Origin of the sequence: Asanoa ferruginea, from assembly GCF_003387075.1 — a bacterium.
GTDB classification, from domain to species: Bacteria; Actinomycetota; Actinomycetes; order Mycobacteriales; family Micromonosporaceae; genus Asanoa; species Asanoa ferruginea.
In genome coordinates this window covers 5560484-5617117 of the sequence record NZ_QUMQ01000001.1, presented here as the reverse complement: position 1 = coordinate 5617117, position 56634 = coordinate 5560484, and the positions used below count along the sequence as shown (strand labels likewise).

52 protein-coding genes and 1 tRNA gene (1 of these 53 running past the window's edge) are annotated in these 56634 nt (G+C 71.0%); 24 read left to right on the top strand and 29 right to left on the bottom strand.

Annotated elements, in window-relative coordinates:
• Positions 1–104 carry the final stretch of an SDR family NAD(P)-dependent oxidoreductase gene (locus tag DFJ67_RS26295; protein ID WP_116070468.1) on the top strand. 814 nt of this gene lie to the left of the window's left edge, so the window shows 104 of its 918 coding nt (coding positions 815–918); its start codon lies off the left edge, out of view; its stop codon occupies positions 102–104.
• On the opposite strand, the gene DFJ67_RS26290 is transcribed toward DFJ67_RS26295, so the two are convergent.
• The 3 genes from DFJ67_RS26290 to DFJ67_RS26280 all read right to left on the bottom strand — a co-directional run bounded on the left by DFJ67_RS26290 (position 41) and on the right by DFJ67_RS26280 (position 2733).
• The gene (locus tag DFJ67_RS26290) at positions 41–517 is read right to left on the bottom strand and encodes a hypothetical protein (protein ID WP_116070467.1); all 477 of its coding nucleotides are present in this window, start codon (positions 515–517) and stop codon (positions 41–43) included. The two genes, DFJ67_RS26295 and DFJ67_RS26290, sit on opposite strands and share 64 nt — an antisense overlap.
• A gap of 117 nt (positions 518–634) precedes the next feature.
• Positions 635–1795: a Pecanex-like protein 1 gene (locus tag DFJ67_RS26285; RefSeq protein WP_116070466.1), complete on the bottom strand. Its 1161-nt coding sequence runs from the start codon at positions 1793–1795 to the stop codon at positions 635–637.
• A gap of 41 nt (positions 1796–1836) precedes the next feature.
• Positions 1837–2733 carry a DUF4142 domain-containing protein gene (locus DFJ67_RS26280; RefSeq protein ID WP_239096969.1) on the bottom strand — a complete coding sequence of 299 codons (897 nt, stop codon included), beginning with the start codon at positions 2731–2733 and terminating at the stop codon, positions 1837–1839.
• A gap of 275 nt (positions 2734–3008) precedes the next feature.
• On the opposite strand from DFJ67_RS26280, the gene DFJ67_RS26275 reads away from it, so the two are divergent.
• Together DFJ67_RS26275 and DFJ67_RS26270 are read left to right on the top strand one after the other, a co-directional pair.
• Positions 3009–3902, top strand: a complete 894-nt coding sequence (locus tag DFJ67_RS26275; RefSeq protein WP_170215986.1) for a ferredoxin — start codon at positions 3009–3011, stop codon at positions 3900–3902.
• A complete protein-coding gene (locus DFJ67_RS26270; RefSeq protein ID WP_116070464.1) occupies positions 3899–5197 on the top strand; it encodes an NAD(P)/FAD-dependent oxidoreductase in 1299 nt (432 codons plus the stop codon). Before DFJ67_RS26275 ends, DFJ67_RS26270 begins: the two co-directional genes overlap by 4 nt.
• 76 nt (positions 5198–5273) lie before the next feature.
• Here the strand turns inward: DFJ67_RS26270 and DFJ67_RS26265 are convergent, their stop codons facing one another.
• Genes DFJ67_RS26265 through DFJ67_RS26255 form a run of 3 tightly spaced genes read right to left on the bottom strand, consistent with a single transcriptional unit; the run spans position 5274 to position 7473 of the window.
• On the bottom strand, positions 5274–5750 hold the full coding sequence (locus DFJ67_RS26265; RefSeq protein ID WP_203783082.1) for a hypothetical protein: 477 nt from the start codon (positions 5748–5750) through the stop codon (positions 5274–5276).
• A 5-nt stretch (positions 5751–5755) separates the two neighbouring features.
• Positions 5756–6400, bottom strand: a complete 645-nt coding sequence (locus tag DFJ67_RS26260) for a response regulator (RefSeq protein WP_116070463.1) — start codon at positions 6398–6400, stop codon at positions 5756–5758.
• Entirely contained in the window at positions 6397–7473 is a 1077-nt protein-coding gene (locus tag DFJ67_RS26255) for a sensor histidine kinase (RefSeq protein ID WP_116070462.1), read from the bottom strand. Before DFJ67_RS26255 ends, DFJ67_RS26260 begins: the two co-directional genes overlap by 4 nt.
• A gap of 81 nt (positions 7474–7554) precedes the next feature.
• On the opposite strand from DFJ67_RS26255, the gene DFJ67_RS26250 reads away from it, so the two are divergent.
• Positions 7555–8475 carry an ATP-binding cassette domain-containing protein gene (locus DFJ67_RS26250; RefSeq protein ID WP_116070461.1) on the top strand — a complete coding sequence of 307 codons (921 nt, stop codon included), beginning with the start codon at positions 7555–7557 and terminating at the stop codon, positions 8473–8475.
• Complete coding sequence (locus DFJ67_RS26245) at positions 8472–9248, top strand: ABC transporter permease (protein ID WP_116070460.1); 777 nt, start codon at positions 8472–8474, stop codon at positions 9246–9248. Before DFJ67_RS26250 ends, DFJ67_RS26245 begins: the two co-directional genes overlap by 4 nt.
• 7 nt (positions 9249–9255) lie before the next feature.
• On the opposite strand, the gene DFJ67_RS26240 is transcribed toward DFJ67_RS26245, so the two are convergent.
• The 5 genes from DFJ67_RS26240 to DFJ67_RS26220 form a co-directional block, all read right to left on the bottom strand.
• Positions 9256–9840 carry a hypothetical protein gene (locus DFJ67_RS26240; RefSeq protein WP_147315606.1) on the bottom strand — a complete coding sequence of 195 codons (585 nt, stop codon included), beginning with the start codon at positions 9838–9840 and terminating at the stop codon, positions 9256–9258.
• Positions 9841–9923: 83 nt separating this feature from the next.
• Entirely contained in the window at positions 9924–11291 is a 1368-nt protein-coding gene (locus DFJ67_RS26235; protein ID WP_203783081.1) for an alpha/beta hydrolase domain-containing protein, read from the bottom strand.
• A gap of 110 nt (positions 11292–11401) precedes the next feature.
• Positions 11402–11968 (bottom strand): QsdR family transcriptional regulator, encoded by a 567-nt coding sequence (locus DFJ67_RS26230; protein ID WP_116070458.1) that lies wholly within the window; start codon positions 11966–11968, stop codon positions 11402–11404.
• Between the two features lie 17 nt (positions 11969–11985).
• On the bottom strand, positions 11986–19578 hold the full coding sequence (locus DFJ67_RS26225; RefSeq protein ID WP_116070457.1) for a SpvB/TcaC N-terminal domain-containing protein: 7593 nt from the start codon (positions 19576–19578) through the stop codon (positions 11986–11988).
• Positions 19578–21395 carry a Tc toxin subunit A-related protein gene (locus DFJ67_RS26220; RefSeq protein WP_116070456.1) on the bottom strand — a complete coding sequence of 606 codons (1818 nt, stop codon included), beginning with the start codon at positions 21393–21395 and terminating at the stop codon, positions 19578–19580. The genes DFJ67_RS26225 and DFJ67_RS26220 overlap by 1 nt, the downstream gene beginning before the upstream one ends.
• Before the next feature lie 476 nt (positions 21396–21871).
• On the opposite strand from DFJ67_RS26220, the gene DFJ67_RS42875 reads away from it, so the two are divergent.
• Both DFJ67_RS42875 and DFJ67_RS26210 read left to right on the top strand, forming a co-directional pair.
• Positions 21872–22045: a hypothetical protein gene (locus DFJ67_RS42875; RefSeq protein ID WP_170215985.1), complete on the top strand. Its 174-nt coding sequence runs from the start codon at positions 21872–21874 to the stop codon at positions 22043–22045.
• 597 nt (positions 22046–22642) lie between these two features.
• A complete protein-coding gene (locus DFJ67_RS26210; protein ID WP_116070454.1) occupies positions 22643–22867 on the top strand; it encodes a hypothetical protein in 225 nt (74 codons plus the stop codon).
• Between the two features lie 37 nt (positions 22868–22904).
• Here DFJ67_RS26210 and DFJ67_RS26205 read toward each other — a convergent pair whose 3' ends face one another.
• From DFJ67_RS26205 to DFJ67_RS26195, 3 genes are all read right to left on the bottom strand, one after another.
• Positions 22905–29699: a neuraminidase-like domain-containing protein gene (locus DFJ67_RS26205; RefSeq protein WP_116070453.1), complete on the bottom strand. Its 6795-nt coding sequence runs from the start codon at positions 29697–29699 to the stop codon at positions 22905–22907.
• Positions 29700–29785: 86 nt separating this feature from the next.
• Entirely contained in the window at positions 29786–30577 is a 792-nt protein-coding gene (locus DFJ67_RS26200) for an MBL fold metallo-hydrolase (RefSeq protein ID WP_116070452.1), read from the bottom strand.
• Complete coding sequence (locus DFJ67_RS26195) at positions 30574–31374, bottom strand: alpha/beta hydrolase (protein ID WP_116070451.1); 801 nt, start codon at positions 31372–31374, stop codon at positions 30574–30576. The genes DFJ67_RS26200 and DFJ67_RS26195 overlap by 4 nt, the downstream gene beginning before the upstream one ends.
• Before the next feature lie 160 nt (positions 31375–31534).
• Between DFJ67_RS26195 and DFJ67_RS26190 the strand changes: the two genes are divergently transcribed.
• Positions 31535–32332: an IclR family transcriptional regulator gene (locus DFJ67_RS26190; RefSeq protein WP_239096968.1), complete on the top strand. Its 798-nt coding sequence runs from the start codon at positions 31535–31537 to the stop codon at positions 32330–32332.
• On the opposite strand, the gene DFJ67_RS26185 is transcribed toward DFJ67_RS26190, so the two are convergent.
• Entirely contained in the window at positions 32333–33202 is an 870-nt protein-coding gene (locus DFJ67_RS26185) for an MBL fold metallo-hydrolase (protein WP_116070449.1), read from the bottom strand. It abuts the gene before it with no gap.
• 105 nt (positions 33203–33307) lie between these two features.
• On the opposite strand from DFJ67_RS26185, the gene DFJ67_RS26180 reads away from it, so the two are divergent.
• On the top strand, positions 33308–34012 hold the full coding sequence (locus DFJ67_RS26180) for a polyamine aminopropyltransferase (RefSeq protein ID WP_116070448.1): 705 nt from the start codon (positions 33308–33310) through the stop codon (positions 34010–34012).
• On the opposite strand, the gene DFJ67_RS26175 is transcribed toward DFJ67_RS26180, so the two are convergent.
• The 4 genes from DFJ67_RS26175 to DFJ67_RS26160 all read right to left on the bottom strand — a co-directional run bounded on the left by DFJ67_RS26175 (position 33991) and on the right by DFJ67_RS26160 (position 37886).
• Positions 33991–34308, bottom strand: coding sequence for a hypothetical protein (locus tag DFJ67_RS26175; protein ID WP_116070447.1), 318 nt, complete (start codon positions 34306–34308; stop codon positions 33991–33993). The genes DFJ67_RS26180 and DFJ67_RS26175 overlap by 22 nt on opposite strands.
• 22 nt (positions 34309–34330) lie before the next feature.
• Positions 34331–35329 carry an ABC transporter ATP-binding protein gene (locus tag DFJ67_RS26170; RefSeq protein ID WP_116070446.1) on the bottom strand — a complete coding sequence of 333 codons (999 nt, stop codon included), beginning with the start codon at positions 35327–35329 and terminating at the stop codon, positions 34331–34333.
• Complete coding sequence (locus DFJ67_RS26165; protein WP_203783079.1) at positions 35326–36777, bottom strand: ABC transporter permease; 1452 nt, start codon at positions 36775–36777, stop codon at positions 35326–35328. The genes DFJ67_RS26170 and DFJ67_RS26165 overlap by 4 nt, the downstream gene beginning before the upstream one ends.
• An 89-nt stretch (positions 36778–36866) precedes the next feature.
• Complete coding sequence (locus DFJ67_RS26160) at positions 36867–37886, bottom strand: iron ABC transporter substrate-binding protein (protein WP_116070444.1); 1020 nt, start codon at positions 37884–37886, stop codon at positions 36867–36869.
• Between the two features lie 87 nt (positions 37887–37973).
• On the opposite strand from DFJ67_RS26160, the gene DFJ67_RS26155 reads away from it, so the two are divergent.
• Together DFJ67_RS26155 and DFJ67_RS26150 are read left to right on the top strand one after the other, a co-directional pair.
• Positions 37974–38582, top strand: coding sequence for a response regulator transcription factor (locus DFJ67_RS26155; protein WP_116070443.1), 609 nt, complete (start codon positions 37974–37976; stop codon positions 38580–38582).
• Positions 38582–39844 (top strand): sensor histidine kinase, encoded by a 1263-nt coding sequence (locus tag DFJ67_RS26150; protein WP_116070442.1) that lies wholly within the window; start codon positions 38582–38584, stop codon positions 39842–39844. Before DFJ67_RS26155 ends, DFJ67_RS26150 begins: the two co-directional genes overlap by 1 nt.
• On the opposite strand, the gene DFJ67_RS26145 is transcribed toward DFJ67_RS26150, so the two are convergent.
• Both DFJ67_RS26145 and DFJ67_RS26140 read right to left on the bottom strand, forming a co-directional pair.
• Positions 39789–39995, bottom strand: a complete 207-nt coding sequence (locus tag DFJ67_RS26145) for a hypothetical protein (protein WP_116070441.1) — start codon at positions 39993–39995, stop codon at positions 39789–39791. The two genes, DFJ67_RS26150 and DFJ67_RS26145, sit on opposite strands and share 56 nt — an antisense overlap.
• Before the next feature lie 54 nt (positions 39996–40049).
• Positions 40050–40787 (bottom strand): GntR family transcriptional regulator, encoded by a 738-nt coding sequence (locus tag DFJ67_RS26140; RefSeq protein WP_116070440.1) that lies wholly within the window; start codon positions 40785–40787, stop codon positions 40050–40052.
• A gap of 130 nt (positions 40788–40917) precedes the next feature.
• On the opposite strand from DFJ67_RS26140, the gene DFJ67_RS26135 reads away from it, so the two are divergent.
• The 7 genes from DFJ67_RS26135 to DFJ67_RS26105 all read left to right on the top strand — a co-directional run bounded on the left by DFJ67_RS26135 (position 40918) and on the right by DFJ67_RS26105 (position 46999).
• Complete coding sequence (locus tag DFJ67_RS26135) at positions 40918–41901, top strand: Gfo/Idh/MocA family oxidoreductase (protein ID WP_116070439.1); 984 nt, start codon at positions 40918–40920, stop codon at positions 41899–41901.
• A gap of 96 nt (positions 41902–41997) precedes the next feature.
• The gene (locus tag DFJ67_RS26130) at positions 41998–42519 is read left to right on the top strand and encodes a Cgl0159 family (beta/alpha)8-fold protein (protein WP_203783078.1); all 522 of its coding nucleotides are present in this window, start codon (positions 41998–42000) and stop codon (positions 42517–42519) included.
• A gap of 11 nt (positions 42520–42530) precedes the next feature.
• A complete protein-coding gene (locus tag DFJ67_RS26125) occupies positions 42531–43511 on the top strand; it encodes a sugar ABC transporter substrate-binding protein (protein WP_116070438.1) in 981 nt (326 codons plus the stop codon).
• Positions 43508–44548 carry an ABC transporter permease gene (locus DFJ67_RS26120; protein ID WP_116070437.1) on the top strand — a complete coding sequence of 347 codons (1041 nt, stop codon included), beginning with the start codon at positions 43508–43510 and terminating at the stop codon, positions 44546–44548. Before DFJ67_RS26125 ends, DFJ67_RS26120 begins: the two co-directional genes overlap by 4 nt.
• Positions 44545–45486 carry an ATP-binding cassette domain-containing protein gene (locus DFJ67_RS26115; RefSeq protein WP_116070436.1) on the top strand — a complete coding sequence of 314 codons (942 nt, stop codon included), beginning with the start codon at positions 44545–44547 and terminating at the stop codon, positions 45484–45486. Before DFJ67_RS26120 ends, DFJ67_RS26115 begins: the two co-directional genes overlap by 4 nt.
• Entirely contained in the window at positions 45483–46430 is a 948-nt protein-coding gene (locus DFJ67_RS26110) for a Gfo/Idh/MocA family protein (protein ID WP_116070435.1), read from the top strand. Before DFJ67_RS26115 ends, DFJ67_RS26110 begins: the two co-directional genes overlap by 4 nt.
• A gap of 2 nt (positions 46431–46432) precedes the next feature.
• Positions 46433–46999 (top strand): O-methyltransferase, encoded by a 567-nt coding sequence (locus DFJ67_RS26105; RefSeq protein ID WP_116070434.1) that lies wholly within the window; start codon positions 46433–46435, stop codon positions 46997–46999.
• Between the two features lie 108 nt (positions 47000–47107).
• Here the strand turns inward: DFJ67_RS26105 and DFJ67_RS26100 are convergent, their stop codons facing one another.
• Positions 47108–47512, bottom strand: coding sequence for a RidA family protein (locus DFJ67_RS26100; RefSeq protein ID WP_116070433.1), 405 nt, complete (start codon positions 47510–47512; stop codon positions 47108–47110).
• Between the two features lie 120 nt (positions 47513–47632).
• On the opposite strand from DFJ67_RS26100, the gene DFJ67_RS26095 reads away from it, so the two are divergent.
• The 4 genes from DFJ67_RS26095 to DFJ67_RS26080 all read left to right on the top strand — a co-directional run bounded on the left by DFJ67_RS26095 (position 47633) and on the right by DFJ67_RS26080 (position 49774).
• Positions 47633–47716: transfer RNA gene (locus DFJ67_RS26095), tRNA-Leu, on the top strand.
• 362 nt (positions 47717–48078) lie between these two features.
• Positions 48079–48303 carry a hypothetical protein gene (locus tag DFJ67_RS26090; RefSeq protein WP_116070432.1) on the top strand — a complete coding sequence of 75 codons (225 nt, stop codon included), beginning with the start codon at positions 48079–48081 and terminating at the stop codon, positions 48301–48303.
• A 210-nt stretch (positions 48304–48513) separates the two neighbouring features.
• Complete coding sequence (locus DFJ67_RS26085; RefSeq protein WP_239096967.1) at positions 48514–48795, top strand: hypothetical protein; 282 nt, start codon at positions 48514–48516, stop codon at positions 48793–48795.
• Entirely contained in the window at positions 48770–49774 is a 1005-nt protein-coding gene (locus tag DFJ67_RS26080) for a serine hydrolase domain-containing protein (RefSeq protein ID WP_308442474.1), read from the top strand. Before DFJ67_RS26085 ends, DFJ67_RS26080 begins: the two co-directional genes overlap by 26 nt.
• Before the next feature lie 891 nt (positions 49775–50665).
• Here the strand turns inward: DFJ67_RS26080 and DFJ67_RS26075 are convergent.
• Positions 50666–51334 carry a hypothetical protein gene (locus DFJ67_RS26075; RefSeq protein WP_116070430.1) on the bottom strand — a complete coding sequence of 223 codons (669 nt, stop codon included), beginning with the start codon at positions 51332–51334 and terminating at the stop codon, positions 50666–50668.
• Positions 51335–51816: 482 nt separating this feature from the next.
• Here DFJ67_RS26075 and DFJ67_RS42360 point away from each other — a divergent pair, with 482 nt between their 5' ends.
• Positions 51817–52182 (top strand): hypothetical protein, encoded by a 366-nt coding sequence (locus DFJ67_RS42360; RefSeq protein ID WP_147315605.1) that lies wholly within the window; start codon positions 51817–51819, stop codon positions 52180–52182.
• Positions 52183–52352: 170 nt separating this feature from the next.
• On the opposite strand, the gene DFJ67_RS26070 is transcribed toward DFJ67_RS42360, so the two are convergent.
• On the bottom strand, positions 52353–52853 hold the full coding sequence (locus DFJ67_RS26070) for a GyrI-like domain-containing protein (protein ID WP_170215983.1): 501 nt from the start codon (positions 52851–52853) through the stop codon (positions 52353–52355).
• Positions 52854–52916: 63 nt separating this feature from the next.
• Positions 52917–53123: a nuclear transport factor 2 family protein gene (locus DFJ67_RS43955; RefSeq protein WP_239096966.1), complete on the bottom strand. Its 207-nt coding sequence runs from the start codon at positions 53121–53123 to the stop codon at positions 52917–52919.
• 326 nt (positions 53124–53449) lie between these two features.
• On the opposite strand from DFJ67_RS43955, the gene DFJ67_RS26060 reads away from it, so the two are divergent.
• Positions 53450–54016 (top strand): chloramphenicol phosphotransferase CPT family protein, encoded by a 567-nt coding sequence (locus DFJ67_RS26060; RefSeq protein ID WP_203783077.1) that lies wholly within the window; start codon positions 53450–53452, stop codon positions 54014–54016.
• 199 nt (positions 54017–54215) lie between these two features.
• On the opposite strand, the gene DFJ67_RS26055 is transcribed toward DFJ67_RS26060, so the two are convergent.
• The 4 genes from DFJ67_RS26055 to DFJ67_RS42870 form a co-directional block, all read right to left on the bottom strand.
• Positions 54216–54512 (bottom strand): hypothetical protein, encoded by a 297-nt coding sequence (locus DFJ67_RS26055; protein WP_147315604.1) that lies wholly within the window; start codon positions 54510–54512, stop codon positions 54216–54218.
• A gap of 268 nt (positions 54513–54780) precedes the next feature.
• Complete coding sequence (locus tag DFJ67_RS26050) at positions 54781–55167, bottom strand: hypothetical protein (protein ID WP_147315603.1); 387 nt, start codon at positions 55165–55167, stop codon at positions 54781–54783.
• A gap of 384 nt (positions 55168–55551) precedes the next feature.
• The gene (locus tag DFJ67_RS26045; RefSeq protein ID WP_116070426.1) at positions 55552–55833 is read right to left on the bottom strand and encodes a hypothetical protein; all 282 of its coding nucleotides are present in this window, start codon (positions 55831–55833) and stop codon (positions 55552–55554) included.
• Between the two features lie 549 nt (positions 55834–56382).
• Complete coding sequence (locus tag DFJ67_RS42870; protein ID WP_170215982.1) at positions 56383–56541, bottom strand: hypothetical protein; 159 nt, start codon at positions 56539–56541, stop codon at positions 56383–56385.
• Between the last annotated feature and the right edge of the window lie 93 nt (positions 56542–56634).

Below are 56634 nucleotides of genomic sequence, written 5' to 3'. Positions count from 1 at the left end.
CGGGGCCGCACCGGCCCGGCGTGCGGCGCGGAGTGGCCGGCTACGCCCTCGACCAGGAAGCGGCGGCCCGGCTCTGGCGGGTGTCGGCCGACCTGACGGCGTAGAGCGGGGCCGGGCTGCTGTCCCACATCGGCATGGTCCAGATCAGGCCGGCGGCCCGGGCGGCCTTGCGCACCTCGTCGAGAAAAAGCGTGACCCGGCCGGCGATCCGGTCGAGGTCGGCCGGACCGAGCAGCGGCACCGCGCCGCCGCGGGTGGTGGCCAGCACACACGGGCGGCTGGTCAGCGCGAGGGTGTGGATCGGCTCGGGCGCCCGGTCGAGATCGGTCAGCACGACCGGGACGATCAGCTCGCCGGCCATCGCCGACCACTCGGGGTTGGCCCGCAGGCCGCGATGCGTCAGCGCGCGCAACCCGCATCCGTCACCCAGCATCCGGGCCGCGAGATGACGGGCGGTCGCGTCGAACCGGTAGACGCCGGTGAGCTGGCGGATCCGTACCGGTGTCGCCTCTTCCATGATCTTCCCCTTCGGGACCGTTCACGGTGGACGGTGCGTGATGCGGCGGAGGCCGGGCACCGGGGAGGAGTTCCGGTGCCCGGCCGTGCCGCAGTGGTGCTGCCTACGGTGTTGCTACTAGCGGGTGACGATGACCCGGACCGAGTCCATCGCCGGGATCTGGTTGGCGCGCGCCATCATCGGGATGCGGTGCGAGCCGTCACCGGCCCAGGCCGCGCACTGCGCGACGCCGGGTGCCGACAGGCCAGGAGTGATCGTCACGGTCACGGTGTCGGGCGTCTTGCCACCCTTGCCGTCTTCGACCGCCTTGAAGAAGGCCGGAACCGGTGCCGACTCCTGGGCGTTGCGGCCGCTGAGCAGCCGGCAGGCGACGTGGAAGTGGCCGCGGACGATGCCTTCCTCGGTCAGGAAGGAGCTCTCCAGGTAGTAGCCGCCGGCCGCCGCGCCGAGGAACCGGTCACGGACGATGTTGCGGGTGCTCACCTGGATGTCGAAGGCCGTGTTCATCCGGACCCGGGCGGGTGCCCGGCTGATCAGCAGCTCGGGGTTGTTGCCCTCGGAGCCGACCTCGCCCATCTGGGTCTCGACGCACTTGGGGCCGCCCTGGAAACCGTCGTGGATCGGCAGGTCGCTGCCCTCGCAGGTGCGGCCGAGCGGCACGAGCGGCGCGGCGGGCGGAGCGGTGGTCGGCGTCGTGCCGGGGCTGCTGGTGCTGCCACCGTTGCCGGTGCCGGTGCCGCTGCTGGTGCCGGTGCTCGGGGTGCTGCCACTGCCGCCGTTGCTGCCGCCGTTGTTGCCGCCGCTGCCCGCCGTCGGGGTGCTGGTGGCCGGCCGGCAGCGTCCGCTGCGCCGCTGGTCCGCCGCGGCCTTGGCCTGGGCGTCTGCCTTCGCCTTCTCGTTCGCGGCGACCTTGGCGACCCCGGCGGCCTTCTCGTCGGCCGCCTTCTCCTCATCGGTGGTGGCCGTGGCCGTGTCGGCGTCGGGCACCTCGGTGTCGGTGGCGTCGGCGGCGGTCCCGTCACCGGCAGCGCCGGCGACCTCGCCCTGCGGCGCGTCGGCCGGGGGCTTGGCGGCCGGGTCAGACTCGCCGGCGTGGTCGTGGGCACCGGAGGCCGAGGCCGCCGGGGGACACACCGGGAGGCTGTTGTTGTTGCGACCCCGCCAACTGCCCGCGAGAGACACCTGGGTGACCGCCACGAGGCCGGCGAACACCGCCAGCGTCGCGAACACGGCGATGAACCGCCGGTTCTTGCGGGGGGCCTGCCTGCTTCTGGTCATTGCGTGACACCTTCCATGTGGACACACACCGGTGCGGTTTGTTATCGGGGACGGACTACGCGAATCGTGGTGAAGCCGCCGGCGATGACGGCCAGGCCGAGCACGACCCAGACCACCATCGGGTTGACGCCGCTCTTGATGTAGCCGGCGGGAGCGGCGACACCACCGGCCGGTTCGGGTGGCAGCGCGAGGTGCTGCCAGTCGACCAGGTCGGTGCTTTCGAGCAGGGTGAGGTGCGTGCTGACGAACTGGTTGGACTGCGACGCCAGTTCGCGCACGACGTCGTTGCGGGTGCCGGCACGTACGTCGGCGATGACCGAGAAGACCTTGCCGTGCGCGGCGCGCAGCCGGTCGACGAAGATCCGGTCGAACTGGGCGCCGGAGGCGTCCTTCATCTCACCCAGCCAGTACTGCTGGTCGGCGTTGGGCTCGTCGGGCACCTGGATGCCGAGCTTGGCGGCCGCGTTGCGGTCGAGTTGGTCGAGCACCGCGTGCTGTTCGGAGATCATCTTGCCGATCTCGCGGACCCGCGGGCTGGCACCTTTCTTTACCGCCATGTCGCCGGCTGGCTGCTCCCAGAGGCCGGCGAGCCGGACCTTGACGACGAGGTCGATGTCGGCGGGGCCGAGTGGGCCGTATTTCCCGTCTTTGGAAACGGCGACGTCCGGCGGCACCGGGATCGGCAGCGGCGGTGCCGGCGCCGCATACAGCGACGAGGTCTTCATGACGTCGCTCATCACCGTCATGGCCGCCATGTGCTCGTCGAAGGTCATGCCGGCCATGTTGTGGCCGTCGTGACCGCTGTCGCCGCCGCCCGCCAGGGGCGCCGCGGCACGGTAGTGGCCGTTGGCGAACGCGGCGGACGCCGGCACCAGCGTCACCAACGACGCCACGGCCAGCACTCGCAGCCCAACTCCGACCAGCTGCCGGACCTTCACTCGTCACTCCCTCGGGTCGGCGGCCGTAGCCGCGCCTCGACACGAGGAAGACAATAAACACATGTCAATTAGAGAAGGCTTAAGTGAAGGAAGCCTTAGGCCGCGCCTAAAGCGAATTTATAGTTCGTCCACCGACTGTCCGGTGACCGTTCCACAGCGTGTTGGCCACGGAAAACTACCCCCGAAACGCGCCGCCGCACCAGATTGACAATTCGACGTCCCGCACCATACTTGCGTTGTCCCCACTTCCCGCCACGAACAACGGAGGATCGGCCGTGCGCAATGCGCAGCAGAGCGTCCACCTCGTCGCGGCCACGGTCGGGTTCCTGTCGCTCTTCCTGCTCTGGCTCGCGGTCCTCTGGGGACTGATGCTCCGCAACGGTTGGGCGCAGAGCCGGATCAAGCACGCAACGGTCTACGGCATCCATCAGACGATCGCGCTGCTCGGCGTCATGCTCGGCGTGGTGCACGGTTTCACCCAGCTCGCCGGCCCGATGGGCACGGTCAAGCTGGTCGACGTGGTGGTGCCGTTCACGAACCCTTACGACCCGATCGGCATCGGCGTCGGCGTGATCGCGATGGAACTCTTCGTCGCCTGCACCCTCTCGGTGTTGATCCAGAAGAAGCTCGGCTACACCCGCTGGCGGGCGCTGCACGCGTTCAACTACGTGGCCTACATGTTCCTGGTCGGCCACGTGCTGCTGTCCGGGTCCGACATGGCCGCGGGCGTCCGCTGGGGTGCGGTGCTCGGCTCTTTCGTGATCACCGTGCTGCTCTGGCTGACCACGACCCAGTGGTATCTGAACTGGCGCCAGGAGCGCACCAACCGGCGCAACGACCGGGTCGGTGTCGGCGACGAGTTGCTGGTCAACGTCGACGGCAACCGGTGCGCGCGGTTCGGGTTCTGTGAGCACGAGGCGCCCAAGGTGTTCGCCCTGCGCGGCGACGGCCGCCTGGCCTACAAGGCCACGGTGCCGCCAGACCTGGCCAACGACGTGATCAGAGCCGTGGAGGTGTGTCCGGCGCGGGCGATCCAGCTGCACCGCACCGCGACCACGGTGGTAACGCAGAAGAAAGAAGAGCCGGCCGAGCAGCCTTTGACCGGCCCCACACGGATTCCGGCGGGCTCGGGCGCCGGTCCACGTCGACGTAGCAGGGGAGACCGATGACGCGGCGGTTCAGGCGCGCTGACTACGGCCGGATTCTGATCGTCGGAACGGGACGCGCAGGCGTCGCGGCGGCCGAAGAGTTGCGGCGCCAGGGCTTTCCGGGCGATATCGCGATGCTGGGTGCGGAGAAGGAAGGCCCCTACGACCGTCCGTCGTGCTCCAAGGGCATCCTGACCGGCCACAAGCGCCCGCAGGACACGCGCATGCCGTTCCACGACGAGGACCTGACGTGGTATCTGGGCCGGCGCGCGGTGGACCTCGACCCCGAGGCACACCGGGTGGAGACCGACACCGGCGAGTCCTTCGCGTACGACGGCCTGGTCATCGCCACCGGCTCGTCGCCGAGCATGCCCAAGTGGGCCGCCGACCCGGGCGTCCACATGCTGCACAACCTCGAGCACGCCTGGACCCTGCGGCGCTCGTTGCGCGACGCCGAACGGGTGATCATCGTCGGTGGCGGCATCACCGGCAGCGAGGTCGCCAGCGCGGTGCGTTCGATGGCCCGCGACTGTGTGGTCATCGACTCCAAGCCGCAGGTGATGGTCCGGGCGCTGGGCGAAGAGGTCGGCAACTACGTCACCGACGTGATGCGCGACGAGGGCGTCGACTTCCGGCTCGGGCACCGGGTGCGCTCCGCCAACCGGTTCCGCCAGGGCTGGGTCGTGCAACTCGACGACGGTGAGAACCTCACCGGCGACGTGGTGGTCGCGACCACCGGCGGCCGGCCCGACACGGCCTGGCTGGAGAGCACCGGCCTCGACCTGTCCAACGGCGTGGCCTGCGACGAGAGCCTGCGGGTGATCGGCCTCGACGACGTGGTGGCCTGTGGCGCCGTGGCGAGCTGGCCCAACCTGCGCTACGGTCCGCAGCCGCGCAAGGCCGAGCACTGGATCAGCTCGCTCGAGCAGGGCCGGGGCGCGGCGCGCACGCTGCTCGCCGAAGACGGCGACGCCGGCCCGGTGACGGTCATCCCGCGCTTCTGGACCGAGCAGTGGGGCCTACGCATCCAGGTCTGCGGCGAGCTCGTGCCCGACGGCGAGGTCGCGATCAGCGAGATGAAGCGGCACCGGCGTGACACCGCCCGGGCCGGCGTGGTGGTCGGTTACCACCGCGACGACCGGCTGGTCGGCCTCGTGTCGGTCAACGCGGCGCACGCGTTCACGTCGCTGGCCCGCGCGATGATCGCCACCCCGCTGCCGCCCATGCAGGCCGTTCCGCTGCCGCTGCACACCGAGAAGCCGCAGCGCGAAGAGGTCGCCGAGCCCGCTCGCCGCCGCCTCGCCTCAGTGGCCTGACGCATTAGTTAAGGTAAAAATAAGCAAAGATAAAGGTCGGCCGGAGCGATTCGCTCCGGCCGATCTCTTATTTGCGTCAGTGGTGTCCGTGGTGGTAATAGTCGGCGCGCCGCCAGAGCATCGCCGCGAGCATTGTCACGAACATCAGCACGTGCCCGCCCAGCATCAAACCGTGGCCGGAAAGCGCACCGAAAGAATACGGAACGAGAAGGACCAGGAACGGTGGGTACATGGCGGCGACCATCTCGGCGATCCGCGGCCAGGAGTGCCGGCGGATGGCCATCCAGACCGTCATGCCGATCGACATGTTGGTCGCCATGACGAGGGTGTCGGCGACCGGGTGGTCGGCCAGGCCGGGCAGCGCCATCGACCAGAGCGGTGCGAGGGCGAACATGCCGACCAGCATCGAGACGACCATCTCGACGTAGTGCGCGGCGAAGCGGAGGTGGCCCTTGAGATTGGCCCTGCGGGCCTGCGCGGTGGTGGTCATGGCGTTGATCGTGCCGACGTGACCGGGCCCGGCGCAGGTGCCGAAGGTCATGGTGCGGGTCATGACCCCTAGAGCAGGCCGAGGGTACGGGCACGCAGGGCGGCCTGGGTGCGGTCGCGGGCGCCGAGCTTGCCGAGCACGTTGGTCACGTGGTTCTTGACCGTGCCCTCGGCCAGGAACAGCACCGCGGCGATCTCCCGGTTGCTGTGGCCCTCGGCGAGCAGCCGGACCACCTCGAGTTCCCGTTCGGACAGTGGCGCGACCAGCGGTTGGTGTTGCTCCTCGCCGGGCATCGCCGCGATCCGGGCCACCACCTTGGCCGCCACCGACGGCTGGAGCACCGTCTCACCGCGCGCGGCCGCCAGCACCGCTTCCGCGAGCCGGGCCGACGAGACGTCTTTGAGCAGGTAACCGACCGCGCCCGCGCGCAACGCCGCGAACACGTCGGCGTCGTCGTCGAACGTGGTCAGCGCGATCACCCGGACGGCCGGGTGCTCGGCGCGCAGTCGGCGGGTCGCGGCGATGCCGTCGAGCACCGGCATCCGCAGGTCCATCAGCACCACGTCGGGGCGCAGGTCGGCGGTCCGGTCGAGCGCCTGGGCGCCGTCGCCGGCCTCGCCGACCACCTCGATGTCGGCGTGCACGCCGAGCAGCATCGCCAGCGCCTCGCGGAACAGCGCCTGGTCGTCGACGAGCAGCACCCGCACGGTCATCCGGGCACCTCGACCCGCAGCGTGGAACCCGTGCCGGGCACCGATTCCAGCGTCATCCGGCCGCCGACGTGCGCGGCGCGCTCGCGTACCCCCAGAAGCCCGTAGCCGCCGTCGCCCTCCCCCGCGGTGCCGGCGCCGTCGTCGCGGACCTCGAGCCGCACGGCGGCCGGCTGCGAATAGTCGAGCAGTAGCTCGGCGCGGCTGGCCCGGGCGTGCTTGCGCACGTTGGTGAGCCCCTCCTGTGCGGCCCGGAACAGCGACTCCTCCGCGTCGGCGAGCAGCGCGCGGACCGCGCCGGTGACACCGACCTGCGTCGGCACGCCGGCCGCCGACGTCTCCGCCGCGAGGGCCCGCAGCGCCTCGGGCAGCGGCACGGCCGGCTGGGGTTCGCGCAGCGCACCCACCGAGCGGCGCACCTCGCGCAGCGCCTCCTCGGCCTGGTCCTGTGCCTTGGCGAGCACCTCGTCGGCGCGGTCGGGTTGGCTGGCCAGCACCGCACGGGCGGCCTTGATCTGCATCTGCACCACGGTCAGCGAGTGCCCGAGGCCGTCGTGGATGTCGCGGGCGACCCGGTTGCGTTCCTGGGCGGCGGCGAGGCGTTCGACCTGTAGCGCGTACTCCCGCAGCTTTGCTCGTGCCGTCTGCTCCCGGACCAGCAGTTTGGTCAGCACCGCGGCGAAGACGGCGGCGGCGAGCAGGCCCAGGCCCTCGCGCAGGCCCTCGGCGAAGGCCATCCCGGCGTGGAAGAACGGCACCAGCGCGACCACGACGACCACCGCGGGCAGCGGCAATAGCAGCGTGGTCTCGCTGACCAGCACGACCAGCAGCAGGGTGGCACCGACGTTGGCGCTGGCCTGTGTGAAGACGGCCCCGCCGAGCAGGAACAACGCGGCGACGAAGGCGTAGCGCGGCCAGCGTCGCTGCCGGCGCTCGACGTAGGCGAAGCCGAAGGTGGCGGCCAGCACGAAGGCGATCGCGGGGCCCAGCGAGGCGACGGACCGCTCGGCGGCGACCACGTCGACCACGAGGGTGACGAATGCCGCGACGGTCAGCGCGGCCAGGGCCCGTCTCACGCCACCACTCTCGACTCTCAGCCCGCGCACAGCAACCCTGGGCGATTCTGCGTGCACCAACCTTACGGCTACGGAGTTTTCATGATCACCGCTACCGGCCTCGGGAAGCGCTACGGCGACAAGGTCGCCGTCGACGACCTCTCGTTCGAGGTCCGCCCCGGCACGGTCACCGGCTTCCTCGGGCCCAACGGGGCCGGCAAGTCGACGACCATGCGGCTGATGCTCGACCTCGACCGGGGCACCGGCGAGACCCTCTTCGACGGCCGGCGGTTCGCCTCGATCCGGCACCCGATGCGCGAGATCGGCGCGGTGCTGGAGGCGCGGGCGGTGCACCCGACCCGGACCGCGCGCAACCACCTGCGGATGCTCGCGGCGGGCAGCGGCATCCCGGCCACCCGGGTCGACGAGGTGCTCGAGTTCGTCGGCATCGCCGAGGTGGCCCGGCGCAAGCCGAAGGGCTTCTCGCTGGGCATGGCGCAGCGGCTCGGCCTCGCCCAGGCGCTGCTCGGCGACCCGAGCACGCTGATCCTGGACGAGCCGGCCAACGGCCTCGACCCGCACGGCATCCACTGGCTCCGCGACGTGTTGCGGGCGCTGGCCGGCGAGGGCCGCACGGTGTTCGTCTCCAGCCACCTGCTCTCCGAGATGTCGCTGATGGCCGACCGGCTGGTGGTCGTCGGCCGTGGCCGGATGATCTACAACGGCGACGTCGACGGCTTCGTCCGCGAGTTCACCTCGTCGACGGTGCTGGTCCGCAGCCCGAAGGCGGACGCGCTGGCCGCGGCGTTGCGCGAGGTCACCGGGGTGACCACGGAACCGGCCGGCTCCGACGCGTTGCGGGTGGCCGGCACCGACGCGGCCGCGGTCGGCGAGGTCGCGTTCCGGGCCGGGGTGATGCTGCACGAGTTGTCGACGACGACGGCCTCGCTGGAGGCGGCGTTCATGACCGCGACCGGCGACGCCGAGGAATACGTCGCGCAGGCGCCGGGCGGTGCCGCATGAGCGACGCCCTGCACTACGAGTGGGTGCGGCTGCGTACTCTGCGGTCGACGTACTGGCTGATCGGTTCGGCCCTGGTCTTGAACGCGGCGATCGCGTTCCTGGTCGCCTACGCCACCCGCGACGAGACGCCGGCCCACGACCTGGTCGTCGCGGTGGTCACCGGTGGCGGCGCCAACCCGCCGGTGCCGCTCGCGGTAGTCCTGCTCGCGGTGGTCGGGGTGTTCGCGACGGGCCACGAATACCGCTACGGCACGATCCAGCCGACGCTGACCACGGTGCCGCAGCGGGTGCGGCTGTTCTCCGCCAAGGTGCTGGTGGTCGCGGCCACCGCGCTGGTCGTGATGGCGGTGTCCATGGTGCTCAACGTCGCGGCGACGTTGCCGTTCTGGTCGGACGTGCCGGATCTGACCGACCCGACGGTGCCCGGCTATCTGCTGCTGGCCGTGCTGTGGGCGGTGCTGGGTGTCGCGCTGGGCCAACTCTTCCGCGGCGTGCCGGGTGCCCTGGTGGTGCTCCTGGTCGTGCCGATGGTGGTCGAGCAGCTCATCTTCCGGCTGTCCTATGTGCCCCAACTGCACTGGCTGACACCGGCGGTGAAGTTCCTGCCGTTCATGGCCGGGCAGCAGATGGTCAGCGCGGCGGGCGAGGCCGCCGGCGGCATGGCCGACGAGGTGGGCCTGCTCACCCGCTGGCCATCGGGCGCGGTGTTCACCATCTTCGTGGCCGTCGTCCTGGTTGTCGCGGGCACCCTCTTCCGCCGCCGCGACGCCTAGAAGCGGGTCAGCTCCGGGTGCGCGGCGCCAGTTGAGGATCAGCAGCCCCCTCGGCTCGCGGTGCCGTCATCAACCAGTCGGAGAAGGGCTCCGTCGGTGTGAAGCCCTGCGCCGGGTGGGGGCGTGCCCAGAGGTTGATGTCGGGGCAGTAGTCGTAGTCGCTCTGCTGCAAGGCCAGCAGGCCCGTCGTGCCGAGCCACACCGACCACCGGAACGGGAACGGATAGGGGCCGGGATCGGCGCCCGTGTGGTCCGGCGGGCCGAGCTCCGCGTGCACCGCGGCCAGCGCCTGGTCGTAACACTCGTCGTAGGCCGCCCGTTCCGGGTGGAGAACCAGCTCCCCGCCGGCCGGGTCCCAGCCGCACAACGTGACGACGGCCGCGCCCACCTCCTCGCCTGCGGTGTCCTCGGCGGCGAGGTGGAGCACCGCGCCGCCGGGGAGGTCGAAGAACGTCGAGCACTGGTCCGACATGGGGCTGCGGGTGCCGACCGGCTCGGCCGCCCGGCACATCGTCGCCGCGTCGAACGGGCCGTCGGCGTAGGCGCGCATCAGCCACACCGCCGCGGACGGCACTGAGTGGGACTCGATCACCGCGGAATCCTCACACCGCGCCGGTGACCGCGCAACCGGAGCCGCCCGCCGGACCCCTCGTGGACAGGGTCCGGCGGGCTCCCTCAGCGGCCGACGTCGGAGCGGAGCGCCGCGCGCAGGTTGTCCGCCGCGTCGGCGGGCTGGAGATAGCCGGCGACGACGTTGTGCACGTCGGTGGCCACCACCCGAGCGACGTAACCCACGTGGGTGCGGTAGAGACCATCCAATGTGGCCTCGTCAAACGGTTGGTAGGTGCCGAACAGCAGGCAGAACGACTCACCAGCGTTGTCGCCGGTGTTCAGCGCCGTCGGCACGTCCACCTGGGACAGCCGGATGCCGCCGCGGACCAGGCCCAGCGCGTCGCGGGCCTTCGTGCCGTCGGGGTTGAACACGATCGGCGGCGCGGTCGGCGGTGGGGTGCCGCGCCGCACCCAGCGCACCAGGTGCGCGTACGCCGCCGCCGTCACGTGCTGCACCGGCACCCGGCTGAACGGCGGCTGCGCGCAGGTGTAGACCGGCGCCCCGCCCAGGTCGCGTTCCTGGATCGGCGCCCGGTAGACCTGGCCGTTGTAGCCGCTGTGCGCTCCCCCGGCCACCTCCCACCGGCGGAACAGGTCGGTGTCGGCCGGCCGCACCGGCGTGCGCACGTCGGTCTCGGAGAGCACCTGGAACACCGGCTCGGCGCCGACCCGGGTCGGTGCGGAGCCGACGATGAAGCCGTAGCCGGCGTACACCGGTTGCACCTGTGGCAGCACCCGGTCGTAGTAGACGGTCATCCGCGACGCCGACTGCGACGCCCCGATGGCCAGCACCGTGGTGGCCTTCAGCCGGCCCAGCGGCGAGACACCGCGCGGGTCGGCGATCGCCTTCCCGGCTTGGGCGAAGATGTCGTAGGAGAGCTCGTCGGTGACGAACTGGCGGCCGCCGGTCACGTCGAGCGCGCCGTAGCGGGTCGGGCTCCAGCCGCGGAGTTGGTCGACGCCGACCCGTTGCGCGGAGACGCCGACCCAGGCGTAGCCGTCGCGGGTGGTCGCCTCGGCGTTCCACAGCGCGTCGAGGTCGTAGCCGGCGGTGACGTTCTGCCATTCGACCAGCACGGTGCCGTTGAACTTCTGCGCGTTGGCGGGCCGGCGCACCACGAGCCGGGTCTGGTAGGGCACGTCGGTGGCGACGCGGTTGCCGGTGGTGTCCCAGCCGTCGGCCACGCCGCTCAGATAGAACTCCTGCTCCACATAGCCATGCCGGGCCAGATCGAAAGGCGTCGAGAAGAAGGGGTACGTGTCGGCCAGGTCAGCGGCGAGCCGGTCACCCGGCACGCTGCCCGGGATCGGGCCCCGCACGGTGGGCCGGGAGATGGGTTCGCGGGCGCCGGCCTGCGCGGGTGCTGCGGTCAGTAGGGATGCGACCAGCCCGGCGGCGACGAGGACGGCGCGGCGCCATGGACGTGTCATGGAGGAACTCCTTCGCGACGAGGGGTCCTGCTCTGGCCGCACCATAAGTCGCCGTCGATGTGCCGGGCTACCGGCCGGCCCGAAGCTGAGACGGCTGTCGCAGCACCCGCTCAGCAGGCCTCGAGCACCGCGCGGGCGGCCCGCTCGGCGGTCGCCGGGTCGGCGCGGCGACCGCTGATCAGCTCCGCGTAGAGCGCCGACTCGATGATCCGCACGTAGAGGAACGCGGCGCCGTCGAGGTCGTCCGGTGACCAGGCGGGGTCGACCGCGGCGGCGGCCAGGATGCCCTTCTGCGCCTCGACCACCCGGGCGTGCACGCCGCCGGCCGGGGTGAACAGCACCCGGGCGGCGGTCGCCGGCTCGGCGCGCAGGAAGGCACGGAACGCGGCCGCGTGGCGCAGCAGCGCGGTGAACCGGCGGGTGGTCTCCAGCACGCCGTCGAGGCCGGGCGTCGTGGTCTCGTCGCGGGCCTGGGCCAGCGCGCGCTCGCCGAGCCGCCAGAGCACGTCGCCGAGCAGCACGTCGCGCCCGTGCACCACGCGGTAGAGCGTGGCCCGGCTCACCGACAGGCTGTCGGCCAGGCCGTCCATGTCCAGGGTGGCGTGCCGGAGGAAGAACGCGCAGCCTCCCTGGACGACGCGCTCCCGACTGACGACACGCCGCGCGGGCACCGGCATGCCGTCGACGATAACTCTCAGAACTCGAAGATCGTGAATCCGGACGGCGCCCGCTCCCGCTTGCCGCCGTCTGAGCGGCCGGCGTCGCTGTCACGCTTTCCGCCGGACTGGCTGCCGCCGGAGCCGCCGAAGATCTGCGGGAACAGCCGGAAGCCGCGGCCGGCGGGCGGTGCCGGTGCCTCGACCGCCGCTGGTGGCGGAGCCGGAGCGGCCGGCGCCGCGGCGGCCGGTGGTGCGGCCGCGGAGACATCGGTCCAGACGCTGCCACCGAGGCGCTTCACGAGCTCGCGGATCGCGGCGACGTTGTCCTCGATCGCGGCGATGTAGAGCTCGGGGGTGAACGCCCGGCTCTGGAACACCTCGCCCTTCGCGCTGGCGTAGAGGAAGTTCTGCTGGTCGCCGCTCCAGAGCCGGCCGCCGCCCTTGGTCTGTTGGAAGACCGCGTTCCAGCCTTCGTTGACTTTCTTGACCTGCTCGATGAATGACTCCAGGTGCCGGCCGCGTTCGCCGGGCGGCAGCTTGTTGATGATCTCGCGGATCTGGGCGAACATCTCCTTCGCGGTGCCGGGCGTCAGGGTCTGGATCGGCACCTGGGCGGCGGGCCGCGCTCCGGCGGCATCGTCGGCGGCGCCGGCCGCCCGGCCACCCACGGTCTCGCCCGCACCGGCGGCGCTGTCACCCGCGGCCGCCGCGCTGTCGCCGGCGGCGGCACTGCTCGACCCGCCACCGGACGGTTTGCCACCGACGACCCCGCGGCCGGCGGCGCCGGCGGCGCCCTCGGCGCCACCCGCACTGCCGCCCGCCCCGGCACCGCCGTTGCCCGCTCCCCCGCCGCCCGCGCCGCCACCCCGCCCCCGCGCGATGATCGAGCCGGCGCCCTTGAACACGCCGAACAGCGCCAGGCCGACCGCGGCGTCGCGGGCCACGTCGTACGCGGTGGTCGGCTCGCCGTTGATGGCCCGGGTCACGATGCCGCCCGCCGCCGCACCGACCGCGGCGGCACCCGCCTGCACCGCGAGGCTCGCACCGAACGTCGCTCCGGCGATCGCGCCGCCGACCGCACCGCCCGCCGCGGCCGCGCCGATCCGGCCCCAGCTGGTGATCCGCCCCTCGGTGATCAGTTGGCGGGTCGCCTCGATGCCGCCGCCGACCACCAGGCCGATGGCCGCGCCGATCAGGATGTTGATCCAGCGGCCGTCCGGGTCGTTGGCGACGATCGGCCGGTTCTGCACGTACGCGTAGAGGTTGGTGCCGTCGCCCACCCCGGCCGGGTCCGGCGAGACCCAGCGGCCGAGCCAGGCCGCGTAGTGCCGAGCGCCGTAGCAGTAGAGCCCGCTCTCCTCGTCGAGTTCCTTGCCGGTGTAGCGGTAGCGCTTGGGCGTCTCGGTCGACGACCGCACCGCGTGGTAGCTGGTGCCGCCGAACGGGAAGTATTCCTCGTAGGAGACGATCCGACCGATGTCGTCGAGCTCGACGCAGGCCGAGCCGAGGTGGTTGTCGAGCTGGTAGCGCAGCAGCCGCTGCGGCGCGAGGTCGGTGCCCACGGTGCGGGTCTCGACGAGGGCGATCCGCCGCTGGTCGGCCACCACGTGCACGGTCTCGCGTTCCAGCGTGACCGTCGTGCCGTCGCCGCCGAACTCGCGGTAGACCTCACACCCTCCGATGTAGACGCGCTCGCGCGAGCGGGTCGGTTCCTGTCCGGGTGCCGCGGCCCGGTCGGTCACCTTGCGCACCCGCTCGCCGGCACCGTCGTACACGTAATAGGTCGTCTCCGGGGTGCCGGTCGCGACCACCTGCCGGGTGACCGCGGCCATGTGCTCGCGGCTGTTCCAGGACACGGCCGGCAGGTGCGGCAACGCCGTCATGTGTCCGTGCCGGCCGGCCTCGCCGTCGTAACGGAAGGTCTCGGCGGTGCCGGCGACGGTGACCGTGCTGAGCCGGTTGCCGTTCACCGCGGCGTCCAGGCCGCTGGCCTCGGCGTACGCGTAGGCGCGCCGCCAGCCCCCGGCGGTGCCGGTGTGCGCGAGCACCAGGATGTTGCCGACCGCGTCGTAGTCGTAGCGCTCGACGTAGCGGCCCATCGCGTCGCCGTCGCCGGGATGCGGCAGCCCGGCCCAGCCGTCGCCCGGCCCGGGTGGCGGCGGCGTCGCACCGGCCTGGCCGAGGTGCTCGCGCCCGCTCGCCTCGACCAGCCGGTAGGCGGCGTCGTAGGTGTAGTCGGCGACCGGGTCGACCAGCCGGTTGTTGAAAAACACGGTCTGCTGCGCGTCGTCGGCGACCTGGGTGACGTTCCCGACCGGGTCGTAGGTGTAGCGCAGGTGCTGGCAGTCGGCCGCACCGGTGCGGGTGCTGACCACCTCGGCCAGCCGGTGACTGAGCGGGTCGAAGCGCAGGGTCGTCTCGACCCCGTTGCCGAAGGAGATCCATTCCCGGCGGCCGTGCGCGTCGCGGCGCAGACCGGCGACGAACACGGTGGTCTGCGCCGCGCCGCGCAGGTTGCCGGTCAGCCGGGCCAGGCCGCCGCCCTCGTCGTACTCCGGCCGCAGGACGGTGCCGTCCGGGCTGGTCACCGTGGTCGGCCGGGCGAGGGCGTCGAGGGTGACGGCGCGCGGGTAGCCGGTCGGTTCCAGCGGCACGGAGCCATGCCAGTCAGGTTCGGCGCGATAGTCGACGGCGAGCCGGCGGACGCTGCGCAGCGGGTTGCCGCGGCGGTCGTAGGCCTCGGTGGTGACCTCCCCGGCCGGGTCGCAGACCCGATACTGCCGGCCGCGGTGGTTGGCGGCGGCGGGGTCCGGCAGGCTTTCGCCGTAGACCGTGCGGGACAGCAGCTTCTCGGCGCCGCCGCCGGTCACCAGCCCGACCTCGACCGGCCGGCGCAGGGCGTCGTAGCGGGTGCGGAACTCGTGGTCGCGACTGTCCCAGCCGCGCAGGGCCTGGCCGGTCGCGGTGCCCAGGGTCCAGAAGGTGCCGGCGTCCATCGTGGATTCGCGGATCCGGTTGCCGGTCACGTCGGAGGACTGGCGGAGCACCACCCGGCCGGCCGGATCGGTCAGCGCGCGCTGGTTGCCCTCCACGTCGAGGCTGGCCAGCGTCGGGTAACGGACGTCGACGGCGTCGACCCGGTTGTGCGCGACGACGAGGAAGCCGCGGGCCAGCGCGTCCGCGTACGCCGTGGTGGGTGTGCCGGCGTGCGCGGCGGCGCGTTCGGCGGCGGCCCGCTCGGCGGGGCCGAGGGCGCCGCCGATCCGGGTCGCGTGCCAGGTCTGCCAGCCGGGTGGCTCGGCGGCCAGGTGCGGTGCGAGGCTGCCGGCGACGTCGGTGTCGGTGCGCGGGTCGAGCAGCACGGTGTCGTTGGTGTCCCAGGCGACCTGCCGCCACGGGTCGAAGACCGTCTTGTCGTAGCGGGCGTCGGGATGCAGCGTGGCGACCACCCGGCCCAGCGGGTCGTAGCCCAGCACCTGCGACACCCCGGCCAGCACGCCGGGCTCGAAGCGGTGGGTGGTCGAGAAGAACGGCTCGTAGCGGCGCACCGGCTGGCCCTTGTTGTTGAACACCGTCGTGCCGCTGGCCGTCCACCGTGGACCACCGTCGTGGTCCGCGGCACGGCGCTTGAGCTGGATCTCCCGGCCGAGCCCGTCGGTGTAGCCGAATCCGTGCGTGAGCGCGCCGGTCGCTCCGGGCGGCAGGTCGCCGACGTGCGTCTCCCGGCTGATCGTTGCGACGGCCGCCGGCGCGCTATCGCGGACGTAGGCGAACAGGTCGTAGACGAACCGGCTGGTCGCATCGCGCAGCAGCGGGTGCGGTTCGGCGAGCGGGTCGGCGAGGTGGGCCAGCACGGCGGCGTCATCGGGGTCGGGTTCGAACCCGTCGAGGCTGTCGCCGGACAACTCGCCCGGCTTGCCCAGCACGGCGGTGCCGGCAACCATCCCGAGCAGGTCGTACGCGGTCGCGGTGCGGTTGCCGTTGGGGTCGGTGACCAGCGCGGCGCGCAGCACCCGGTAGTCGTTGTCGGCCGTGACCACGTTGCCGACGGGGTCGCGGGACTCCAGCAGCAGCAGGTCGTCGGCGTCGTAGCGGACCACGGTCGGGTTGCCGAACGGGTCGGCGAACCGCACCGGCACGAAGAAGTGCGCGCGGGCCCGGGCCAGTTCCGTCGCCGCGTTGTCGCCGGGGTTCGGCGAGTAGAACAGCCGGCCTTCCGCTGCCCACCAGTGCCCGGGCGGATCGGTTGGCGCGATGTCGGTGCCGGGCAGGTAGCCGCCCTCGTCGAGCACGGCGCCCGGGTCGGCGAGCAGCGGTTGGCCGGCGGCGTCGCGGAAGCAGGCGTCGACCAGCCCGGGGGTCAACACCAGGCGATAGCGGTCGTACGGGAGGGCCAGCGCGCCGCTGTGCCCGAGCGGAAGCGGGCCGGACAGGTCGTCGGCCCGGTAGCGGACCCGGTCGTGGCCGATCAGCCGGCGGTGCGGTCCCGGGCCGGGCGGCGTGACCGTGCCGTCGGCGCCGACCGCCTCGAACGGCAGGTCCTGGGCGCCGTCGGCGGCGGCCGCCAGGTCGGCGAACCGGAACAGGGTGGTGGCCGGTTTCGCGACGCCGACCAGCTCGTATTGGCGGGCCTCGCACGGAAGCGGCGCGCGGTAGGCGTCGGGCAGGTCGACGGCCTCGGTGTAGCGGTTGTCGGTGACCACGACGTGCGATCGGGTCTGCGCGGCCCGCAGGGCGGCGACGGTGGCGGTGGGCAGTTCGGGGTCGATGTCGGCGTCGGGGTAGCGGCGCCCGTAGCCGACCGCGACCGTGCTCTCCAGGTTGCCGTAGGGGTCGACGGCCAGCACCAGCTCGTGGCTGATCCGGGGGTCGCCGAGCAGCCGGACCTCGCCGGCCACCTCGACCGGGTAGAGCGCACGTTCGTAGTGCAGCGTGACGGTCTCGCGGGGGTGGCGCAGGAACACCGCGTGCAGGTTGCCCAGCCGCGGCTGGAGCAGCTCGACCGTGGCGTTGGCCTCGGTGATCAGGTAGGGCCGGTCGGCCTCGGCGGTGCCGTCGAGCGCGTACACCTCCTGGCGCAGTGGGGTTCCCTTGAGCGCGCGGCAGGCCTCGCGGGCCTCGTCGCCAGTCAGCCGGTGTGGGGTGCGGGTGCCGTCGCGATGCCAGTGGGTGTCGGGCAGGGTCGACTCGGCGAGGAGCATGCCGGCCAGCGCGACCGGCAGCGGCTCCGGCGAGCCGGTGTGGAACCAGGTGCGGGTCAGCACCGGCGGGAGATCCGTGCCGAATCGCTCCGTGTCCCATTGCTCGACCATCGCGAAGCCGCGGAACTCGCGCTCCTCGCCGTCGAAGTAGCCGTGATGGTAGGCATACTCGCTGACGAACCGGTTTCCGCTGATCCGCTCGATGGTCTCCACCCGGTCGACGACGTGCACCGGCATCGGCAGCCGGGTCGCCCAGGGCCGGCCGGCGGCGCGGTCGTCGAGGTAGAACCGGGTCGACGGCGCGTAGCGCATCGTGGTCTCGACACCGAGGTTGTTGGCGGTGCCGGTGAGCAGGAACGGTTTCTGGCCGCCGAGCAGGTCGACGTAGCGCAGCGCCCGGCGCTGGTCGCCGGGCAGCGGTGAGGTCCAGACCAGGCAACTCGTGCCGGTGCCGAACAGGTCGACGACCGACACCTGTGCCGGGTCGGTGGCCGGTGGCAGGGCGGTGACGGTGACCGGCGGGGCGAGGGCGTTGCCGCTCTGGTTGCGGTAGATCCGCACGCCGTCGTCGGCGAGGTAGACCAGGTCGGCCGGGCCGACACCATCCACATCGGACAGCCGTACCCGCCGCTGGTCGAGCGCCTCGGGGCCGGCGACCAGGTGGCCGCCGTCGAGCACGACGCGGTCCCCGAACCGGCCGTGCCCGAGGTTGGGCCAGTAGCAGACCTCGCCGGGGCGGACCCGCACCAGATCGCTGAGCCCGTCGCCGGACATGTCGGCGAGGTGGATCGACTCGGTCGGGTCGGCGAAGACGATCCGCGGGCCGTCCGCCGCCAGCACCTCGCGCCGGCCGGGACCGAATCCGGCCTCACCCCGTGACGGATACCAGGTGAACGCGGCGTTCTCGCCGACCACCGCCTCGGCCAGGCCGTCGCCGTCGAGGTCGACGAAGCGCAGGTCGGGATCGTTCCAGTCGACGGTGGGCACGCTGTCGAACGGGTGGAACCGCGACCACCGCCGCTGTTCTCCGGGCTCGCTCTCCGCGAAGCCAGGCGTCGGCCCGCCGAGCGAGACCACGTCGACGCGGCCGTCGCCGGCCAGGTCGAGCAGGTGCGGCTGGGCCTGCGGCGGGGCGCTGGCCAGCGCCGGGACCGGCTCCGCCGGCCCGAACCGGCCACCGCCCAGGTTCTCGGCGAACCACCAGGCACCGCCGGTCGTGGTGAGCAGTCCCGGAAGGCCGGCACCGTCTAGGTCGACCCACTGGTGCTCGTCGGCCGGCAGGCTCGCGGGCTCGATCTCGGCCACCGTGTCGTGCAGGTCGGCCGGCGAGTAGCTCAGGTCCAGCGGCGGCAGCGACCGGCTGCGGTAGCCGCCGCCGTCGGTCCGGCGGTGGCCGGTCGAGGTGACCCTGGCCAGCACGGTGGCCAGCGGGTCGGCGCGATAGGTGAGGTCGACCGAGTGCACCAGGCAGCCGGCGCCGACCTCGGGTGCGGTCGGGAAATGGTGGAACATCAGAATCCGCTGGCAGAGCCGGTAGGTGCGCACCTCGAAGCCGGGCCGGTAGGTGGAGAACGGGTCGGACCGCGCGGGCCAGGACCGGTCGGCTGCCGGCGCCGGCGTGGTGGGGTGGTGGTCGCCGTAGTCGAAGACCACTTCGAACATCCAGTCGCGGTCGCCCTCGATGTGGCGGGGCAGTCGGTTGCCGTAGCGCACCCGCTTCGGGTAGCGGTTGGCACCACGGCCCAGCGGGGTGCGGCCGGACTCGTGCGCGGCCGTCACGGCGACACCGGCGGAGTCCTCGGCCCGGTAGCCGTATTCCAGCAGGTTTCCCTTGTCGTCCCAGGTGTCGCTGATCAGCCAGGAGAACACCCGGGCCGGGTCGGCCGGGTCGGCGATCCGGGAGCCGCTGTCGACGCCGTACCGGGAGGTGATGTTGTCGCGGGTGACGGTGCGCCAGTGCACGTCGCCGTCGGTGGTGCCGGTCCAGCGTTCGACGCGGGCGAACAGGCCCTCGATCCGGGGCCGGTAGCGGTGGATCCGGTAGCCGGGGGCCGGCAGCTCGACCCGCTCGCCGGCGCTGTCCAGTTCCGGCACCAGGTCTTCGGCGTCGGAGAGCAGGAACACGTCGGACTCGTCGTATCGCGGTATGCCCTTGTCGGTCTTGCGGGTCACCGCGGGCAGCGACACGGCCCAGCCGAGGCCGAAGGGGCCGTTGCCGCCGCCGGAGTCGTAGGCGAGCGTCAGGTGCGGCTCGATGCCGGCGCGGGCGGGGCTGCACGCGATCGGCACGGTCACGCTCCCGGTGCCGCTGACCGGGTTGGCGGCGAACTTCTCGCCGAGCCCGCGGATCGCGCCGCCGCCCTTCGGCAACCCCGGCACCGGAGCGGCGGGTTTGGCCGGTGGCGTCGCGTCGGGTGCGGTCACCATCAGGCCGGCTCGCCACCCCAGGTCAGCAGCAGCCAGACGTCCTGCATGGAGTTGTCGTCGAAGTAGAGGGTGAACGTGCCGACGGCGGGCGGCGGCTCGGCGTCGGCGAGCTGACCGATCCGCAGGCCGCCGAAGCCCGGGTCGGTGGCCAGCGGGTGGGTGGTGCGGCCGGCCTCGTCGGGCGGCGCGCTGGACACCGTCACGGTCGGCGGCGTATCCGGGCCGGGCTGCGCGAACAGGTCGACGCGGTGCAGAGCCAGCGGCGCGACGGCGCCGGCCCAATAGGGATAGTGCTCGGCGCGCAGGGTCACGGTCAGCGGCGGCTCGGGGTCGTCGGCAGCGGTGAACCGGGCCCACTCGGTCGGGAAGTCGTGCCGCAGCGAGAGCAGCCGGGCCGAGCCGGCGGTGGCGGCCTCGGTCACCCGGCCGGTCAGCTCGGCCTGCGCGGCCGCGCGCAGCGGTTCGCCGCCGCCGCGGGCGGTGTAGCGCAGGTGCAGCACCACGTCGGCGATGGTGTCGTGGTCGAACTGGGGCAGCGCGGTGGGCAGTGCGACCCGCCAGGTGCTGATCGCGCCGCTGCCCTCGAACGGCAGGTAGCGCTCGTCGCGGTAGTTGACCTCGAACAGGCCGCTGTCGTCGCGGCCGGAGCTGGCCACGATCGACTCGACGCCGCCGAAATAGTCGCTGAACCGGTCGTCGCCGTCGGCCGCGCGGGCGTAGGCGCCTTCGCGCAGCGCGGGTGTGGTGCGCACGCTGCTGCTCTGGAGGGTCAGGGTCGCGTTCACGCCGGTGAACGGTCCGACGACGCAGGGGATGCTCAGCCCGACCGAGCGCAGCCGGCGGAAGTAGGTGCCGGGCGCGCCGACCAGGTCGAGCAGTTCCTCGGAGACGGTGAACTCGCAGGAGCCGGTGGCCCGCAGCCGCAGCAGCGCGACCGGGTCGAGTTGGCGGAGGCTGACGTGGGTGGTCAGCTCGTACTCGCGGCGGTTGAGGTCGTGGTAGGCCTGTTCCATCCGGCGCACGTCGAGGTAGAGGCGCTCGCCGGCGAGCAGCCCTTCGCGGCCGGCCTGGTAGCCGTAGCTGAGGAAGGTGCGGGTCGGGTCGCCGAGTTCGTGCTGGAGTGCCCGCTCGGCCTGCTTGGCGATGTCGTAGGCGAGCTGGAAGCACTGCCCGTAAAGGCCGCGCACCTCGCGCCGCAGCCAGGCGTAGAGGTCGGCGTTGGTGGTCTTGCCGGTCTTGGGGTTGGTGAGGAACTGTTCGACCTCTTCGGCGTTGCGGATGAGCTGCTGGTGGTTGTGCCACTCGCGTTCGGCGAGGGCTTCGCGGATCTGGGCGGCCCGCCACTGGCGGTAGATCTGGCCGATCTCGCTGGCGACCACGTTGCGCTGGTGCACCCAGTCCTGTTCGCGCCGCTGGTAGCCGCCGATCTTCGCGGACTGGCTGGCCTCGAAGCCGAGCCGGCCGGCGATGCCGCGGGCGGCGGCGGCACCGGCGTCGAGCACCTGCTTGAGGTGGATGCCGCCGAACGAGACGCCGGCGCCGATGCCCCAGGGTTTGGCGGACGCCTCGATCTGCGGCACGAAGCCGACAACGGCGCTGAGCGTGCTGAGGGCCGCGGCGGTGTCCTGGAGCACCTGCGCGGTGCCGAGCATGCCCAGCTCCGCCGACTCGTAGCTGGAGATCTTGTAGCCGTCGGCGTCGTCGAGGTCCTCGGTCGCGATGTCGACATCGACCTGGCGCTGGGCGAGGTCGGGTTCGCGGGCCTTGAGGCGGAGCTTGAGCAGCGCGTCGGTGTCGAGGTCGTCGAGGTCGGGCACGTCGATGTCGCCTTCGGCGGTGCCGAGCAGCCCGCTCGTAGAAGGCGTAGCGGGCGACGGCGCCGCGGAAGCTGGCGATCAGCCCTTCCTTGGCCTTGACCGCCTCCTGCCATTGGCCGTAGCGGATCGACTCGCCGAGCTGGAGCATGCCGGTCTCGTGGCGGGCGCGCAGGATCGCGAAGGTCTCGGCGTCCTGCTTCTCCATCGCGCCCAGCAGTTGGGCGCCGAGGGCCTGGACCTGTTGGCATACGTCGGCGGCCCGGGAGACCAGCAGGGTGAAGCGGATCAGCGGCAGCGGCTGCGCGAGCCCGGAGACGATCGCTCCGACGTCGAGGCCGGCCGCGGCGGCCTTGGCCAGCAGCGCCGGGTCGATGGGTGGGTCGAACAGTGGCAGCCGGCGGAACGTGCCGTGGATGTCGAGGCTGTTGCGGATCTTGAAGAGCCGGTCGGCCACCGTGTCCCAGTAGGCCAGCAGCTTGTCGTTGCGCGGCACGCAGAAATACAACGAGGTGGCGACGCTGTGCAGGGCGCCGACCGGTGCGCCGTCGGCGGCGGCCGGCACCCGCGGCATCGTGTCGAACGGCAGGTCGACCTCGATCTCGGTGAGGGCGTTGCCGAACTCGTCGAGGCTGCCACGCAGCGACGCGTAGGTCTGCGGTGTGACGGTGCCCTTGCGGGGCACCTCCTGTGGGCGTGGGCCCAGCAGGTTGGCGGCCAGCACGTAGAGCTGGGTGGCCTCGTTGATGCTTTCCACGGAGTCCTGCCGGAACAGATCGTCACCCCAGGCGATCAGATTGTCCAGATAGGACATGACGGCCTTGAACATGAACGCGGTGGGCCGGTAGCGAGCCACCGCGTGCGGCCGGAACGGAGTGTCCTTCCACTGGCCGATCGCGTCGACCGTCTCCTCCCACAGCTTCGGGTCGGCCCCGGTCGACAGGTTGGTCAGCACCTTCTCGATCAGCGTCGGGTCGCCTTCGCGGAACGGCTTGACCTTCCAGTAGCGCTCCGGTGTGGGCTCGTCGCTGTCGTCGGTGGGGTCGAAGATGAAGTGCAGCCAGCGCTGGGCGTCCTGGTAGCGCGCGGTCCGGGTCAGGTGCACCGCCACGGTGAGCGGCACGTGGTAGAAGAGCTCCCAGTTGTAGCCGGAATAGGCGCCGCCGGGCGAGAAGTCGAGGTCGTCGACCGGGTTGGCGTGCACCTCGTCGTTGACCACCAGCAGCCCGCTGGGCGCGTAGCGGGCGGCGGTGAAGATCTCCTCGCGCAGCTCCGGGACGGCGGTGTCGGCGTCCTGCAGGCCGCGCACCGACTCGTTGATCAAGCGGTCGAGCAGCTCGGTGACCCAGGGGTGGGCGTGGTTGTGGAACCGGTATTTGAGCAGCCGGATCTTCTTCAGGCTCGGCGCCGGCGTGGGTGCCGGCGTCGGCGCCACGATGGTGGCCCCCCGGTCCGCGAGCCAGGACGCGTGGTAGGACGCGGTCAGCGTGGTGGCGACCTGCACTTCCATGGTCAGCTCCTCGGGTCCAGGCGACTGATCGCCCCGTGCGGTCCGCTGCGGAACAACCGGCCCGGGTCTTCGAGCAGGCCGTCGACGCCGATGAGCCGGCCGTCGAACACCACGACCGCCTGCTCGCCGGTCAGCACGTCGGGCGGGTTGACGATCGGGGTGCCGCCGAGCACCGGGCCGACGACGACCGGCCCGTCGGGAGGTTGCGGGAACGCCGGTGCGACCGGCTGCGCGGCCCAGAAGCCGGGCTCGTCGAACTCGTGCCACACCGGGTTCTGCGCGACGACCGCCTGGTCGCCGTCGCTGATCGAGAACTCGGTCCAGTCGGGTTCGACGAAGAACGTGTGGCTGGTGTCGATGAAGAAGAACGGGTCTTCGGGCCGGGCTTCCTGCGCGCCCTTGCCCTTGCCGGGGCCGGTCGACTTGGACAGCAGCGCGGGCGGCGGCACGATCACCAGCTCGTAGCGGCCGGAGACGGCGCTGAGCACGTCTTGGGTGATGTCGCAGGGCGCCACGCCCTGGTCGGTGATGGTGTAGCCGGAGACGTGCACCCGGAACGCCGGTCCCTGACCGCGCCAGCGGCCCTGACCGGCGCGGGTCAGCGGGTGGTCGCCGCTGGTGAGGTAGGGCGGTTCCAGCGGGGTCCGGTATGCGGAGCTGTGCTCGGCCGGGACGTGCCGGCTGACCACCCGGAACGACTGCTCGGCGCCTTGGCCGAGCAGGCTGACCGAGACCGCGCCGTCGGAGAGCACGTCGGCCCAGATATACACGTTGGCCGCGGCGAAGTCGGCGTTGACGGTGCGCACGTAGGGCTCTTCGGCGGTGGCCAGCACCGGGTCGCTCCACACTCCGGCACCGGCCGCGGCGGGGGTGAAGCAGCTCCAGTAGAGCTGCACCTCGACCTTCTTGAGCGGCTTGAGGCCGGAAACCGTGGCCAGGGTCAGGTTGGCCGCGGTGGTGCCGCTGGTCTGCTGCTCCGCCTCGGCCTGCGGGAGGAACAGCACCCAGAACAGGTGTACGCGGCCCTGCCACATGACCATCGCCAGGTGGTCGCCGTCGATCGACGCGGTGATCGGCTGCCACGGGGTCCAGGCCCGGTGCGACCAGGTGCGGTAGTAGTAGCTGGCCGGCGAGCCGTTGGTCCGGCCGACCACGTGCAGCACGTTGGCGTCGGGGTCGGGCTTGCGTTCCAGATAGATGGCGCGGATGTCGAGCCGGGCGATCTCGTCGAGGCCGCGCAGATAGCCGAAGAACGCGGCCTCCACGGTGGCCTGGTCCAGATCGCCTTCCAGCAGCGCGCTCTCCAGGGCGGCGTAGAGGTGGGTCTTATCGTCGCGGAACTCGGGCTCCAGCCAGTTTTCCGGCCAGAGGAAGATCTTGCGGTTGGCCTCCCAGACCCGGTAGCGCTTCATCCACTCCCAGTGCTCGGCGTTGATCGCCGACGGTGCCACGCCCTCCTCCAGGTTGAGCAGGCAGCGCTGCACGAAAAGCTGGACCGAGGACAGCGCGGCCCGCAGCCGGGAGGTCTGCACCACCGGTTCGGTGCCGGGGTCGATCAGGAAGTGCTCGAAGAGCTGTTCCATCCGCTCGTAGCCGGTGACCTGGAGCACCTGCGCGACCAGCGCGTCACGGCGGCGCTGCCGCAGCGGGTCGAAGATGGACCGTGCGACCTGCCGCCACTGCTCGACCTGGTATTTCGCCTTGACGGTGTCGCGTACGTCCTGGGCGGCGACCCGGTCCGGGGTCGGTGTGGCCCAGCGGCCCAGCGCGGCGGGGTCGACGCCGATCCGGTTGGCCAGCGAGAGCACCCGCCAGATCCGGTCCAGGCCCCGCTCGTCGGTGAACGCGGCGGCGACCACCCGGCCGCCGGTGGTGGTGGCGCCGGCGCCGAGCAGGTCGGCGGCCGCCCGCACGGTCGTCGGGTCCCGGCGGGTGATGGTGGCCAGGCGGGTGGTGACGTCGGTGAGCAGCGCCTCCTCCTCGCCCGGGTCGCCGGTCGCGGTGCGGCGCGCGGCGACCAGCAGCGCGACCAGGTCGGCGGGGTCGGCGGCGATGTCGTCGCGCAGCCGGGCGTAGCCGACCAGCCGCAGCAGTTGCCGGAAGCGGGCGCGGACGACCGCCGGCGCCTCGGCCGCCTCGACGGTCGGCAGCGCGCCCAGGTCGACGCCGCCGAAGTCGCCCGGGTGGGTCAGCAGGTGCCGCACCTCCGGCTCGGCCAGCGTGAGCGCGTCGACCACCCGCAGCGCCTTGGTCAACAGCAGGTGCAGGCGGTGTAGCCGGTCGACCTCGGCCCGCGGGTAGGTGACCAGGTCGGCGACCGGAATCCGGGGCGAGCGCAGGCCGCGCACCCCCAACTCGACCTCGGCGCCGGCCGGGTAGCTGAGGGTGAAGCCGTAGGGGATCCCGGCCTGCAACTCGAGTTCGGCGGTCAGGCTCTGCCCGGCGGCGGTGGACGTCGCGGACAGCAGCGGTTCGGCCAGGTGGTCGAAGGTCAGCAGCACCTCGGTGCCGGCGGTCGCGCAGCGGACCCCGAACTGGTAGCCGCCGGACGCCGGCACCTCCACGAAGCCGGTCAGTTCGCCATCGGTCGCGGTCAGCCCGTTGACGCCGGTGGCCAGGTAGCCGTCGAGCAGCGGGACGCCCGCGGCGTCCGGGTCGTCGAGCAGGTCCGGGTTGCCCAGCAGCGCGGCCAGCAGGGTCGGCTCGGGCGCCGCGGCGCCGAGGTCGGTGGTGACGGCGTCGACGACAGCCTGGGCGGCGAGTAGTTGTCGCACGTAGGGCAGCAGCGCGTCGGCCAGCCGGGCCCGCCGGGCGGCGTCGGCCGCCTGGTCGGCCGGGTCGACGCCGAACAGCACCGGCAGGTCGGCGGCGGTCAGGAAGCCGACCTCCCCGACGCCGGGAATCACGTGGCGGCGCAGGTGCTCGTCGAAGATCTCCGGCGGGAGCGGCGCGACGCCGGTCCACGCGTCGAGGAACGCGGCGACCACCGTCGGGTCGACGACCGAGGCCAGCGCCGCGGTCAGTGCCTCGTCGGTGAACAGCAGCGGGTCGGCCGGCACGGCGAAGGTCGCCCGGATCCGGGCCAGTTCGGCGGTGAGCGCGCGGACCAGCATCAGCGGCGGCTCGACGGCGGCGCGGTGTGGGCCCACCGGGTCGAACCGGTGCCGCACCAGGAAGTCGAGGTCGGCCACCGGCAGCCCGCTCGCGGCGATCATCCGTACGGTCTCGACGAACCGGATCGTCTGCTGGTAGGGGTGGTCGTCGGCGGCGTCGGTGACCGGCCCGGCGGGCAGCGGGGTGAACGGGTCCAGCCCGGACAGGTCGATGACGGCCAGCAGGTCGGCGACCGTGATCCGCAGGTGGCGGGCGAGCAGGGCGTGCCGGTCGAGCATGGACACCGTGGCCACGGTCAGCGGAACGGTGGCCGGGTCGAGGGCCGCGGCGGCCAGGATGCTGGTCACCTCGCCGTCGGTCAGCCCGAGCGCCGCCTGCACGGCCTCGCGATGGTCGGCGAGCAGCGCGCCGCTGGTCAGATAACTGCCCGGTGCGCCGTCGAAGACCGGGTCGCGGGTCTGCTCGGTGCCGGTCAGGAACAGCGCGGCGTAGCGCTGGTCGGACATCGGCGCCCACAGGCCCATCAGGTCGCGGCGGGCGGAGCTGGACGCGCCGAGCAGGGCGGCCAGCCGCTGGAGCCGGGCCACGCCGAGCAGCGCACTGCCGGTCGCCGCGGCGATCCCGGCGCCGTTGGTGGGTAGGAACGTGACCAGCGCCTGGTCGGTGTCGGCGATCGTCCAGCCGAGCCGGCGCCAGATCCGCACAAACGTGTTGAGCAGCAGGAAGTCGATCGGCCGGGCGACGCCGCCGGCCAGGTGGACCAGGGTCGTGTCCTCCCAGGAGCACGGGTCGGCGCCTTCCGGGTCGGCGAGCACCAGCGGGTCGCCGGTCGGGTCGGTCAGCTCCGGGTTGACGAACCGGGTGAGCAGCAGGTCGAGCAGCTCGCGGTAGCTGACGCCGAGCCGGCGGGCGAGCACCCGGGCACCGGCCAGCTCGCCCCACACCGGCGGCTCGGACTCCGGCGGGTAGCCGTAGCGGCCGGGCCAGGTGTCCAGCGGGTCGGTCTCGGTCAGCAGGGCCACCTCGACGGCGCTGAAGCCGAGTTGCTCGTATGCGACGGCGGCCAGCCCGTAGCCGGTGGCCGGACGCAGCTCTTCGGACGGGCGCAGCGCCTCGAGCAGGTCGGCGAACGGCACCTCGAAGTGCGCGGTGAACGCCCGCATCGTGGCCACCCACAGGTCGAACGGCGCGGTGAGTGGGTAGCGGGCCGCGCGGAGCAGGTCGTAGGCCTCGGGCAGCACGTTGCGCGGCTCGGCGACCAGGTCCGCGCTGACCGCGTCGGCGGTGTCGTACGCCGCGGCCGGGTTGAGCTCGTCGTGGGCCAGGTAGAACTCGAGGATCTCGTTGACCACGTCGATCGAGGGCAGCACGGTGTTGGTGTTCTCGCAGGTCAGCGGCAGGTGCGGCAGGTCGGGGCGGCGGTCGGTCAGGGCCGTGTAGGGGTTGCCGGCGTCGTCGAGGAACTTGAGCAGGTCGACCAGGTAGGCGGCCGGGCTGAGTACCGAACCGCAGTGCTCGCACTCGCAGTAGTCCAGCGAGCCGAACAGCGACTCGAGCGTCGGGAACTGCTTGACCAGGTCTTCCTGGGCCTGCGCGACCACGTCGGCGGGCTGCGCCAGCGCGGGCAGCAGCCGGGCCTGTCGAAGCTGCTTGGCCGAGCTGACCACGCTGAGCGTGACCGAGCTGACCTGCTGGGCGCGACGCCAGGTCAGCTCCGCCTCGGCCGGGCTCGGGAACTCCGCGCCGTAGCGGGCCAGGAACGCCCGCTGCGGCATGGCGCTGACCTGGAACGCCGAGCCAAGGTCGTGCCGCTGGAGCACGGCGATGGCCTCGTCGCTGGCGGTGATCTGGTATTGCCGGTTGAGCGTCGCGAGCGCACCGGCCGCCGCGTCGGCCCGCTCCGCCGGCATCGCGCCGAACAGCTCTTCGCGGCTCTCCCGCAGGAACCGGTGCAGCGGCCGCTGGCCGGGCACGTAGCCGGCGCGGGCCGCCCGGTCCAGGACGGTGGCGACGTCGCGGGCCAGCACCGGCGAGCCGGCCAACGGCAGCTCGCCGGTGCGGACCCGGTCGCCGAGCACCTCGGTGGGGTAACTGCGGCGGACCTTGAAGGCCAGATCGGCGGCGTACGCGTCGAGCCGGTCGGCGACGGCGTCCGCCGCGTAGGCGGGCGGGATGAGTTGGGCGAGGACGCGGTCGTTGCCGCCGGCCAGTTCGACGAGCCGGGTGCGCCAGGCGGCCGGCTGGTAGAGCTGGCCCGCGACCAGCGTTGCCGGCAGTGCGTCGGTGGAGCCGGCCTCGGCACGCAGGCTCTCGGTCACCCGGGCGCTGTTGAGGGTCAGCGCGGCGAGCTGGGCGGTCAGCTTGAGCTGGTCGGCGGGCAGGCCCTGGTCGCGGGCCTGCTTCCAGAGCGTGGCGGCGTCGCCGGTGTGCGCGGAGAACAGCGCGTCGAACCGGTCCTGCTGCTCGGCGGGCAGACCGGTGGCCTTCAGCATCGAGCCGTAGCTGGACGCGGTGCCGCTGATCGCCAGCTTGCGCCGGGTGATGGTGCCGTAGCGGTCGAGGCGCTCCTTGGCCGCCTCGATCTGGCCGTCGTCGAGCGCCACGATGCCGGCGTCGACCGCCTTGCGCAGCGCGTGGTCGATGCCGGAGGGGCTGATCCGGGCGAGCTGGACGGGGTCGGTGGGCAGGCCGACGCGCAGCAGGCCATAGCCGACCTGCGGGTCGATGTCGACGCTGCGGGCCAGCTTGTCGGCGGTGGCGGCGACCGCGACCAGGCGGGCGTCCCAGCCGGTGGCCTCGCGCAGCAGGGCCAGGTCGCGGCGGTCGTCGTCTTCCTGCGCGTCGGCCAGGGCACTCTCGCCGAGGTGTCCGCGCAGGCCGGTGGAGAGGCGCTGGAACTCGCTCCTCGGCTCGGGCAGCACCTTCTGGGGTATGACCAGGTCGACCGGCGCGGCCGGGTCGACCTTCTGGACCGGTGCGGCGAGTTGGACCTCACGCTCGTTGATCACCGCACGCACGTCGAGCCGCTGGACCCTTGCGGGGAGTTCCCGGTCGAGCTGGTAGCGGCCCGTCTTGTCGGTCGCGATCTGGGCGAACAGGGTGACGGTGCCGCCGAAGCCGGGGACGTAGAAGCGCAGCGGGATGCCGGGTGCGGGCAGACCGCGATCGGTGACCAGGCGGCCGGCCAACCGGCGCGGCGGCTCGTCGGCGGCGGCCCGCGGGTCCGGAAGGACAACCTCGGCCTGTTCGGGCTCGCTGGGCAGGTCGGACTCGTTCTCCGGGTCAGGCCGGTTTTCCGGGTCAGGCCGGTTTTGTGGGCCGGGCTGCACCGGGATGGGACGCACGGCGGCCGTCACCGGCCGCGTTGGCACCCCAGGCTCGGCGGGCGGGGGCTCGGGCTCGGCGGGGCCGTCCGATCCGGATACCGCGCCCATCAGCGTGGTCGGCAGGTCGGTCAGCGCGGCGTCGATCAGGGTCGCCGTGTTGCTGTCGACGATCGCGGTGTCGATCAGGCCGTGTGCGCCCTGAAACGCCGCGACGGCCCGCGCCGTAGCCACGCCGAAGAGCCGCTGGCTCTGCTCGGCCTCCGGGATCACGTAGCCGAGGCGGTCGAGCTCGGCGTGCAGTGCGGCGACGTCTTCACCGGCGAGACCGGCCCGAAGATCCCTGCCATGCGGTCGCATACGCTCCCCTTCCCGACACTGCCGAGATGACCGTGTCGGGGTGGGGCGTGCGGCGGAAGCGACGGGTCCGAGATCTGACCCGGCGATCAGACGATGATCTCCGTGGCGGCCCCTATGGTGAGCCAGTGGACGCTGTCGCGGACCGGGTCGGGTGCCGCGGCGAACGCGCGTTCGATCGCCGCCCGCGGCTCCTGGAAATGGCTCCAGCCCTCGTAGTGCACCGGGATCGTGGTGTGCGGGCGGACCAACTCGCAGAGCCGGACCGCCTGGCGAGCGGTCATCGAGTAACGCAGCGGGCCGGTGATCGGGAAGCGGACTCCACCGAGGTGGAGGACGGCGGTGCCCACCGGGATCCGGCCGGCCACCTCGCGGACGCCGCGGTAGAGGACGGTGTCTCCGGTGAACCAGAGGGCGCCGTGCTGTTGCCCGGGCCAGCGCAGGGCGAAGCCGACGACGTCGCCGACGAGCGGGCCGCTCAGCGGCGGGCCGTGCCGGCAGGGCGTCGCGGTGATCTCGATGGCGGGCTGGCCGGGCCGGGTCAGGGTGAGGCTCTGCCAGGCGCGCAACCCGCGGGCGCGGCCGCCGAGCCGGGTGGCACCGGACTCCGTGGTGACGATGTCGTCCACCGTGGACAGCAGCTCACGGCCGGCGTCGTCGAGGTTGTCGGCGTGGTGGTCGTGGGTCAGCAGCACCGCGTCGATCGGGCCGAGGTCGGCCAGGGCCAGCGCCGGGCCGGTCAGCTTGCGCGAGGAGGTGCCCAGGCCGAACCCGTAGCGCCGGCCGGGCGGGTCGAAGGTCGGGTCGGTGAGCAGCCGCCAGCCGGCGACCTCGACCAGGGTGGTCGGGCCGCCGACGTGCGTCAGTTTGACCTCGGTCACCGGGCGTGCTCGAGCGCCCAGTCGAGGGCGTAGTCGGCGATGTCCTGCCAGCCCTCCTGGGCCGGCAGCAGGTGCGCGTAGCCGTCGTAGAGCTTGACCTCGGTCACCGTGTCGCCCTTGTAGTGCGCGGCGTTGGAGCGCTGCACGCTCGGCGGCATGATGTGGTCTTCGGAGCCGGAGATGAACAGCAGCGGCGCCCGCTTGTCGTTGTGGTAGTTGACGGCGATGTCCTGCGGCCCGGGCAGCAGGTTGGCCAACACGCTGTCCCAGAGGATGCCGCCGGAGGCGGGGATCGCATAGCGCTCGTAGAGCGCCCGCGACTCGTCTTCGGGGAAGTTGTTGGTGAAGGCGTAGTGGAACTGCTCGTAGTCGAACGGGACCGCGCGGTGCCGGTTGGCCGGGTTCTTCAGCACCGGGAACGTCGAGCGAAGCTGTGAGAACGGGATGACCTTGACGCCCTCGGTCGGTGCCGAGTTGAGGACGACGGCAGACGTGCCGTAGCCGCGGTCGAGCAGCACCTGGGTGAAGGCGCCGCCGGCGGAGTGTCCCATCAGGATCGGCGGCTTGGGCAGCGCACCGACCACCGAGGACAGGTGCTCGATGACCTTCGGGGCGGTCAGCGCCTCGATCGGGGACGGGTCGGCGTTGAGCGCTTCGACCTCGACCTCGAAGCCGGGATAGCCCGGGGTGAGGACGGTGAAGCCTTTCGCCTCGTAGTGCGTCTTCCAGTGTTCCCAGCTTCGTGGGGTGACCCAGAAACCGTGGATCAGGACGATCGTGTCTGGCTTTTCGCTCATGCTCAGGGCTCTCCGGGTGTCGAGTCGGGGCGAGGGAAAGTCAGGCTGAACCTGGACATCGTCATCCTCCCATCGCGAGCGCCCGCGCACCCTCGATCATTCGGCCGTTGCCGCATCTACCCCGGTTGACGTCGCTGCGCTACGTTCCGATGCTGTGAGTGTGACCATCGCGACGAGCGTCGAACCGTCGACCGACCCGCGCACCGTCAACGGGATCGAGCGTGCCCTCGACGTGCTGCTGCTCTTCTCCCGGTCGCACGAGCCCAGCCTCGGTGTCACCGAGATCGGCCGGCGACTCGGCCTTTCCAAGGCGGTCGTGCACCGCATCCTGACCACGCTGTGCAGCCGCCAGCTCATCGTCGCCGACGAGACCAGCCGCCGCTACGTGTTGGGCCCGGCCTCGCTCGCGCTCGGGCGGGCGTTCCTCGACCGGGTCGACGTGCGCGACCTGGCCCGCGAGCCGATGCGCCGGCTGAGCGAGGCGACCAGCGAGACCTCGACGTTGTCGATCCGGCTCCGGCACAGCCGGGTCTACCTCGATCAGGTGACACCCCATCGCGACGTGAAGATGGAGGTGCAGGTCGGTGCCGCGTTCCCGCTGCACGCCGGCAGTTCCTCCAAGGCGTTCCTGGCGTTCCTCACCGAGGCCGAACGGGAGGCCTACTTCGCGTCCGGGCCGTTGACCGCGCTGACCGACCACACGGTCGTCGACCCCCACTTCCTGCGCGACGAGTTGCGGGTCATCCGGGAGCGCGGCTACGCCGCCTCGTTCGGGGAACGCCAGGCCGGCGCCGCGTCGGTGGCGGCGCCGGTGTTCGACCACGAGGGCCGGCCGGTCGTGGTGATCAGCGTGTGCGGCCCGGTCGAGCGGGTCCGCACCCGGGTCGGCGAGATCGCCCAGACCCTGCTGGCCGAGACCCGCGACCTGTCCGCCCGGCTCGGGCACAACAACAGCTAGTTAGTGCCGGTCGACCGGGCCGGAGGAAGCGGACCGCTTGGCTGCCTCGGCGGAGTGCCAGAGGACGGCGCGGTTGATCCGGTTCGGATAGCGGTCGATCATGATGTTGTAAAGCTCGCGGGCGTCGTCGCTGCCCCGGTCGGCGGCTTCCCAGTCGCGCAGATACTGCCGGGTCGCCTCGATGTTGTTCGGGTCGTCGGCCGCGCCGTCGCGCTTGTGGCCGGCGACCACCGTGTCGGGGTTGAGGTCGGCGATCGTGTCCAGCGCGTCGAACCACTCCGCGAGCCCGTCGGCGCTGGCCTCGGAGAGGTAGAGGTGCACGTCGTTGTAGACGCTGTCGCCCGCCGCGACCAGCCCGATCGACGGCGCGTGCAGCGCGGTCGTGTGGTCGGTGTCGCTGTGCCCGAGCGGCACCACGACGAGTTCCTCGCCCTCCAGCTGGAGAATGTCACCGTCGAGGCGGTCGGCCACGACCGGGTCACCGATCTGGTCGGGAAACGCCTGCCGCCAGAACGCGTCCAGCCAGTTCGGGCCGACCTGTTGCTTCATCACGTCGACCACCTCGGGCACGGCCACCAGCCGCGCGTCCGGGAAGCGTTCCAGCACCGGCGCGGCGCCGAAGAAGTGGTCGCCGTGCCCGTGGGTGATGTAGATCGTGGTCAGGTTCTTGCCCGACGACTCGACCCAGTCGGCCAGGGCCTGCCCTTCGCGGTCGGTCATCAGCGCGTCGACCAGCACCGCGTCGCGGTCGCCGTGGATCAGCGTCGCGGCGGTCGGCGACCACATCTCGCGCTTCTCGCCGGCGGGCAGGTCCGCGGACACCACCGGCTTCTCGGGCGCGACGAACGTCTCGTACGCAAGTGTTGCCATGTCGACTCCCCGTGTCTTCGGCACCTCTGACCTACGCTTTCACCGATCACCCCGGGCCGTGGCGGAACGGGGCGCCTCAAGAGACGCGCGAGTAACGGGAGCCGCATGAGTCTGCGATTCGAAGAGTTGGCCTGGCGGCAGACGCCGATGGGTGAGATCAGCCTGCGCCGCCGGCGGGACCCGACCGTCGACGAAGACGTCTACGAGGTCAAGCTCGGCGACGAGTTCCTCATGTCGAGCCTCTTCACCGTCGCGGAGATCGAACTCGCGCGTCTGGGCCTGGCCGAACTGACCGGCGACGACCTCGACGTGGTCGTCGGCGGCCTCGGTCTCGGTTACACCGCGCGCACGGTCCTGGAAGACCCGCGGGTCCGCTCCCTGGTCGTCGTGGATGCCCTCGACGAGGTGATCGCCTGGCACCGCGACGGCCTGCTGCCGTTCGCGTCAGCCGTCGTTGACGACCCGCGCAGCCGGCTCCAGCACGACGACTTCTTCGCCCTCACGGCGCTGCGCGGAAAGCGGTTCCACGCCGTGCTCGTCGACATCGACCACAGCCCGAGCCACCTGCTGCACCCCGACCACGCCGCGTTCTACACGCCCGACGGGCTGCGCCGGCTGACCGACCACCTGCACCCGGGCGGCGTGTTCGGCCTGTGGTCCAACGACCCGCCCGACGAAGCCTTCACCGCACGGCTGGCCGACGTCTTCGGCACCGCTCGCGCGCACGTCGTCGAGTTCGACAACCCACTGCAAAGGCGAATTTCCACCAACACGGTGTACGTCGCGACTCAGGGCATCCCGGAGTCGTGATAGTGCGCGGCCATCCACCGCTCCTGGTCGCTGAGTCGCGTCCACGGCACCGGGGTGACGATGGTGCGGTGTTCGCCGACCGGGCACCACTGCAGGCGCAGCGGGCCGAGCCGGATCGCCTTGAAGGAAATGCCCGGCACCCAGACCGTGGTGAACACATGCCCGTCGCGGCAGCGGACCGGCACCTCGAACTTCTCCGTGGCGGCCGGCCCGCGACGGGCCAGGAACACCAGGCCGACGATGGTCAGGCCGACCACCGTCACCAGCACGAACACCACGACCGCGTTCTCGTTCACCGCCGCACCTCCTGCGCCGCCCTCACGATGCCACGAGCAGCGCGGTTCCGCGAACCCTCAGTTTGACCTCGGCACCGGGTGCCGGCAGCAGGTGCGCGGGGCAGCGCACGGTCACCGCACAATCGCCGCTGATGACGTGCGCGATGCCGCTGCTGCCGTGAAACTCGACGGCGGTGACCAGCGCGGTCGCGCCGTCGTCGGTGAGCTCGATCTGCTCGGGCCGCAGCAGCACCTCACCGGCGCCGTGCTCGGCGGCGGTGCGCAGCTCGACCGGCCCGATCGGCGTCTGCGCGGTGCCGCCGTCGAACGTCGCCGGCACCGTCGCCAGGTCGCCGACGAACCCCGCGATGTCCCGGTCGACCGGGCGCAGGTAGAGGTCGCGCGGCGTGCCCTCCTGGCGGATGACACCGTCGCGCAGCACCGCGACCCGGGCCGCGAGCGACATCGCCTCTGCCTGGTCGTGGGTGACCAGCAGCGCCGTCGTGCCGGTCGCCCGCAGGGTGGCGGCGACCGCGCGCCGGGTGCTCCCCCGCAGTTCGGCGTCCAGCGCCGAGAACGGCTCGTCGAGCAGCAGGAGGTCGGGCCCGGGTGCGAGCGCCCGGGCGAGCGCGACCCGCTGCTGCTCGCCGCCGGAGAGCGAGTGCGGCCGCCGGCCGGCATACCGGGCGTCGAGCCCGACCAACTCGAGCAACTCCCCCACCCGGTGCCGGGCCCGCCGCTGCCGCCACGGCAGCCCGAAGGTGATGTTGCCGGCGACGGTCAGGTGCGGGAACAGGTTGCCGTCCTGGGTGACGTACCCGAGCCGGCGCTTCTCCGGAGCCAGGGCGGTGACCGGGCGGCCGCCGATCACCACGGTTCCGGCGTCCGGGCGGTCGAACCCGGCGACGATCCGCAGCAGCGTCGTCTTTCCCGACCCGGACCTGCCGAGCAGCGCGGTCAGCTCACCGCTGGGCAGGTCGAGGTCGACGCCGGCCAGCACCACAGTGTCCCCGAATGACTTGCGCAACGCTTTGACGATCATCTGGTCGCCTCGTGGTCCCCTCGGGTGAGCAGATAGGCCATCGGAGCGGAGACGACAACCATCAACAGGGCGTACGGCGCCGCCGCGCCGTAGTGGATGGCCGACGACTCGCTCCAGAACTCGGTCGCGAGCGTGCGGGTGCCGATCGGCGCGAGCAGCAGCGTGGCGGTCAGCTCGGTCACCACGGCGAGGAACACCAGCGCGGCCCCGGCGCCCGCGCCCCGCGCGATCAACGGCACGGTCACCCGGAGCAGCGCGGCCGCCGGTCTGGTGCCGAGCGCGCGGGCGACGTCGTCGAGTTCGGGTGGTGCCTGGGCAAGGGCGGAGCGCAGCCCGACCAACGCTCGCGGCAGGAACAGCGTCACGTAGGCGGCGACCAGCATGACGGTGGTCTGGTAGAGACCGGGCAGGTAGCGGATCGCGACGGTGATCAGGGCCAGCGCGACGACGATGCCGGGCAGGGCGTTGCCGACGTAGGTGCTGCGCTCGATGATCCGGCTCGTCCAGCCCGGCCGGCGCACCGCGAGCCAGGCGACGGGCAGGGCGGCGAGCGTGGTGACGGCCGCGCCGGCCAGGCCCAGCCCGAGGGTGCTGCCTGCGGTGGCGAGCAGGTCGCCGACCGGGAACGCGGTGGAGGCACTGACCGTCAACCAATAGCCGATCATGCCGAGGGGTACGCCGAGCGCGCCCGCGGCGACCAGCAGCAGGCCGCCGGCGGCGGCGACGCGGGCCGGCCAACCGAGGCGGTGCGGCACCGGGCGGCGGCTGGCGCCGGAGCCGATCCTCGCGATCCGGCCCGGGCCCGCCAGCCGCAGTTCGCCGAGGAGCAGCAGCAGGCACAGCAGCACCAGGACGCCGGCGAGCGCCGTGGCCCCCGTACCGTCGAATGTGGATTGGTATTGGTCGTAGATCGCGGTCGTGAACGTGTCGAAGCGCAGTGACTGGATGGCGCCGAACTCGGCCAGCAGGTGCAGGCCGACCAGCAGCGCGCTGCCGAGCGCGGCCGGCCGCAACCGCGGCAGGGTGGCCCGGGCGAACGCCCGCCACGGGCCGAGGCCCAGCGACCGGGCGGTCTCCTCATAGGCCGGGTCGGTGCCGCGTAGCGCGGCCGCGATCGGCAGGTAGACCAGCGGATAGTAGGACAGCGTGGTGACCAGCACGGCGGCGCCGAAGCCGGACAGCCCGGGCCGCAGTGAGGTCCAACCGAAGCTGTTGACGAAAGCCGGCACCGCCAGCGGCGCGACCATCAACGCTGTCCAGAATGGACGACCGGGAAGGTTGGTGCGTTCGACCAGCCACGCGGCACCGGTGCCGACGATCAGACAGGCGGCGGTGGTGGCCAGCACCAGCATGACGGTGTTCCCGAGCAGCTCGCCGACGCGAGGGCGCCAGACCAGGTCGACCACGCCGCCGCCGGCACTGACCAACCCTTCGACGACGTACCACAATGGAACGACCGAAAGAGCGGCCACCGCGAGTGCGGCAGCCGCGCGAAACGGCGGGGGCCGAAGGCCGACCCCCGCCGCGTCGCGGCCGGTCACAACAGGCCGACCCGTTGCATCTCCGAGATGATCTTCGGGCCGTTGAGGGTGTTGAGGTCCACCGTCGGCGCGCCCAGCTCGGCCAGCGGCTTGAGCTTGGCGTTCGACGCGACGCCGGTGCCCACGCTGTATTCGAAGGCGGTGCTGTCGGCGAGCGCCTTCTGCCCTTCCGGGCTGGTCATGTAGGCCAGCAGTTGCTGCGCTTCCGTGGCGTGCTTGCTCGCCTTGAGGACGCCGCCGCCGGAGACGCTGACGAACGCGCCCGGGTCCTGGTTGCCGAGGAACGCCAACTTGGTCTTGTTGCTGTTGGCGCCGCCGTCGGCCTGGTCGCCATACCAGTAGTAGTGGTAGATGACGCCGCCCGGGACCTCACCGGAGTTGGCGGCCTTCATGATGGCGCTGTTGCCGCGGTAGATCTTGGCGTTGTCCTTGATGCCCTGTAGCCACGCGGCGCCGGCCTGGTCGCCGACCAGGGCGTAGACGGCGCTGACGATCGCCTGGAAGTCGGCGCCGCTCGGCGAGACGCCGAACCTGCCCTTCCACTCGGGCTTGGCCAGATCGAGGATCGACTTCGGGAGCTGCGCCTCGGTCAGCGCGGCGGTGCCGTAGACGAAGACGGTCGACCGGGCGGCGACGCCGACCCAGTCGCCCTTGCTCGACGAATACTGCGCCGGGACCTGGCCCTTGGTGGCGGCGTCGACCGGTGCGAACAGGTCCTTGCTCGACACCAGCGACATGGCCGGCGAGTTCTCGGTGATGAACACGTCGGCGGGCGACCTGCCGCCCTCGGCGACGATCTGGTTGGCGAGCTCGAAGTCGCTGCCGTTGCGGATCTCGACCTTGATGCCGGTCTTGGCGGTGAAGCCGTCGGCCCACATCTTGCCGACCTCTTCGTGCTGGGCGTTGTAGAGCACGAGGGTGGTCTCGCTGGCCGTTTCATCGGTTTTTGAGCCGCAGGCGGTCAGGGCGAGTGCGGCGGTGGTCGCGATCGCGACGATCAGTGATGGGCGGCGCACGGTGAGGCAGGTCCTGTCTGCTGGGGGTGATGTGACAAACGAAGGTTAGGCTTTACTAAGTAAGTGCCGACTCCCTAAATTTGGGGGGTGCCCCTCTCCCTGTTGGTGATCGACGACCACCGCGTATTCACCGACACCCTGGCGCTGAGCCTCGACCTCGAGCCCGACCTGTGCTGCGTCGCGACCGCCCAGACGGCCCGCGAGGGGCTCGCCAAGGCCGCCGCGATCGAGGTCGACGTCGCGATCGTCGACCTCGACCTGCCCGACGCCAGCGGCATCGAGGTCGTCGCTGAGCTGCTCGCGCTGCGCCCGGCGCTGCGGGCCATCGTGCTCACCGCCCACCCGCGCGCCGACCTGGCCGCGCGGGCTCTCCTTGCCGGGGCGGCCGCCTTCCTCCCGAAAGACGCCGCGCTGCGGTCGATCCTGTCGGCGGTCCGCACCGCCGACCCGGCACACCCGGTGGTCGACGCCCCGCGCCAGCCCGCGATCGCTTTGACCGCACGGGAATACGACGTGCTCCGCCAACTCGCGCAGGGCCTCGACGCCCACCGCTGCGCGACCGCCCTGGGCCTGTCCGTCTACACGACCCGCGACCACATCAAGGCGCTGATGGGCAAACTGTCGGCACACACCCAACTCGAGGCCGTGGTCGCCGCCGACCGGCTCGGGCTGATCTCCGTCGGCTCACGCTACTGATGCGCCGCGCGCTGGCCCGGCACCTGGCGGTGGCCGCCGTCGTCGGGGTGGCGCTGACCGCGCTGGTCTCGGTCGGGCTGTGGCGGCTGGCCGAGCAGGACGCGAGGCGCGGCGCGGAACGGGTCGCCCGGCAGGTCTCGTCGGCGGTGCTGATGTCGGTCGCGTCGCACGACTACGCCCGCCCTGGCGGCGTCGACCGCGCCGACCTGCTCGACCACCTGACGCCGTTCCTGCGCTCGAAGATGGTCGACCGCGTCAAGATCTTCAGCCTGCGGGGCGGCCAGGCCACCGTCGTCTTCTCCGACGAGCCGCGCAACGAGCAGCACACCGAGACGTTGCGCCCCGCGCTGGACGCGGCCCTTCGGTCCGGCCAGGTCCTGGTCGAGCCGGTCCCCCGCGACGCCGGCCACCGCTTCGAGAACGCCTTGACGGGCCAGCGGATGGAGGTGTTCTTCGGCTTCCGCGACGGCGGCGGCAACCCGGCCGCGCTCGAGCTCTACGTGCCGGTCGACGTGGCCGGCACGACGGAGCACGGCGTCATGGTGCTGCTGCCCGTGGTGCTCGCCGGTTTCCTGGTCGTCGCGGCCGCGCTGCTACCGGTCTCGCTGGCGCTGGCCCGCCGCACCGACCGCGAACGGCTCCGGCACGGCCTGACCGCGGTCGAACTCACCCGCCGCGACGTGGCCCACCGCCTACATGACGGCGTGATCCCAGATCTGGCCGCGGCGGGCCTACTGATCGAACGCGGCGCCGACCATCCCGACCTGCTCGGCCGGGCACACCGGCTGGTCACGGGCGAGGTGCGCCAGTTGCGCACGCTGCTGACCAATCTAGTGCCGACCGGCTCCTCCTCCGACGATCCGGTTGTGGCGCTGCACGACGCGGTCGGCGGCGACGACGTTTCGCTGGAGGTCTCGGTTTCCGGGCCGGCCGCCCCAGAAACCGTGGCGCTGCTGCACCAGGCCGCGACCGAGCTGGTCCGCAATGCCCGCCGGCACGCCCAGGCCACGCACATCACGGTCCGGCTCACCGCTTCCGGCCCGGACACGCTGGTGCTGACGGTGACCGACGACGGGATCGGCTTCGACCCGTCGGCCTCGCCGCCGGACGGTCACGTGGGACTGCGGTTGGTGTCGCGGTTCGTGGCCGACCACGGCGGCACGCTGCGGATCATCAGCGAGCCGGGTGCCGGGACGGTGGCGTCGGTCAGTGTGCGGCGGAGCGCCGCAGCCGCCGGGCGGCCAGCACGACCAGGGCGCTAGCCAACGCGGTCACCACGAGCATCACCACGAAACCGCTCCACCGGCCAGGAGCGGACAGACCTTGGCGGAACCCGTCGACCGCCATGGCCACCGAGGCCAGCCAGACGACCCCGAGGAATGCGAGCAGCGCGTATGCCTTCGGCCGGGTCACCGCCGCAGCTATCGCCGATCGAAGTCGCCGTCCCGCGCGTCCTGGCAGGCCGGGTCAGCGTTCGTCGATGGTCACGTCGATGCGGTAGTCCTGTGCGCGGTAGCAGTGGTCGCCGTATTCGACGGCGACGCCGTTGGCGTCGAAGGCGCTGCGGGTCATGGTGAGCACCGGTTCGCTGGCCTTGAGGCCGAGGTTGCGCCGCTCGGCCGCGGTCGGCATCCGCGCGGCGATCTCCTGGTGTGCGACCACCGGCCGGATGCCGCGGGCCCGTAGCAGCGCGTAGAGCCCCTGCTCTTCCAACTGCTCCCGGGTGACGGCGGATGCTCGCGGTGGCAGCCAGTTGCGCAGGATCGCCAGCGGCTGGTTGCCGGCCATCCGCAGCCGCACGATCGACAGCAGCTCGGTGTCGGCCGGCAGGTCGAGCTCGGCCGCGACCCGTTCGTCGAGGACCGGCTCGTAGCCCAGCACCGTTGTCGACGGCCGCCCGGCGGCCCGGTCGAGGTCGTCGAAGAGGCTGGTAAGGCCGGCCCGGCGGTGGACTTTGCGGTTGGCGACCGTGGTGCCCAGCCCGCGCCGGCGCAGCAGCAGGCCCTGGCCGACCAGCTCCTGGATGGCCCGCCGCACGGTCGGCCGGGACAGGTCGAGCCGCTCGGCGAGGGCGATCTCGTTTTCGAACGGATCGCCCGGCTGCAGGCGCCCGTCGTCGATCGCCGCGCGGAGTTGCTCGGCGAGCTGGTGGTAGAGCGGCACGGGCGACGACCGGTCGATCGACACGCCCACCTGGATCGCCATGCCCGCACTTTACCCGCCCGCGCTTAGGTTGACGTTACGTAAAAATGTTGGGACAAATGCTTGACGTGAAATTGACGTACGTGCACGCTACCTAGCAGACCCGACATCGGCGACGGAACGGGTGAACGCGATGCGCATCGGCCTGGTTGGAGTGGGACGGATCGGCGCCTTCCACGCCGAGACACTGGCCTCCCGCGCCGATCTCGTGGTCACCGACGCCAACCTGCCCGCCGCCCGCGCGATCGGCTTCCCCGTGGCCGACGACATCACGTCCCTGCTCGCGTCCGGCATCGACGGCCTGGTCATCGCGGCCGCGACACCCGCACACGCGCCCCTGCTGACCGCCGCGGTCGCGGCCGGCGTGCCGACGTTCTGCGAGAAGCCGGTCGCCGCGACCCTGGCCGAGACGCTCGCGATGACCGCGCTCGTGGAGGGCAGCGGGGTGCCGGTGCAGATCGGCTTCCAGCGCCGCTTCGACGCCGGCTACCGCCGGGTGCGCGAGGCGGTTGCGAGCGGGTCACTGGGCTTCGTGCACACCATCCGGGCCAACACCCACGACCAGGCGCCACCACCGGCGGCCTACATCGCCACCTCGGGCGGCATCTTCCGCGACTGCTCGGTGCACGACTTCGACATCCTGCGGTTCGTGACCGGTCGCGAGGTGGTGACGGCCTACGCGACCGGCGCCAACAAGGGCGAGCCGTTCTTCACCGCGGCCGGCGACGTCGACACCGGCGCTGCCGTGTTGACGCTCGACGACGGCACCCTCGCGCTGGTGTCCGCGACCCGCTACAACGGCGGCGGCCACGACGTGCGGATGGAGGTGCTCGGCTCCGCCGGCGCGCTCGGCGTCGGGCTCGACCAGTCGCTGGCCCTGACCTCCGCCGAAGCCGGCGTCGACTTCCCCACCGGCCCGCGCCACCAGTCCTTCATGGACCGCTTCCGCCCGGCCTACCAGGCCGAACTGGCCGCGTTCGTCGACGTCGTCCGCGGCGACCGCCCCTCCCCCTGCACCGTCCGCGACGCCCTGGAGGCCTTCCGCGTCGCCGAGGCGTGCGAGCTGTCCCGGGCCGAGGGGCGACCGGTCGCCCTGGCCGAAATCAAAAGAGCGTGACACCGGTGTACGCCCCCGCCCGTCAAGGTATGGCACCGTGCCGGCCCCCGATCTGACGGAGATCCGGGTCCGCGAGCCCGACCGGATCATCACAGGTTGGGCCACCCGGAAGCGCCGCCCGCCGCTCGCGGCCTCGACGGCGGCAAGATGCTGACCCGGATCTGCCTCGACGACCCGGACACCGTCACGACCCTGGAGTCGGCCGCGGCGGCCATCACCGGGCTGGCCGGCCATGGGGTGATGGCGCTGGTCGAGCCGTTCATGGCGGCGCGGGAGGCCGGCCGCGTCCGCAACCTGCTCGACCCCGACTCGATGATCCGCGCGATCCACATCGCCGCCGGCCTCGGCGCCACGAGCCGGCACACCTGGCTAAAGCTGCCGGTCGTCGACGACCTACCCCGGGTCATGGACGCCACCACGCTGCCGACCCTGCTGCTCGGCGGCGATCCGACCGGCCACCCCGACGAGACGTACGCCGCCTGGGACCGCGCCCTGCACCTGCCCGCCGTCCGCGGGCTGGTGGTCGGCCGGGCACTGCTGTTCCCACCGGACGGCGACGTCGCCGCAGCGGTCGACACCGCGGCGGGGCTCGTACACCCATCCCTTGATCCGTCTTGAAAGGCAGACCGATGAAGCGCAGATTCCGGATCTCCCTGCTGGCCGCCGGCACCGCCCTGGCGCTGGCCGCGTGCAGTTCCAGCGGCGGCAAACAGGAAACGACAGACACCAACAACGCCGGCACCGCCGACACCCCGCGGATGACCGTCGCGTTCATCACCCACTCCGGGCCCGGCGACACGTTCTGGGACCTGGTCCGCAAGGGCGCCGAGGACGCGGCCAAGAAGGACAATGTGGAGCTGCAATACCAGGCCGACCCCGACGGACCGGGCCAGGCCAACCTGGTGCAGTCAGCGGTCGACAAGAAAGTAGACGGCATCGCGGTGACCCTGGCCAAGCCCGACGCGATGAAGGCCAACGTGACCAAAGCCGTCCAGGCCGGCGTCCCGGTGGTCGCGCTCAACGGCGGCATCGACGCCTGGCAGGCGATGGGCGTGCAGGGCTACTTCGGCCAGGACGAGCGGATCGCCGGCCGCGCCGCCGGGCAGAAACTCGCCGCCGACGGCGGGAAGAAGGCGCTCTGCGTCATCCACGAGCAGGGCAACGTGGGCCTGGAGGCGCGCTGCGACGGCGCCAAGGACACCTTCCCCAACATTTCAAAGATTTACGTCACGGGTACGGATATGCCGGGCGTCCAAGCCGCGATCACCTCGAAACTCCAGCAGGACAAGGCGATCGATCGGGTGCTGGCACTTGGCGCCCCGTTCGCACTCGCCGCGGTGCAGTCGGTGAAGGACGCCAGCAGCTCCGCCAAGGTGGCCACCTTCGACACCAACAAGGAGCTAGTCGGGGCGATCAAGAGCGGCTCGGTGATGTGGGCGGTCGACCAGCAGCCCTACCTCCAGGGCTATCTGGCCGTCGACAGCCTGTGGCTCTACAAGACCAACGGCAACACCATCGGCGGTGGGCAGGCCACGCTGACCGGCCCGGCGTTCATCGACAGCGGCAACGTGGCCGCGATCGAGCAGTACGCCAACAACGGCAAGCGGTGACAACCGTAACGGAGCTGGCGGCCCAGGACGACCGGGTCGCCAGCCGGCCGCTCGCGGCCAGACTGCTCAGCCGCCCCGAGGTCGGCTCACTGGTCGCGGCGATCGTCATCTTCCTGCTCTTCATGGCCGTCGCGGCACCGTTCCGCAACGTCGCCAACATCGGCACGATCCTCTATGGAGCGTCGACGATCGGCATCATGGCTGTGCCGGTCGCCCTGCTGATGATCGGCGGCGAGTTCGACCTGTCGGCCGGTGTCGCGGTGACGACGGCGGGCCTGTCCGGGTCGTTGCTGGCGTGGAACTTCGGCCTCAACGTCTGGGTCGGCGTGCTGCTGTCACTGGTGCTCGCGGTCGCGATCGGGGCGTTCAACGGCTGGCTGCTGTTACGCACCGGGCTGCCCAGCTTCCTGGTCACGCTGGGCACGTTCTTCATCCTCCAGGGCGTCAACCTGGGCGTCACCCGACTCGCGACCGGCAACGTGGCCAGCGCCGACATCAGCGACATGGACGGTTTCGCGTCGGCGCACGCGGTCTTCGGCTCGGAGGTCTCGCTGGGCCCGGTCAACCTGAAGATCACTGTTCTCTACTGGGTGCTACTGACGATCATCGCCGCGTACGTGCTGCTGCGTACCCGAATCGGAAACTGGATCTTCGCAGTCGGGGGTGACGCGGCCGCGGCCCGAGCGGTCGGCGTGCCTGTCCGATCGACGAAGGTCGGGCTGTTCATGGCCGTCGGCTTCTGCGCGTGGCTGTCCGGGATGCATCTGCTGTTCCAGTTCAACACCGTGCAGTCGGGCGAAGGCGTCGGAAAGGAGTTCATCTTCATCATCGCCGCGGTGATCGGCGGTTGCCTGCTGACCGGCGGCTACGGCTCGGTGGTCGGCGCATCGATCGGCGCCCTGATCTTCGGGATGACCCAGCTGGGCATCAACTACGCGGGCTGGAACCCGGACTGGTTCCGCACCTTCCTGGGTGTGATGCTGTTGCTGGCGACGATCGTGAACCTCTACGTGAAGAGGAGGGCGGACCTGCGATGAGCGCCATCCTTTCGCTCTCTCACGTAGGAAAGAGCTATGGCAACGTGCACGCGCTGCGGGACGTGTCCTTGTCCGTGCGGCAGGGTGAGGTCACCTGCGTGTTGGGTGACAACGGTGCCGGCAAGTCGACGCTGATCAAGATCGTGTCGGGCTTGCATGCCCACACGTCTGGGTCTGTGCTGCTGGACGATGTCCCTGTCCACTTCGGATCGCCGCGCGAGGCGCAGGCCAACGGGATCGCGACGGTCTATCAGGATCTGGCCCTCGCGCCATTGATGTCGGTGTGGCGCAACTTCTTCCTCGGCAACGAGCTGCAACGCGGGTTGTTCCGGCTCGACATCGCTGCCATGAAGCGGATCTGCGCGGCGGAGCTCGGAAAGATGGGGATCGTGATCCCCGATCTGGAGCGGCCCGTTGCCAGCCTGTCGGGCGGTCAGCGGCAATGCGTGGCGATCGCACGGGCCATCTATTTCGGTGCGCGGGTCATCATCCTCGACGAGCCGACTGCGGCGTTGGGGGTGAAGCAGTCAGGGGTCGTGCTGCGGTATGTGGTCAAGGCGCGCGATGCCGGGCTCGGGGTCATCTTCATCACCCACAACCCGCACCACGCCTATCTGGTCGGCAACCACTTCGTGATTCTCAAGCTGGGCCGGGTCGTGCTGGATGCCCACCGCGACGAGCTGACGCTCGAGCAACTGACCGCGGAAATGGCGGGCGGCGATGAACTGACGGAGCTGAGCCACGAGCTGCGCGGAGCCGATCCGGGCAAGGTGGTCGAGCCTGCGTCCGTGGCGCCAGGGTCCGTCGAAGCGCCGGTCGCTGCCGGCTCAGCTGGTCTTGCCGGGCCTGCCGCTGCCGGCGCGACGGCCGAACCCGGCGGCGCTGGCGGAGCGGGCGCCGCCGGTGGTTCGGATCGTTTGGATGGTTCGGCTTCGTGAGTGAGTTGTTGCGGGTTGGTGTGGTCGGCGTTGGGGTGATGGGCGCCGACCACGCGGCCCGGCTAGCGAACCGAATTTCGGGGGCGTCGCTCGTCGCGGTGTCCGATCCGGACGGGGCGCGGGCTGAGGCGGTCGCGTCGTCGTACCCCGGCGTGCAGGTGATCGACTCTCCCCTCGCCTTGGTGGCGGCCGACTTCGTGGACGCGGTGCTGATCGCCTCCCCCGGCGCCGCGCACGAGGAGCAGGTGCTCGCGTGCCTGGCCGCCGGGAAGTATGTGCTGTGCGAGAAGCCGCTGACCGTGTCCAGCGAGTCGGCGCTGCGCCTGGTGACCGCGGAGCGCGCCGGCGGCCGGCCGCTCGTGCAGGTGGGGTTCATGCGGCGCTACGACCCGGCGTACACCCGGTTGAAGTCAGGTTTGGGTCGGGTCTTGGTGTTGCACAACATCCACCGCAACAAGACGGCACCAGGGTCTTTCGGCACCGAAATGATTGTGCGCGACTCGCTTGTGCACGAGGTCGACGTCTCGCGCTGGCTGTTCGACGACGAGATCGCGACCATCAGCGTGCTCACCCCGGCGCCGTCCGCGCTCGCGCCGCCCGGGGTGTCGGACCCGCTGGTGGCCATCTTCCGGATGACCGGCGGCGGCATCGCGACCAACGAGGTCTTCGTCAACAGCCAGCTGGGGTACGAGGTCCGCTGCGAAGCCGTCGGCGAGCAAGGCAGTCGTTTCGTGGACGCGGCGTTGCCCCTCCCCGACAATTTCCTCTCACGTTTCGAGGCGGCTTACGACCTGGAGGTCCAGTCGTGGGTCGACGCCTGCCGCCGCGGCGAGGTCACCGGCCCGACGACGTGGGACGGCTACGCGGCGACGGCGGTGTGCGAGGCGGGCGTACGGTCGCTGCACGACGGCGGCTCGCCGGTCGCCGTCGCATTAGTGAGGTGACGATGGACCAGTTCCTGGCGGACCTCTACGCCGACGGCGTGCAGCACGACGCGGAGCAGCCGGACCGCCTCCTCCGCCGCCGCAACCTCGAGCCCGACACGGCGGCGCTGCTGGCCATGCTGGTGCGGGTAGCCGGGGCGCGGCGGGTGGTCGAGATCGGCACGTCCAACGGCTATTCGACGATCTGGCTGGCGAGGGCGGCGGGGGATATCGGCGGTCGGGTGGTCACGGTCGACACGCAGGAGTGGCCCGGGGTCCGGTCGAACCTGTCTTCTGCCGGCGTCTCGGTCGACCTGGTCCTAGCCGACGGCGGGGCCCATCTTGCGGCGCTTCCGTCGGGCAGCGTCGACCTGTTGTTCCTCGACGCGGAACGCACCGAGTACGCCGGGTGGTGGCCGGACCCGATCCGAGTGCTCCGCCCCGGCGGGGTGCTGGCGATCGACAACGTGCTGTCCCACCCATCTGAGGTCGCGCCGTTTCTGGCCCTGGTGGCGGCGGATCCTCGTTGCCGCTCGACCACCGTTCCGGTGGGAAAGGGCCTGTCGATCACGTGGCGTGCTGGGGCCTAGGGGGTGCTCCGGCCGCGCGCAGAGATCGGGCGGATGCCGGTGTTGTAGCCGGCGGTCTGCGCGTGCGGTCGATCGTCGTCTGGGCTCGGCGGAGCGCCGAGACACGTCTTAGTCCGGCAGCGCGGCGGTCACGTCGAGCTCGACGAGCTGCCCTGGGAAGCCGAGTCTGCTCACGCCGAGCAGGGTGCTGGCGGAGGTGAACGCCGGTGCGAGCGGCGAGTCGAGCAGCCGGCGCCAGACGTCCCCGAGACTCCCGCCTGCCGCATCCGTCACATAAATCACGGTACGCACCACGTCGGTCGGCCCGGCCCCCACACTGGCGAGCGCCGCCAACGTATTAGCCACCACTTGATCGACCTGCGCGAACACGTCCCCTTCGCCAACGACATCGCCGGCGGAGTCGAGCGGACACTGCCCGGCGAGATATGCGGTCCGCGCAGAGCTGGCCACGGTGACATGGTGGTAGCCGGGCGGCTGGTGCAGCCCGTCGGGATTAAGCCTGGTGAGCGCCATGTGAGGCAGTCTCTGATGAGGCGGCCGTGACGCGCGACCGGTTTTGGCCCCCGAGCCGCACCCCCCAACCTGTCGTGTACAGTTAGCGCCCGTGCGTCCCGCAAAACTGGGCGCATGCAAGTCCGGGTGGCGGAATGGCAGACGCGCTAGCTTGAGGTGCTAGTGCCCGTATAGGGCGTGGGGGTTCAAGTCCCCCCTCGGACACAAAATCTCCGCGTTGGTGCGCAGTTTTCGGTGTGCGTGTTCAGAGACATCTGAACACGCACTTTTGCTTCTGCCGATGCCGTCGACCATGGCCGGACCGCCGGGGTGGTCCTCGTCACCGCCTCCTTGGTACTCACCGTCATCCCCCGCACGCCGATCTCCGGGGCCCCTCCCGCTGGACGCGAAGGTCCGCGGCTGCCTCCCCTCCCTCTGGCGGTGTTGGGTCCGGACGGCACGCGGACGGCCGACACCGTCTACGCGTTCGCCGCTCTGGACAAAAGCGGGCGAGTTGCCGCCCGCGGCATCCTCGCCGACCTCGGCTGGCGGCCGGCACTCGGCTGGACATCCGTGAACAGGCCGGGGTGATCAACGTCCGGGTCGCGGGCGAGGGTCGCTGCCGGGTCGACAGCCGCGGTTACCTCGTCTTCACCCTGTCGGTGCGCCGGTGGTGTCGGCTGGCCGCGGGCGACCGGCTGCTGCTGGTGGCCGATCACCGCACTGCCGTGTTGACGGGATATCCGCTGCCGGTCCTGGATCGGCTGCTCGATGCGACGTCGGTTATCGCCAACGGGGGTGATCGGGCATGAACCGGGATTCTGGGCGGGACGCCGACCTGGCAGCGGCACGGCCCGGCTCCTGCTGGAACGGATGGGTATCTCCCTTGAGGAGCTGACGTCAGGGCCAGCGGCGGATCGAGCGGTGCCGACCTTCGCCGAGTACGTGCCGGTGGTCGCCGCCGCGGTCTCGCCGGGCACCCGCCGCGCGTATAGCTCGTACTGGAACAAGGTCGTGGAGCATTGGGCGAGCGCCGTCTCGACGAGCCGACACCGACCGAGATCGAAGCGCTCCGCGGCCGGATCCAGGCCGGCGTCGTCACCCGCCGCAACGGGCGGGGCGGCAGGTCGGCCGCCGAGCATCTGGTGGCCGCGCTGCGCTGCCTGTACCGGCGGGCCGAGGCCGACGGGTTGATCCGCGAGTCGCAGAACCCGGCACGGAAGGTCACGAAACCGCGCCGACTGCCCAGCACCCGCCGGCGGCGTCCTCGCCGGCCTGGTGTCGACCCGTCCCGGCGCGTATAGCAAGATCCTCTTCGTGAGCCTTCAGGACGACCTCGACCGGCGAGCTGACCTCCACGACGTACCATCCATAGTGGTCGGCGTTTCACGAGCGGGCGCGAGAAGCGTTGCGACGCGCGGCGCGCGGGACGACGCCTGCTTCCGGATCGCGTCCTTGACGAAGACGTTCACCGCCGCGGCGCTCGGAATGACCCTGATCGAGCGGTCCATCCCGCTCCACACGCCGGCCATCGACCTGCTGCCCGCCTTCGCGCCCGACTGGCACGCCGACCGGGGCATCACCGTCGAGCAGATCCTCGGTCAGGTCTCCGGACTACGTGAGTCCGTGAACGCGTCGGCCATCGCGGACCTGGGCAACGGGACCTTCGCGATCGACGAGGCCGCCGGGCTCGTGGTCCGCGCCGGCAACGAGCGACCCGCCGGAACGCGCTGGTCCTACTACAACGGGAACTATGTCCTGGCCGGTGCCATCCTCGCGGCCGTGACCAAGGTGTCGTACGAGACGGCCCTACTCAAGACCGTGCTGACGCCATGGGCGCTCGACGGCACCGGCTTTCACCCGCCGCGAGGCCCGGTCGCCGGCCGGGACGGCGCGACCGAGCTTCCGTCCGCCGACTATCCACGTGGCCGCCGCCCCAGCGGAGGCCTGTGGTCGGGTGTTCCGGATCTGCTGACCTTCGGCGAACGACTCCTCGCCAACGGCGCCCTGCTGGCCGAGACCCGGCGGCCACGGACGGCGCCGGAGGACCCCATGGCGTACGGCGCCGGCTGGGCGCTCGGTCCGTCCGGCCAGTTGTTCGTCAACGGCCGCCTACCGGGTTACCGAGCGGCCATGCTCATGGTCCCGGACCATGACTTCGTGGCCGTCGTCCTGACCAACCAGGAACAGGCGCTGCCGGCGGCGGCCCGACTCCTCAGCGACCTCCAGCGCCCGCTGACCGGCGACGAACTCGCGGCGACCATCGACAGGTTCGCCGCCTGAGCCACGCGGCTCAGGCCCTGTCCTCTGGCTCACGATGATCGACAGAACACGGCCTAGTCGAGAAGCAGAATCGTGCCTGCCAGCTGATACCACGGTTGGATATCGGTTCGTGTCGCCCCTCGATACGAACCCATAGCCAACGGGCAGCTCAGAGCACCTTCGCTCGTCGTCGAGTTGAACCCCAACAAGAACGCCAAGGCGCCCGCAACGTATCGCCGACGCCGCTGCTCAGCCTGAGTTTGGCGGAGCTTGATCAACGATGACGAAACCGCTGCCTTCCCTCGGTCGCCCGCCGACGGCACGCCAGAAGCCGAGCGAGTCTGGAAGGCAGCTTGGTGCCGAGTGCCTCCTATCCGAAGCAGGAGGCGGACTCAACGGCGCCCTCCTCAGAGCCAGAGTTGGGCGTCGAGCTCCATGTCGTCACCAGCCCCGCACTGGTCGGCGGGCGGGACACGCCGTCGATCATGGACGGACCACCGCTCGAACCCGGCTCGAGCCCCCACTATGACGGACGATCGATGTCAGGGTCGGTACGGACGGCACCATATGGGCCCACTACGAAGCCGTCGAGAGACATCCGCATTCCTTCTCCCCTATCGACAACTCGTGCTTCGAGTAGTCGAGGAAGTCCATGTCGAGTTCGTGTCTACTGACGACCGCCGTCGGCGAGCTCGGCCGATCCGAGGAACGCTCATGACCCGATTTGTGGTGGCTGGTAGCCCAGCTCGGATCCGCAAAGTCGGGCTCCGGCAAAGTCTTAAGATCAAGGAGCCAGGGGGATCCGATGTAGATGGTCAGCTCGGCAATGTCGTTGAGCGCTGCCGGGCGCGACGGGTCCGATATTGCCGTGGAGCAGGCCGGCGTGTTCGTCAGCGCGCGGTCGCACGGTCGTCACGCGTGAACGTGCGCCATCCGCTCGCGCCGACGACAGTCGCGCCCGGGCAGGTCGCGCATCTCGACGCGCCGGCGCGCCCAGGCCTCCATCAGCCACACGGGCCATCGATCAGCCGGCGCCGCGACGTGGTAGTGGCAAGGCTCTAAACCGCTCGGAACGTGCGCCTGCACGCGGATTGGCAGCGCCGCCACAGAACCCGGTTCCAGCGTCTCACCAGGCACCGGCGGCAGGCCGTCGAGAGCACGAGCTGCGTTCACCGCGTCAACCAAAACCTGCCGCAGCAGAGCGTCGCCGTCGGCCCGGCGCAACACGCGAAGGCTGCGGCGCACCATCATCTGCGGGCCGCGCCCCAGCGGCCACTGCCACCACCGCCACACCTGCGCGCCGCCAGCAAGCTCGACCGCGTCTTGGGATAGCCGGTCCGCCGCACGACCCACGGCGCGGCCCAGGGCCGCCTTAACCAAGACCGTCGTGACGGCCACACGCGTTGCCGATTCACCAGCGCGCGGCCGGATCACCAGCCACGGCAGCAACGGCAGCAACGCGATGCGACCCCGATCGCTGCTCAGATCATTTACCTCCCGAGCGAGCCGTGCCAGGGTCGCGTCGATGCTATCCGGTTGGTCCGTCCACCGGCCGCCAGACAAGGCACTCGCGAACTCCATCAGGCATGCACCCCGGGCCGGGTGCCCATGCCGCCCTCGGCGCACCCGCACCTCGTAGATGCGCGACTGCGACCAATCGCCCCTAGCCAAGGGGCGCTGCGCATAACCAACTGCGCGGTCCATACCCCAGTCTGACTCTCAAATAGCCGAACCGCACACCCGATCGGTCCGCCGCAACCCCGGTTACACCTCTTCGACCGCAACTCCTGCGGCGCGGTCACGAGGCCTGCGTCCTGCCCACCACGTCTGTTCCGCGACAGCCTTCGCCAGCGCCCCTGACCGCAGACCTGTCGGCCGTGGCTGTCGCTGATGGCGTCAATAGACTGAGTACACCATTCCGCTACAGATCAGGTCGATCCGGGCCCGACGGCCCGGAGGTCACCTCGAAACCGCCGGAGGTCCGGCCGACCGGGTGCCTTCGCCCTGGCGTGTCGCCATCGCCGACTGAGCGCGCTCAAACGGACACGATGAGGTGCTGTGCGATGACGACGACGGATCAGGGCAACGCCAGATTCCTGGATGCCCTTCGCAACATGGTCGACGGTGCGACGGCGAGCCGCGTCTTCGGCGAAACGATCAGTCAGGACGGGTCCATTTGTGCTGCCGGTGGCCATGAAACGCCGAGGGCGGGAACGGCCACGGCCAGGCCGCCGACGGCCAGGAGCAGGGTGGAATCGGCGGCGGCATGGGGCTGTCGGCCAAGGGTCTCGGCGTGTTTCGTGATCCGGGACGGCAAGGCCGCGTGGCGGCCCGCGGTCGACGTCTACCAGGTCATCATCGGTGGCCGGCTCGTGGCCATCGCGGCGCTGCTCGTAGTCCGCGCGCTGATCAAGGCCCGCAGGCGTTAGCCAGTCGGCTCGGCGCAACGCCGTGCCGGGTTGCGGGCGACAAACCGCGTCGCATGACCGGAGTGGCGTCAGCCGCAAGGTGGTGGACAAGCCCTGCGCGATCGAGTATTCCGCGACTTCGCGTTTGCTCTCGCAGTGGGGAGTGCGAGTGCGCCGCTTGGCGAAGACGGCTACGGAGATTCGTCGGCCAACCGGATCGCAAGTTCGGTGCGCCAACGGGTCTTCATGCGTTCGGAGCGCGGGTCGGTGAGGTAGGCCTCGTACCGGCAGCCGAAACGCTCACCCTCGGGATTTGCCGTGCAGTCCAGCGTGAGGCTCTGCTCATGGACCCAGTCCCGCAGCGCGCCATTCGCCCGCCGGCCGTGGTTGATGTACGTCAAGGTCGCGTATCGGCCGGCGGGTAGCACTCCAGTGTGGACCCGGCTGTCGCCTGGGATCGGCTCGTCGGTGATGACGCCGACCTCGACGTCCATGGCACCGTCCATGTCCACCACATGCAGACGGAAGAACGTGTGGCCGTACGCGATGGCCCGCTCGTCCGCCCACAGGTACAGCTCTTCCATGAGCAGGTCCCGCACGGCGAACATCCCGCGGAACGGCGTGACCAGACGAATGCCGATGGAGTGCCGAACGGGATGGGTGGTGATCGTCGGGCCATCGATGACTTCCATCGGCTTCTCCATTGCATCCGGCTCTGTCAAGGCTGTGTCGAGACTGGCCACATTATGTGGGGGTCAGTCCGGTCGAGGCGCGTTCGAGCTGTCCTTATCGAACGACACCGCCTCGTGCTCGTGCGTCACCAGCCAGCGCCCGTCGATGCGGCGCAGCCCCAGCGTCACGCGGAACCACAAGTTGAAGCTCTCGGTCGAGCCGCGAGGCACGGCGGTGAGGCAGTCGAGACTGGTCGCGGACGCCACGTCGCCGTCGGTGGTGATCTCCAACGGGGATGACCTCGCGGTGCGGCGGTGCCTCGAAAGTGGCCATCCAGGCCTGCGCGAGGTCGGCCCTCGGCCGGCGCCAGGATGCTAGCGGCTTGGCTCGCGCGCGTCGAGCGCGCCAAGAGCGATCCCCACTTGCCCGCGCCCTGGGGGACGAAGATCTTCGCCGCAGCAGTCGGTGACCTTCATTCGCAGCCGGTCGTAGTCCTTCGCCCGAGCCGGGCACGGACGTCCCCATCAGCCGCATGCGGTCGCGATGCAGGGTCACGGCCGCTGGCGTCGAATGACCGGGGGCACGCGTCGACGAGCGCGGGCGCTACGGTTTACCGGTGGCAGAGCGTAGAGGTCGGATCATCCTGCTCAACGGTGCTTCGAGCTCTGGCAAGAGCAGCATCGGTCGGGCGATGCTTCCGCTGCTGCCCGATCCGTGGTTCCTTGTTCCCGTCGATGCCATAGGGGCGATGCGTTCCACCGTTCACACTCGGGTGCTTAACGACGCGGAAGTCAGCGAGATGCTCCGAAGGACACGCCTCGGCTATCACCGGGCAGTCGCGGCGCTCGCCGCCACAGGAAACGACGTCATCATGGACTACCCCCTGAGTGAACAATGGCGCATGGACGACCTGCTCGACACCTTCACGGGATACGACGTGACGCTGGTCGAGGTCCGCTGCGCCCAGGAAGAGCTGGACCGGCGTGAACGCGTTCGCGGAGACCGGTCAGTCGGCCTTGCCCGTTCCCAGACCCTGGTGTATGCCCACGGCGAAGCTGACATCGTCGTGGACACGACGAACACCGACGCCAACGAGTGCGCCGCAGCGGTCGTCGTCGCACTTCGGGAGGTTTCTTCGCCGAAAGCGTTCGATCGGCTCCGTCACCGTCGCGACTGGACATAGCTGGCCGACTCGATGCCGAGGCGTCTCATCTGCCGGAGTGCGCGCTTCGCCTCGTTTTGGACATGTCCACGAGGGAGGAACACAGAGCCAGCCCTCTCTCGCTTGGTCCGACTGGAGATAAATCGATGTTCCTCGGTTTTGGAATGGACCAACGGTCCGAGCGCTTCACCGGCGCGGCCACACCGCCCTCGGATGCGTGTCACCCCAGGCCCTGACGTCTGGCGAGCAACTCGACGGCGTCCTTCACCTGCCTCAGACCGGCGCCGGTCGCGTCCCGATACACCTTCATCGCCTTAATCTTGCGGCCGGCGATCAACTCTTCCTGGACTCCCGCAGGGACATCGGGCTCGCGCTTGCGGTTGCCAAGGTGGTCCATGATGAGGTTCAGCTTCCGCTCGACCGCCGCCGACTGCCGCGCCTGATGGCGGGCGTCGCGACGACCGCTCTCGCGGACCAGGAGCAAGACCAGGATGGTCAGCGAGACCAGCGCCGCCATCCACCCCATTCCTTGGTTGAACACGAAGGACATATGCGTCCGGGGGTCGGCGAACGCTGGCGCGGTGAAGGAGGGCTACCCAGAGCCCTCGCTCCGGGTTGGGGCGCGGTGCCCGTCGTGTGCCCAGTCGTGCTCGCCCAAGTATTGGTGGGCTGCGCCGCTCGGCTGGCCCGGGCACAAGAGTTCACGAAGCGCTGCACTCTGGCGGGCTGGCCGGGCGCTCGCTTCTCCCTGATCGGCCGTGCATCCGCGGCGGGGTCTCTTTCGCCTATTCCTCGCGGTCGCGGCGGTGGGCGCTGCCCTTCTTCCTGAACGCTGACGACAAGTTGAGGCCGATGATCGCAGCACCGAACCCCAACCACAGCATGAGAAACCCGAATCGTTCCGCGCGCACTAAACCGACGGTTCCGACAGTCAGAATCGCGAGGGCGACGACTGTCCCCAGGACCGCGACGGGCTTGCTTAGCGTGACCCGGCGGTTCGAGTCTTGGGCTTCGCTCTGAGCAGTGAACATTCGGGGGCCTTTGCCGAGCCAGGAAGTCAGAAACACGGAGACGACGATCAGGCCCGCCAACACCCAGAGCAATAGGAACCACGAGAACTCTCCGGCGCGCACCATCTGGACAACGCCGAAGACAAGCAGTGCGGTGGCCATGACCGCCATGACGCCTGATTGCGTCCTACTCGGACGGACCCCGAAGCTCGGCATGGCATCCGTCGTACCCGATGGGCTCGGGATTGACACCATCGGACCGCCTGGCTCATGGTCCACGCGATAGCGGGAATTTGACCGATGTGTTGCCCTTCTCCTGCTCACGCCGTTTCCGCGTGCTGCACAGGGTTGCGAGCCGACCGCCATCATCACCGAAGCCGGTGGCGCGCGACTCAGGCACCGTCACACTCATGTGCCGAGTGCGCCTTCGGCGAAGGCACGCGGATCAACTGCCGAGAGCTGCGGAATGGGAAGCCAGCGCGCGAAGAAGGGTGAGTCTGCGAGTTCGGTGTGGCGGCTTCACCCACCGTGGAGGCTGCGTTGTGGTCAGCGCGAACCGGATCGTGAGCGTCTTCGGATCAGCTCGGCCGGCACGAGATAGCCGAGCCCGAGTATGAGGCAACCTGCCCCCAACAGGATGGCGAACGGGCGCGGGTCCCCGATCGCCGATGCCGCCTGCAGGATCGCCAGGAGGAGCCAAAGTCCTCCGAGGATGAACCCCTGCCGCGGCGTGGCCGCCGTCTGCCACCACGGTCTCTTGGCATCCGTCACATCGATGATTCTCGTCGCGACCCACATGGTCGGCCACCGCTCGCTCGGATCGAGCACGCCGGCGTGTAGACCGACCTGCCCACGCTCGGTCCCGGCAGGTTGAACCGGGGCGCGTCGTGCCCGGGCCGTTGACCGTGACCCACGACGATCACGGCCGCCACGGCTAGACCCAGCTCACTGGGTACGCCTGACACCACGGCACCGCGAACCTCTCATCGGGCGGCAAGGACCCGGCGCGGAGCCTGGTCGCGACTCTGCGAACTCATGTCTCGACGCCCACGACGCCCGGACGTACTCGCGCTATCGTCCGTGCCGGACGCCGAACGCACTGAGCAATGCGGTCACGGACTCGACAGTTGTGAGGTGATGGTGAAGTGGTCGCGCCCGGTCTCGTCGAACCAGTCAAGTGCGGGGTTGTTCGGAGGCGGCCGCGTCCACGGCGAGGCACCACGCGGGCCAAACAGCACGTCCGCGGCCAGCCTCTACCTCGGCAGCGGCGACACGACCGACTACAAGCTCGTGCTCGCCTCCGTGCGGCACCAGCGACTACGGCCAGAAATGGCTCTGCGGCGTGACGGTGACGCACTCCTGAACCTCCTCGCACGATCACCTCATCGCGCGCACATACGCGGAGATCAATACAGCGGCCGCGCTCAACGCTGCGAGGCCCATGACCGCTCCGGCGATCTCCACGCCTGGCCTGCCTTGAAGAAAGGCGAAGGCAAGCATGGCTGCTACGCAGACGCCAGCAAGCACGATGATCAATCGCGTCTCGTTCCGGGTCACCGGGGACATGCCTCTGGGATTCCCCGAACATCCTGATTCGACACCCAGGTGCCCGAAGCTGGGGATCGGACC

Coding starts and splice junctions, on each gene's coding strand:
- DFJ67_RS26290 (WP_116070467.1), bottom strand. CDS start 517: ATGGAAGAGGCGACACCGGTACGGATCCGCCAGCTCACCGGCGTCTAC.
- DFJ67_RS26285 (WP_116070466.1), bottom strand. CDS start 1,795: ATGACCAGAAGCAGGCAGGCCCCCCGCAAGAACCGGCGGTTCATCGCC.
- DFJ67_RS26270 (WP_116070464.1), top strand. CDS start 3,899: ATGACGCGGCGGTTCAGGCGCGCTGACTACGGCCGGATTCTGATCGTC.
- DFJ67_RS26265 (WP_203783082.1), bottom strand. CDS start 5,750: ATGACCCGCACCATGACCTTCGGCACCTGCGCCGGGCCCGGTCACGTC.
- DFJ67_RS26260 (WP_116070463.1), bottom strand. CDS start 6,400: ATGACCGTGCGGGTGCTGCTCGTCGACGACCAGGCGCTGTTCCGCGAG.
- DFJ67_RS26250 (WP_116070461.1), top strand. CDS start 7,555: ATGATCACCGCTACCGGCCTCGGGAAGCGCTACGGCGACAAGGTCGCC.
- DFJ67_RS26245 (WP_116070460.1), top strand. CDS start 8,472: ATGAGCGACGCCCTGCACTACGAGTGGGTGCGGCTGCGTACTCTGCGG.
- DFJ67_RS26235 (WP_203783081.1), bottom strand. CDS start 11,291: ATGACACGTCCATGGCGCCGCGCCGTCCTCGTCGCCGCCGGGCTGGTC.
- DFJ67_RS26230 (WP_116070458.1), bottom strand. CDS start 11,968: ATGCCGGTGCCCGCGCGGCGTGTCGTCAGTCGGGAGCGCGTCGTCCAG.
- DFJ67_RS26225 (WP_116070457.1), bottom strand. CDS start 19,578: ATGGTGACCGCACCCGACGCGACGCCACCGGCCAAACCCGCCGCTCCG.
- DFJ67_RS26205 (WP_116070453.1), bottom strand. CDS start 29,699: ATGCGACCGCATGGCAGGGATCTTCGGGCCGGTCTCGCCGGTGAAGAC.
- DFJ67_RS26195 (WP_116070451.1), bottom strand. CDS start 31,374: ATGAGCGAAAAGCCAGACACGATCGTCCTGATCCACGGTTTCTGGGTC.
- DFJ67_RS26185 (WP_116070449.1), bottom strand. CDS start 33,202: ATGGCAACACTTGCGTACGAGACGTTCGTCGCGCCCGAGAAGCCGGTG.
- DFJ67_RS26180 (WP_116070448.1), top strand. CDS start 33,308: ATGAGTCTGCGATTCGAAGAGTTGGCCTGGCGGCAGACGCCGATGGGT.
- DFJ67_RS26170 (WP_116070446.1), bottom strand. CDS start 35,329: ATGATCGTCAAAGCGTTGCGCAAGTCATTCGGGGACACTGTGGTGCTG.
- DFJ67_RS26150 (WP_116070442.1), top strand. CDS start 38,582: ATGCGCCGCGCGCTGGCCCGGCACCTGGCGGTGGCCGCCGTCGTCGGG.
- DFJ67_RS26140 (WP_116070440.1), bottom strand. CDS start 40,787: ATGGCGATCCAGGTGGGCGTGTCGATCGACCGGTCGTCGCCCGTGCCG.
- DFJ67_RS26135 (WP_116070439.1), top strand. CDS start 40,918: ATGCGCATCGGCCTGGTTGGAGTGGGACGGATCGGCGCCTTCCACGCC.
- DFJ67_RS26125 (WP_116070438.1), top strand. CDS start 42,531: ATGAAGCGCAGATTCCGGATCTCCCTGCTGGCCGCCGGCACCGCCCTG.
- DFJ67_RS26115 (WP_116070436.1), top strand. CDS start 44,545: ATGAGCGCCATCCTTTCGCTCTCTCACGTAGGAAAGAGCTATGGCAAC.
- DFJ67_RS26105 (WP_116070434.1), top strand. CDS start 46,433: ATGGACCAGTTCCTGGCGGACCTCTACGCCGACGGCGTGCAGCACGAC.
- DFJ67_RS26100 (WP_116070433.1), bottom strand. CDS start 47,512: ATGGCGCTCACCAGGCTTAATCCCGACGGGCTGCACCAGCCGCCCGGC.
- DFJ67_RS26075 (WP_116070430.1), bottom strand. CDS start 51,334: ATGGAGTTCGCGAGTGCCTTGTCTGGCGGCCGGTGGACGGACCAACCG.
- DFJ67_RS42360 (WP_147315605.1), top strand. CDS start 51,817: ATGACGACGACGGATCAGGGCAACGCCAGATTCCTGGATGCCCTTCGC.
- DFJ67_RS26070 (WP_170215983.1), bottom strand. CDS start 52,853: ATGGAAGTCATCGATGGCCCGACGATCACCACCCATCCCGTTCGGCAC.
- DFJ67_RS26055 (WP_147315604.1), bottom strand. CDS start 54,512: ATGGCGGCGCTGGTCTCGCTGACCATCCTGGTCTTGCTCCTGGTCCGC.
- DFJ67_RS26050 (WP_147315603.1), bottom strand. CDS start 55,167: ATGGCCACCGCACTGCTTGTCTTCGGCGTTGTCCAGATGGTGCGCGCC.